Origin of the sequence: Vibrio sp. 10N.286.48.C11, from assembly GCF_041469805.1 — a bacterium.
In the GTDB taxonomy this organism is placed as follows: Bacteria; Pseudomonadota; Gammaproteobacteria; order Enterobacterales; family Vibrionaceae; genus Vibrio; species Vibrio crassostreae_C.
In genome coordinates, this window is record NZ_JBFRLK010000055.1 from 1 (window position 1) to 57,671 (window position 57,671).

At 43.8% G+C, this 57,671-nt stretch carries 54 protein-coding genes and 3 pseudogenes (1 of these 57 running past the window's edge); 13 read left to right on the forward strand and 44 right to left on the reverse strand.

Features of this window, described 5'->3' with window-relative positions; genetic code table 11:
• Positions 1-529 precede the first annotated feature (529 nt).
• A complete protein-coding gene (locus AB4209_RS15030) occupies positions 530-1,609 on the reverse strand; it encodes a DUF3800 domain-containing protein (protein ID WP_102511941.1) in 1,080 nt (359 codons plus the stop codon).
• A 404-nt stretch (positions 1,610-2,013) separates the two neighbouring features.
• On the reverse strand, positions 2,014-2,184 hold the full coding sequence (locus tag AB4209_RS15035; RefSeq protein WP_181360018.1) for a hypothetical protein: 171 nt from the start codon (positions 2,182-2,184) through the stop codon (positions 2,014-2,016).
• Between the two features lie 475 nt (positions 2,185-2,659).
• Here AB4209_RS15035 and AB4209_RS15040 point away from each other — a divergent pair.
• Positions 2,660-3,982 (forward strand): annotated as a pseudogene (locus AB4209_RS15040) (GGDEF domain-containing protein).
• Positions 3,983-4,789: 807 nt separating this feature from the next.
• Here the strand turns inward: AB4209_RS15040 and AB4209_RS15045 are convergent.
• The 9 genes from AB4209_RS15045 to AB4209_RS15085 form a co-directional block, all read right to left on the reverse strand.
• Entirely contained in the window at positions 4,790-4,942 is a 153-nt protein-coding gene (locus tag AB4209_RS15045) for a YoaH family protein (RefSeq protein ID WP_017073513.1), read from the reverse strand.
• Between the two features lie 41 nt (positions 4,943-4,983).
• Positions 4,984-6,138 (reverse strand): conjugal transfer protein TraF, encoded by a 1,155-nt coding sequence (locus AB4209_RS15050; RefSeq protein WP_372056368.1) that lies wholly within the window; start codon positions 6,136-6,138, stop codon positions 4,984-4,986.
• A 50-nt stretch (positions 6,139-6,188) separates the two neighbouring features.
• Complete coding sequence (locus AB4209_RS15055; protein WP_102320802.1) at positions 6,189-7,076, reverse strand: DUF2861 family protein; 888 nt, start codon at positions 7,074-7,076, stop codon at positions 6,189-6,191.
• Positions 7,076-7,735, reverse strand: a complete 660-nt coding sequence (gene vxrB, locus AB4209_RS15060) for a response regulator transcription factor VxrB (protein ID WP_017060099.1) — start codon at positions 7,733-7,735, stop codon at positions 7,076-7,078. The genes AB4209_RS15055 and vxrB overlap by 1 nt, the downstream gene beginning before the upstream one ends.
• Positions 7,710-9,182: a sensor histidine kinase VxrA gene (gene vxrA / locus AB4209_RS15065; RefSeq protein ID WP_372056370.1), complete on the reverse strand. Its 1,473-nt coding sequence runs from the start codon at positions 9,180-9,182 to the stop codon at positions 7,710-7,712. The genes vxrB and vxrA overlap by 26 nt, the downstream gene beginning before the upstream one ends.
• A 289-nt stretch (positions 9,183-9,471) precedes the next feature.
• A complete protein-coding gene (gene pntB, locus AB4209_RS15070) occupies positions 9,472-10,869 on the reverse strand; it encodes a Re/Si-specific NAD(P)(+) transhydrogenase subunit beta (protein WP_017069087.1) in 1,398 nt (465 codons plus the stop codon).
• A 10-nt stretch (positions 10,870-10,879) separates the two neighbouring features.
• A complete protein-coding gene (gene pntA / locus AB4209_RS15075; protein ID WP_017060103.1) occupies positions 10,880-12,427 on the reverse strand; it encodes a Re/Si-specific NAD(P)(+) transhydrogenase subunit alpha in 1,548 nt (515 codons plus the stop codon).
• A 300-nt stretch (positions 12,428-12,727) separates the two neighbouring features.
• The gene (locus AB4209_RS15080) at positions 12,728-13,009 is read right to left on the reverse strand and encodes an HlyU family transcriptional regulator (RefSeq protein WP_004731023.1); all 282 of its coding nucleotides are present in this window, start codon (positions 13,007-13,009) and stop codon (positions 12,728-12,730) included.
• A gap of 40 nt (positions 13,010-13,049) precedes the next feature.
• Complete coding sequence (locus AB4209_RS15085) at positions 13,050-13,418, reverse strand: late competence development ComFB family protein (RefSeq protein WP_017060104.1); 369 nt, start codon at positions 13,416-13,418, stop codon at positions 13,050-13,052.
• A 476-nt stretch (positions 13,419-13,894) separates the two neighbouring features.
• Here AB4209_RS15085 and AB4209_RS15090 point away from each other — a divergent pair, with 476 nt between their 5' ends.
• Positions 13,895-15,136, forward strand: a complete 1,242-nt coding sequence (locus AB4209_RS15090; protein WP_032545705.1) for a GGDEF domain-containing protein — start codon at positions 13,895-13,897, stop codon at positions 15,134-15,136.
• 144 nt (positions 15,137-15,280) lie between these two features.
• Here the strand turns inward: AB4209_RS15090 and AB4209_RS15095 are convergent, their stop codons facing one another.
• Positions 15,281-16,291, reverse strand: coding sequence for a Solitary outer membrane autotransporter beta-barrel domain (locus AB4209_RS15095; protein ID WP_029235232.1), 1,011 nt, complete (start codon positions 16,289-16,291; stop codon positions 15,281-15,283).
• Between the two features lie 78 nt (positions 16,292-16,369).
• The gene (locus AB4209_RS15100) at positions 16,370-17,341 is read right to left on the reverse strand and encodes a diguanylate cyclase (RefSeq protein WP_170967997.1); all 972 of its coding nucleotides are present in this window, start codon (positions 17,339-17,341) and stop codon (positions 16,370-16,372) included.
• A 131-nt stretch (positions 17,342-17,472) separates the two neighbouring features.
• Here AB4209_RS15100 and AB4209_RS15105 point away from each other — a divergent pair, with 131 nt between their 5' ends.
• Positions 17,473-17,910: a DUF3069 domain-containing protein gene (locus AB4209_RS15105; protein ID WP_017060108.1), complete on the forward strand. Its 438-nt coding sequence runs from the start codon at positions 17,473-17,475 to the stop codon at positions 17,908-17,910.
• Between the two features lie 311 nt (positions 17,911-18,221).
• Here AB4209_RS15105 and modC read toward each other — a convergent pair whose 3' ends face one another.
• Genes modC through AB4209_RS15125 form a run of 4 tightly spaced genes read right to left on the reverse strand, consistent with a single transcriptional unit; the run spans position 18,222 to position 22,305 of the window.
• Complete coding sequence (gene modC, locus AB4209_RS15110) at positions 18,222-19,328, reverse strand: molybdenum ABC transporter ATP-binding protein ModC (protein WP_017060109.1); 1,107 nt, start codon at positions 19,326-19,328, stop codon at positions 18,222-18,224.
• Positions 19,325-20,023: a molybdate ABC transporter permease subunit gene (gene modB, locus AB4209_RS15115; RefSeq protein WP_017060110.1), complete on the reverse strand. Its 699-nt coding sequence runs from the start codon at positions 20,021-20,023 to the stop codon at positions 19,325-19,327. The genes modC and modB overlap by 4 nt, the downstream gene beginning before the upstream one ends.
• Complete coding sequence (gene modA, locus AB4209_RS15120; protein ID WP_017060111.1) at positions 20,024-20,782, reverse strand: molybdate ABC transporter substrate-binding protein; 759 nt, start codon at positions 20,780-20,782, stop codon at positions 20,024-20,026.
• 56 nt (positions 20,783-20,838) lie between these two features.
• Positions 20,839-22,305, reverse strand: a complete 1,467-nt coding sequence (locus AB4209_RS15125) for a cobyric acid synthase (RefSeq protein ID WP_372056373.1) — start codon at positions 22,303-22,305, stop codon at positions 20,839-20,841.
• Positions 22,306-22,583: 278 nt separating this feature from the next.
• Here AB4209_RS15125 and AB4209_RS15130 point away from each other — a divergent pair, with 278 nt between their 5' ends.
• Positions 22,584-22,961: a YgiW/YdeI family stress tolerance OB fold protein gene (locus AB4209_RS15130; protein ID WP_048608277.1), complete on the forward strand. Its 378-nt coding sequence runs from the start codon at positions 22,584-22,586 to the stop codon at positions 22,959-22,961.
• A 98-nt stretch (positions 22,962-23,059) separates the two neighbouring features.
• Positions 23,060-23,584, forward strand: coding sequence for a hypothetical protein (locus tag AB4209_RS15135; protein ID WP_017060115.1), 525 nt, complete (start codon positions 23,060-23,062; stop codon positions 23,582-23,584).
• 137 nt (positions 23,585-23,721) lie between these two features.
• Here the strand turns inward: AB4209_RS15135 and AB4209_RS15140 are convergent, their stop codons facing one another.
• The 4 genes from AB4209_RS15140 to AB4209_RS15155 form a co-directional block, all read right to left on the reverse strand.
• The gene (locus AB4209_RS15140) at positions 23,722-25,329 is read right to left on the reverse strand and encodes an ABC-F family ATPase (RefSeq protein ID WP_080582218.1); all 1,608 of its coding nucleotides are present in this window, start codon (positions 25,327-25,329) and stop codon (positions 23,722-23,724) included.
• A gap of 324 nt (positions 25,330-25,653) precedes the next feature.
• Positions 25,654-26,340 carry an ATP-dependent zinc protease gene (locus tag AB4209_RS15145; RefSeq protein WP_017069095.1) on the reverse strand — a complete coding sequence of 229 codons (687 nt, stop codon included), beginning with the start codon at positions 26,338-26,340 and terminating at the stop codon, positions 25,654-25,656.
• Positions 26,341-26,351: 11 nt separating this feature from the next.
• The gene (locus AB4209_RS15150; protein WP_372056375.1) at positions 26,352-27,536 is read right to left on the reverse strand and encodes an amino acid aminotransferase; all 1,185 of its coding nucleotides are present in this window, start codon (positions 27,534-27,536) and stop codon (positions 26,352-26,354) included.
• 211 nt (positions 27,537-27,747) lie between these two features.
• Positions 27,748-28,584 (reverse strand): AraC family transcriptional regulator, encoded by an 837-nt coding sequence (locus tag AB4209_RS15155; protein ID WP_372056377.1) that lies wholly within the window; start codon positions 28,582-28,584, stop codon positions 27,748-27,750.
• Positions 28,585-28,795: 211 nt separating this feature from the next.
• Here AB4209_RS15155 and AB4209_RS15160 point away from each other — a divergent pair, with 211 nt between their 5' ends.
• On the forward strand, positions 28,796-30,181 hold the full coding sequence (locus AB4209_RS15160) for an MATE family efflux transporter (RefSeq protein WP_372056379.1): 1,386 nt from the start codon (positions 28,796-28,798) through the stop codon (positions 30,179-30,181).
• A gap of 104 nt (positions 30,182-30,285) precedes the next feature.
• On the opposite strand, the gene nrdG is transcribed toward AB4209_RS15160, so the two are convergent.
• Together nrdG and nrdD are read right to left on the reverse strand one after the other, a co-directional pair.
• Positions 30,286-30,756, reverse strand: coding sequence for an anaerobic ribonucleoside-triphosphate reductase-activating protein (nrdG, locus tag AB4209_RS15165; RefSeq protein ID WP_372056381.1), 471 nt, complete (start codon positions 30,754-30,756; stop codon positions 30,286-30,288).
• A 155-nt stretch (positions 30,757-30,911) separates the two neighbouring features.
• Positions 30,912-33,032 carry an anaerobic ribonucleoside-triphosphate reductase gene (gene nrdD, locus AB4209_RS15170; RefSeq protein WP_102394372.1) on the reverse strand — a complete coding sequence of 707 codons (2,121 nt, stop codon included), beginning with the start codon at positions 33,030-33,032 and terminating at the stop codon, positions 30,912-30,914.
• A gap of 303 nt (positions 33,033-33,335) precedes the next feature.
• Between nrdD and AB4209_RS15175 the strand changes: the two genes are divergently transcribed.
• Entirely contained in the window at positions 33,336-34,211 is an 876-nt protein-coding gene (locus AB4209_RS15175) for an endonuclease/exonuclease/phosphatase family protein (RefSeq protein WP_102428362.1), read from the forward strand.
• A 163-nt stretch (positions 34,212-34,374) separates the two neighbouring features.
• On the opposite strand, the gene AB4209_RS15180 is transcribed toward AB4209_RS15175, so the two are convergent.
• From AB4209_RS15180 to AB4209_RS15200, 5 genes and pseudogenes are all read right to left on the reverse strand, one after another.
• Positions 34,375-34,806 carry a YeeE/YedE family protein gene (locus AB4209_RS15180; protein WP_016787649.1) on the reverse strand — a complete coding sequence of 144 codons (432 nt, stop codon included), beginning with the start codon at positions 34,804-34,806 and terminating at the stop codon, positions 34,375-34,377.
• On the reverse strand, positions 34,806-35,267 hold the full coding sequence (locus AB4209_RS15185; RefSeq protein WP_372056383.1) for a YeeE/YedE family protein: 462 nt from the start codon (positions 35,265-35,267) through the stop codon (positions 34,806-34,808). Before AB4209_RS15185 ends, AB4209_RS15180 begins: the two co-directional genes overlap by 1 nt.
• A 202-nt stretch (positions 35,268-35,469) precedes the next feature.
• Positions 35,470-36,702 carry a glycosyltransferase gene (locus AB4209_RS15190; protein WP_102394371.1) on the reverse strand — a complete coding sequence of 411 codons (1,233 nt, stop codon included), beginning with the start codon at positions 36,700-36,702 and terminating at the stop codon, positions 35,470-35,472.
• A gap of 97 nt (positions 36,703-36,799) precedes the next feature.
• Positions 36,800-37,264: pseudogene (locus AB4209_RS15195) on the reverse strand (GNAT family N-acetyltransferase).
• A gap of 22 nt (positions 37,265-37,286) precedes the next feature.
• Entirely contained in the window at positions 37,287-38,384 is a 1,098-nt protein-coding gene (locus AB4209_RS15200; RefSeq protein ID WP_017060124.1) for a ketoacyl-ACP synthase III, read from the reverse strand.
• 122 nt (positions 38,385-38,506) lie between these two features.
• On the opposite strand from AB4209_RS15200, the gene trxC reads away from it, so the two are divergent.
• Positions 38,507-38,941 carry a thioredoxin TrxC gene (gene trxC / locus AB4209_RS15205; protein ID WP_372056385.1) on the forward strand — a complete coding sequence of 145 codons (435 nt, stop codon included), beginning with the start codon at positions 38,507-38,509 and terminating at the stop codon, positions 38,939-38,941.
• A gap of 102 nt (positions 38,942-39,043) precedes the next feature.
• Here trxC and AB4209_RS15210 read toward each other — a convergent pair whose 3' ends face one another.
• Complete coding sequence (locus tag AB4209_RS15210) at positions 39,044-40,723, reverse strand: GMC family oxidoreductase (RefSeq protein WP_136978230.1); 1,680 nt, start codon at positions 40,721-40,723, stop codon at positions 39,044-39,046.
• Positions 40,716-42,320, reverse strand: a pseudogene (locus AB4209_RS15215) (long-chain-fatty-acid--CoA ligase). The gene AB4209_RS15210 and the pseudogene AB4209_RS15215 overlap by 8 nt, the downstream one beginning before the upstream one ends.
• Before the next feature lie 369 nt (positions 42,321-42,689).
• On the opposite strand from AB4209_RS15215, the gene AB4209_RS15220 reads away from it, so the two are divergent.
• On the forward strand, positions 42,690-43,715 hold the full coding sequence (locus AB4209_RS15220; protein WP_017064564.1) for an AraC family transcriptional regulator: 1,026 nt from the start codon (positions 42,690-42,692) through the stop codon (positions 43,713-43,715).
• Positions 43,716-43,772: 57 nt separating this feature from the next.
• On the opposite strand, the gene AB4209_RS15225 is transcribed toward AB4209_RS15220, so the two are convergent.
• Positions 43,773-44,012: a hypothetical protein gene (locus tag AB4209_RS15225; protein WP_017060129.1), complete on the reverse strand. Its 240-nt coding sequence runs from the start codon at positions 44,010-44,012 to the stop codon at positions 43,773-43,775.
• On the opposite strand from AB4209_RS15225, the gene AB4209_RS15230 reads away from it, so the two are divergent.
• Positions 43,984-45,135: an MFS transporter gene (locus tag AB4209_RS15230; RefSeq protein ID WP_029235607.1), complete on the forward strand. Its 1,152-nt coding sequence runs from the start codon at positions 43,984-43,986 to the stop codon at positions 45,133-45,135. The two genes, AB4209_RS15225 and AB4209_RS15230, sit on opposite strands and share 29 nt — an antisense overlap.
• A gap of 136 nt (positions 45,136-45,271) precedes the next feature.
• On the opposite strand, the gene AB4209_RS15235 is transcribed toward AB4209_RS15230, so the two are convergent.
• Positions 45,272-46,165, reverse strand: a complete 894-nt coding sequence (locus AB4209_RS15235) for a helix-turn-helix domain-containing protein (protein WP_136978232.1) — start codon at positions 46,163-46,165, stop codon at positions 45,272-45,274.
• 50 nt (positions 46,166-46,215) lie between these two features.
• Here AB4209_RS15235 and AB4209_RS15240 point away from each other — a divergent pair, with 50 nt between their 5' ends.
• A complete protein-coding gene (locus tag AB4209_RS15240; RefSeq protein WP_372056388.1) occupies positions 46,216-47,613 on the forward strand; it encodes an MATE family efflux transporter in 1,398 nt (465 codons plus the stop codon).
• 103 nt (positions 47,614-47,716) lie between these two features.
• Here AB4209_RS15240 and AB4209_RS15245 read toward each other — a convergent pair whose 3' ends face one another.
• Both AB4209_RS15245 and AB4209_RS15250 read right to left on the reverse strand, forming a co-directional pair.
• Positions 47,717-48,112, reverse strand: coding sequence for a nitrous oxide-stimulated promoter family protein (locus tag AB4209_RS15245; RefSeq protein WP_017060975.1), 396 nt, complete (start codon positions 48,110-48,112; stop codon positions 47,717-47,719).
• 3 nt (positions 48,113-48,115) lie between these two features.
• Positions 48,116-48,631, reverse strand: a complete 516-nt coding sequence (locus tag AB4209_RS15250; RefSeq protein ID WP_017067858.1) for a GNAT family N-acetyltransferase — start codon at positions 48,629-48,631, stop codon at positions 48,116-48,118.
• Between the two features lie 97 nt (positions 48,632-48,728).
• On the opposite strand from AB4209_RS15250, the gene AB4209_RS15255 reads away from it, so the two are divergent.
• Positions 48,729-48,938, forward strand: a complete 210-nt coding sequence (locus tag AB4209_RS15255) for a DUF2986 domain-containing protein (RefSeq protein ID WP_017060973.1) — start codon at positions 48,729-48,731, stop codon at positions 48,936-48,938.
• A gap of 114 nt (positions 48,939-49,052) precedes the next feature.
• On the opposite strand, the gene AB4209_RS15260 is transcribed toward AB4209_RS15255, so the two are convergent.
• From AB4209_RS15260 to AB4209_RS15300, 9 genes are all read right to left on the reverse strand, one after another.
• Positions 49,053-49,976 carry an ABC transporter substrate-binding protein gene (locus tag AB4209_RS15260; protein ID WP_372056390.1) on the reverse strand — a complete coding sequence of 308 codons (924 nt, stop codon included), beginning with the start codon at positions 49,974-49,976 and terminating at the stop codon, positions 49,053-49,055.
• 2 nt (positions 49,977-49,978) lie between these two features.
• The gene (locus AB4209_RS15265; protein WP_065206162.1) at positions 49,979-50,854 is read right to left on the reverse strand and encodes a metal ABC transporter permease; all 876 of its coding nucleotides are present in this window, start codon (positions 50,852-50,854) and stop codon (positions 49,979-49,981) included.
• A complete protein-coding gene (locus AB4209_RS15270; protein WP_017064556.1) occupies positions 50,854-51,588 on the reverse strand; it encodes a metal ABC transporter ATP-binding protein in 735 nt (244 codons plus the stop codon). The genes AB4209_RS15265 and AB4209_RS15270 overlap by 1 nt, the downstream gene beginning before the upstream one ends.
• Positions 51,588-52,523, reverse strand: coding sequence for a metal ABC transporter solute-binding protein, Zn/Mn family (locus AB4209_RS15275; protein WP_372056392.1), 936 nt, complete (start codon positions 52,521-52,523; stop codon positions 51,588-51,590). Before AB4209_RS15275 ends, AB4209_RS15270 begins: the two co-directional genes overlap by 1 nt.
• Positions 52,524-52,539: 16 nt before the next feature.
• Positions 52,540-53,118, reverse strand: coding sequence for a DUF6162 family protein (locus tag AB4209_RS15280; protein ID WP_029235381.1), 579 nt, complete (start codon positions 53,116-53,118; stop codon positions 52,540-52,542).
• Complete coding sequence (locus AB4209_RS15285; protein ID WP_017062543.1) at positions 53,115-53,450, reverse strand: hypothetical protein; 336 nt, start codon at positions 53,448-53,450, stop codon at positions 53,115-53,117. The genes AB4209_RS15280 and AB4209_RS15285 overlap by 4 nt, the downstream gene beginning before the upstream one ends.
• A gap of 116 nt (positions 53,451-53,566) precedes the next feature.
• A complete protein-coding gene (locus AB4209_RS15290) occupies positions 53,567-54,403 on the reverse strand; it encodes a DUF4198 domain-containing protein (RefSeq protein ID WP_017062544.1) in 837 nt (278 codons plus the stop codon).
• Positions 54,404-54,503: 100 nt separating this feature from the next.
• Positions 54,504-55,022 carry a DUF2271 domain-containing protein gene (locus AB4209_RS15295; RefSeq protein ID WP_136974574.1) on the reverse strand — a complete coding sequence of 173 codons (519 nt, stop codon included), beginning with the start codon at positions 55,020-55,022 and terminating at the stop codon, positions 54,504-54,506.
• A gap of 84 nt (positions 55,023-55,106) precedes the next feature.
• The gene (locus AB4209_RS15300; protein ID WP_372056395.1) at positions 55,107-55,736 is read right to left on the reverse strand and encodes a PepSY-associated TM helix domain-containing protein; all 630 of its coding nucleotides are present in this window, start codon (positions 55,734-55,736) and stop codon (positions 55,107-55,109) included.
• 336 nt (positions 55,737-56,072) lie between these two features.
• On the opposite strand from AB4209_RS15300, the gene AB4209_RS15305 reads away from it, so the two are divergent.
• Positions 56,073-56,393, forward strand: coding sequence for a hypothetical protein (locus AB4209_RS15305; RefSeq protein ID WP_017067850.1), 321 nt, complete (start codon positions 56,073-56,075; stop codon positions 56,391-56,393).
• Between the two features lie 129 nt (positions 56,394-56,522).
• Here the strand turns inward: AB4209_RS15305 and AB4209_RS15310 are convergent, their stop codons facing one another.
• A protein-coding gene (locus AB4209_RS15310; protein ID WP_372056397.1) for a tetratricopeptide repeat protein crosses the window boundary here: on the reverse strand, positions 56,523-57,671 show its 3' portion. The gene runs 30 nt beyond the window's last position; 1,149 of the gene's 1,179 nt are visible here — the last part of the coding sequence; its start codon lies beyond the right edge, outside the window — the gene reads right to left on this strand; its stop codon occupies positions 56,523-56,525.

Genomic DNA, 57,671 nt, shown 5'->3' on the forward strand with positions numbered 1-57,671 from the left:
ATCACACCTAAATCTGATCATCAAATCGATCTTGAATGTATTGAATTTGTTGTGACTTCAGTGTACAAATTAGTGGAAACATCACTTCACGCTACCCCTTATTCCATATGGGTTTTTCATGATCTTGCCCTGAAGTACTGACCACCATCTTTATACAATTCGACCGTACTAGTTGGCTTTTGACTTAACAGCAAAACACAAATTTCATCATAGTTCGCTTCATACTTAAAGAGTAACCGAAACTGTTGTTCGACGACCAACCTCGTTGCAGGGTTAACTTCCTTTTCAAAACTATGGAACAACAACTCTAAGTTCTTCACTTTGAACTGCTTGTGAGATGAAACCAGCTCATGAAAAATCTAAAGAAAGGCAACAGACCAACTAAAACGGCTATTGCTGCTCTAGTTGAGAACCAATCATTATACAATGAATCCATGTATTCTCCCTAAATGCAGGCTTAAGTAGTGAGCGACACCAACCTGATAAAAATTGCTCCGTAAAAACTGATTAAAAAGTCTGTCTTAAGCGCTTACCTCAAGGGAACACGATTCAATTTATTGAAGAGTTCGCCTTCAGGTAATTTAAACATTCCACTAAATTTTTGCATTATGACATGAGCCTCAAAACCAAAATCCTCATAAGTATCATCAGCGATCAAAGCTAATGATGTCGCTGGCCGCCCATCTTTCCAACCATACCGATGAAAACGATTTTGTATATCATGAAATATTGGGACAACATTATAATGAAGCTCACTAATACGCCTTAGTTCATTATCATCGAGCTTCAGTGTTTGGTCTTTTATTTGAGGTAATTTATAAACATACTCTTCAAAATTGATTAAAATATTAGCTGAATTTTGCGCTTTACCTCTACTAGGACTCAGAAAGCGGGTTAACGCATAAATTTGCATATCAACAAACTGCATCATGATTTCGTCATCATCATTGTAGTTTTCGTTTGTGATGAAATTGAGATTATTCCCGACACAAAAGCCATTGGCTATATGGGGATAATGTTCTGGATATTCTTTAAAAGCCTCTAAAACAGACTTCTCTTGTAGGTTAGTGACATTATCAAAATAGAAAGTACTAGGGTATATAATATAGTCCCACAAACGATTTTCATCGAGGTCACGCTGAACACAGCCAAAATTAACAAATTTATAAGCGACATTTACAAATGCTGACTTAATTACATCTTTTTCTGTACATTCCGGGAATTTTTCTTTGAAATCAGATAATTTAACAAACGAACCATATAGCTTATATTCAAGCCGGTTAGTTCTCAGAGCCTTTGACCAACGACTCCATTTATTTTCAGCAGCTGCTTTATCTAACTTCCTATTATCTTCATTAGATAACTCTTTGTTTTTAAAAAATGAAGGATTACTAGCTCCTTTTAGCTCCCAGCCATCTGGGTCGCGATCAGGATAAAGCTCTATTTTAAAGGATCTAACAAAATCTATGATTCTCTTTTTATCACGATTAAAGACCTCAACTCCACCGATAAAAAAATAGTCTAGAGTACTTGTAACATTTGGGTTTCTATCTCCTCGCTCATCAAGGTAGATAGATTTTGCTAAATCGACATTTACTGCAAGCTTCATGATTGACCTATTTATATATTTTACCAAAAAATCATGTAACGCCTAGTTAAGCAACGTAAACGCAATTCAACCGCTACGTCGTCCGTTTAATGACTTATTAGGACAATATTTCACTATCAATGTGATAGATTTCTTCCTAGTTTGCTTTATGGGAATAAATTATAACCATAAACTCTAATTATAACAGTGATTTAAATCATTAGCTCTAAAACTAGATGCTAATGGCCTAGTTACGTATGTCGAAGATGTAAAAAGAGCTACTTTCATAATAAAGCAGCTCTTTTGATTAGTGTGATTTGTCACCGTTTTTTGTAACGTTTCCGTGTCGTGTTCGCCTGACCACTCGCCCATTTCTAAGCGTGTAGCCCTTCATTAGCTGGCCGGCCTTTGCATTTGTAACCTTTCTAGCCATTGGGGTCCTCCAGTTTTCGTTTCCGTTGCTCTTGGTCTTGCTGCACTCGTTTAATCCAGTGGATGTCTGTTTTCAAAGCCGCAATCGTGCCGAGGCTTGAGACTCCACCTGTAATAAATGCAATGACCAACGCATCAAGAAACGCCATCACTTCGTTTTCCATCGAGATGCGTAATATTCAAGTAGGTATTGCACCACAGCGCGGAAATTAGGAATGAAAGACAAGATGAGTGGTGCGAACGCTCTCATAAACAACAAAGTGATTCGATAAAATTGAGTTTGAAAAGTGACACTGCAACATAACTGCCCTCCACTTTAATTGATGAACAGTAACAGTGGCCTCGTGAGTCGTTATCACAGCTAACCATAAAACTTACACACACCACTCTGATTACAACAAACCGAGCCACTTTAAATTTAACTGTATAAATATACAGTTAAATTATTACCCCCGTAAAAACCGCACTTATTGAGCAAATAACATTCAGAATCAAGGCTCTGCGTTCAGATTTTAAACTTACATTTGGTTAAATGAATCTCTTTACTGTATAACCTGAGCTCTGCGTTAGTTTTAGGTATACCGATTCCACCTAAGGCGTTACTCAAATAGAATCTTCGATTGCGCCAACTCTAAGGCATTGCGCATTACATTCGAATCACGTGTACGGGTTAGTATCATGAGCGACAAAGCATTCCGAAAACTCAACATATTCATTTCGATTTTTTGCCTAGCAATCACGCTAGTGTCGTTGATCTCTTTTAATACGCTCATGAATAAGAGCTACGTTATTACACCAGACAACAAATACCCTACACGCGTTAACACAGACAGAGACCACGATGGTGGCACCGTAGGCTCGTTACACAGATCAAAAGATGGCATTGAGTTACAGTGTGACTTTGAACGGACCTATAGCTTACCCTTCTGTGAAATTGAATTCGTTATATCGACACAAGATAAAGGGCTCGATCTCTCAACGTTCGATTCGGTCACCATTAATATGGATTACCAAGGCCAAGAAGACCCAAGGTTTCGCTTCTACATTCGTAATTACAACAAGAATTACAACAAGAATTACAGCGTGAAAGGTGATGCTATGTCGAATAAGTTCAATCGCTTAGACTTCTCGTTACCAGATAAAAACCACATCGACTTAAACTACTTCAACGTTCCTTTTTGGTGGATTGATCATTACAACCAACCTATTACTAGTAGCGCGGTAGACATTACAAACGCGGTGTCTGTTGAGCTCGGGCTTGGAGCCAGCACGCTAGATGGACACCATTCACTTAAGATCTCAAGCATTGTTTTCCACGGTAAAGTCATCAGCAAAGCTTTGTTAGGCGAACTCTTAATTGGATTATGGGTGACGTATGCCATCTATTATGTGGGTTGTGCGTTACATATCGCACAGCGAAGCAAAACGCGCGCAGCAGAGCAACAACGCTATTTGACCGAAGAGATTGAATAGTTAAAGGTAAAGGCAACAACCGATCCGTTGACCGGATGTAGAAACCGAACCGAAGCGTTAGATATCTTCTATGATTTCGAATGGCTGGCGCAACAAGGAAAAACGATTCACATCGCGTTGTTTGATTTAGACCATTTTAAGCAGATCAATGATCAACATGGCCATGAAGTGGGTGACAAAGTACTTATTCAGTTTGTCGCAACGGCGAACGAGAGCCTTGGTGAGCAGTACTTACTTTATCGCTGGGGTGGTGAGGAGTTTCTACTCGTTTGCCTGGAACAAACCACGCTACAGTGTAACGAATCTATCGATGATTTTTACCTAGCAATGGACCAAAGCCCTTGGCCTAAAGCGCTTAAAGTGACGACTTCGACTAGAGTAACGCAGCTTAAGGAGCATGAGTCGATACGTACAGCCATCAAACGTGCAGACAAAGCACTCTACCAAGCGAAAGACAACGGACGAAACCAAGTCGTTACGTTTTATTAAGGCTCACTAGACTGGACCGCAGCTACACATTCAACTCTCGGCCACTACTCAATCAACACGCCATTAATACCCTGTCGATATCTACTCTCCACTTAAGCAGCCGTTAGATTTTTAACCGCTGACTAAATAAACCTATAAGCTTTGTTGTCTCATCAGCATTCTAATCGATTCGTATGCCTATAAGCGCGCTCTCGCCATCTGCAATAACACCATTTGCTATAACACCATCTGTAATAACGCCATCAATAGCATTCTCAGATTGATACGAATCGTTCCTGAATCGCTCTATAAACCGCTCTTCTGTACGCCTCTAGCTTCCTAAGCACTTGTTCTTAAAGACGCGTATTTGGCTAGTAAAGCGCGCTCTAACCAGTGGTAAGTCACTCGCGGTATCGGTTTTGAACATTACCGTCGTCACTTATCTCGCACTGTTTCTAGATGAAATCCTCATTTGTCTGCTTCTGAACATTCATACACTCGTATCCGCTAAAAATAGAAGTCACAACGTCACTAGCCTTAAAAAACGCCATATATTTAACCACTTAGACGTGGTGACACAAATACTGACACCTAAAATGGCGATTGTTTTACTTTCAGATCTTGCTGTAATTTAATTACACCCCAAAGCCAAGGAAAGCTTGAAAAGTGGATTACTCCGACGTAACTTGCTGAATATAAGGTATTTAATGGTTTTTGGCAGATTAGGATTTAGGGTAACTAAAGAGTTGGGATGTACGAGATAATATACTAGAGGGTAATATATTTAGTTATAGTGCATTAAGGTGTTAAAAAAGAAGGGCTGATGCCCTACTCTTCTTTATTACTCATTTCTTCACGAATTTGCTCAGCAACAATTTTGATCGCTTGTCCTGTGCTGATGCCCTGAGTCATCATTTCTTGAATTCGTTCAACAGCTTTCTGTTGTTCTTCGTGAGAAAGGGTTGGTAAGTCGTTTAGCATGCTCTGCTCCTTTATTTAGGAGCAGAACTATATAAGGACTGTTAGTAACTAGCAAGGAAATTGATTGAAGCACCCATTGCATTTTCGTTTGTGTAGTTCGCACTTAAATCTAACTGGAACAAATTGAGTGGAGAGATACCAATACCGGCTGTCACTGTTCCTTCTGAATCAGAGTAAGCCAGGTTCTTGTAATACCCTCCCCTTAGCTTAAGCTGACGTAACAGGTCGACTTCAGTACCAACACGAATCATCTGTTCGTTGTCTTCGAACGAAGTAAACTTCTCTGCTTCATTCAAATCATAATCAACACTCAACGTAAAGTAATCAGAAACGATCCCCGCACCAACAGTGTAGACAGGCCCCAGGTTATAAGAATGACTCGATGTTACTGTTCTTGTAGCCCCTGTGCTGCTTGTTAGCTGTTGGCTAACGGATTTAGTTTCAATCTCACGGTCTATAATATTAGTTGCAGAAAAACCCACTCTAAATGGGCCGTAAAACCAAAGCGCACCTGCATCAATATTAAATGTAGTTTCCGCGGTGTCGTTTTCTCGAACATCACTTAGATCGTAGTTTTGTGCCGAGGCAATGTAGTTATACGTATAGATTCTTTGGAGTTTTGGAGAAATACCAAACGACAAATGTTGTCCCATGAACGTTTGATATTTTGCTAATGATATACCAGCTTCCATAATGCCAATAGAAACAGCTTTAACAGCAGTTAACTCAGCATTAACCAAGTCACTATTAGCAGCGTCACTAGATGTATCAGGGGTTACAAATGATTCAGTGTATGCTTTTGCAAATACGTTTGCTGCAATATACTGATTTGGTAGAGCGAATGCTACAACACCACCTAAATCAACATTCAGGCTATCACCATTAAGAGCATCTAGATCAGAAGCAGTCACAGTACCTGACTCAATGCTGTCAACTAAATTATCGATATCATCAACTAAGTTATTAGGGTCATTATAATTACCGCCAAAACTTGGCGTGATCATTCCCATGTCATCATTACGACGATAAATCGCAACAAGTGCTGGGTTATAGAATGGAGCAGTTAGGAAGTTTGCTGAAACAACACCAACACCACCCATCGCATCACCACGCGCTTCAATGGCGTAGTTTGCTGCTGAAAGAGGAAGACTGGCGAATGCAATTGACGCTGCGAGTAGTTTTGTAGTTTTTTTCATGCCGTTTATCTTTGTTAGATCCCTTACATAGTTAACGGCACAATTTTAAATTACTTTAACTCTTCTTCGCTAGAAATATCATAAGTTTTACTGATAGTTTGTGCTTGTTCTATCGCTATGTCGCCTTGCCAGCGTGAATGCACCATTGAAACCGCTAAAACATAGCGATCATTAGGAAGTTCTTCACCAGTAAGGTTCATTGGATAATCAGATTCATAGCTCTTGCCCCACACCTGCTCATAGTGTTCATCGACATAATCGTACAAACCAATTTCGAGTTTAGGAAGAGGACAATAAGGGTTCAGAAGTTCTTTTTTATCGATTCGCCAGGTGTCTTTTGAAGACCAGCGAACTTGCTGACGCATTGCAACTTCACCAAGGATAATCCAAGTACTCCAAGAATTTCCACCATCGCCTTTCACACTTAAACGATACAAACCCGATTCAAGTTGAGAGGCTAAATTGTAACGCTTGCGGTATAGACTCACCGATTCGTTGTTAACCACTTCACTGTCTTTGGTTAACTCACTGTCCGAAGAAACGATCTTATCGACCCACTTCTCGAAGGTAATGTCTTGAATGTTGTTTTCGGATTCAACATTAATCGATACACGAAAGGTATCTCGGCCAGGGCTTTGAATGATGTGTCTTTTAACGACGACTGAACTAATCCAATCTGGGAGTGTTTTTCTGGTGAGAGTTTTACCACAATCTTTGTTCAATGCTTGATCGAACAGTTCATTGAGGTGATCTTCTCGTGATTGAGACGAGTTGATTTGCCAAACTTCCACTAATGAGTCAAACATCTGAGGTAAATCGTTATCTAGCAGATGTTTATGAACTTGAGTCAGAGCATCGCTGCTCTTAAACCAATCCGTTGCTTGCGCGGTATTCGCTACGCAAGAAAACATTAATAGTGGAAGTAAGGCTATTCTCATTACGCTTTCATCTTGTAACCAACGCCACGCAGCGTTTCAATTTCTAGACCCGGCAGTTTCTGTCTTAGTTGCAGAACGTGCGTGTCTACCGTACGTGTTGTTGGGAAATGGTTGTAACCCCATACATGGTCAAGCAGTTCATCACGTGTAAACACACGTCCAAGGTTACTTGCCAAGAACAGTAGAAGGTCAAATTCAGTGCGCGTTAACGTTACTTCCTGTTCATTGAAAAACACTTCACGTGTCGCTTTATCGATAACAAGATTCTGAGCGATAACTTTTGATGCATCTTGTTCTTCAGAATCTGGCAGGCGAAGTTGAGCACGAATTCGAGCAAATAGCTCAGCCTCTGCGAATGGCTTTGTTAAGTAGTCGTTTGCACCTGAATCTAGGCCCGCTACTTTGTCTTTTACTGTCACGAGAGCCGTCAGCAAAATAACTGGGATATCTTTCTTTTTCTTCCAACCTGGAAGTGAATCTACTGAGTCGCCATCAGGAAGTTGACGGTCTAGAATCACTAGATCCGCTTGTTCCCAGTAGCCTTCAACTTCAGAGATCAGTTCTGCATGCAAACATTCATATCCAGCTTGCTCAAGGCTAACTAATAAACCGTCAGCTAAATTTTTATCATCTTCAACGAGAAGCAATGTCTGTTTCACAAGGTATCTCCAAAATAAATGTTGTTGGGGGGCCGATAAGCGTCATGTGACCGCCCATTTTTCCAACCATAGATTCCACTATCGTCAGACCTAAACCGAGTCCACTCTTACTTACGAATGGCTTTCTTAGTTGCCCCCAATCTTTGCGAGACAAGTCTCCATTATCTATAACTTTGAATGTCAGCTTCTTGTCAGAAGTATTCAGTTCTAGAATTACTGGAGCCACACCGTATTTCACGGCATTTCTGATTAGGTTATCGATGCACGTTCCCAACCAATATACGTTCACTTTTGCAGCTATATCTTTGTTTACACGGAGTTCAATCCCCGGCGCAAAGTCTTCTTCAACTTTGTATTGGAGCCACTCTTCAACACTTGGCACCCACTCTGTTGCGAGCGGTTGATTATCTGATTGCAGGTAATCTTTACTTGCTTCCGCCAACTGTCTTAAACGGCGTGTATCTTCACACAGCCTACGGAACTCATCATATACCGATTCTGGTAAGTGTTCGAACTCACGCCTGAACCCTTCCACCGTCAATGACAAACTCGCAATCGGCGTTCTTAATTCGTGCGTTAGGATTTGAAGAACCAGCATACGACTCTTCATCTCTTGTTTCTTGCTGTTCCAGCGGTAAATCGCCCAACCTAAGACAAGCATGATGTTGGCAATAACCAAGATAAACATGGCGACTTGCAGAAGCTCTGAATGATCTTCTATTTCCCAACACACATTACCACGCTGGACAAAACAGCTTTTACCTTCTGAAGACAAGCTAAACGATAACCCAGCAAGCGTGGCATTTTCGTTCCAGACTGATTTTTTATACAGGTAATATCTGTCGCCGCGTTTTACCCACATCTCATCAAGCTCAACAAACATACTGGCACCCGCTAACAGCGCGGTGATTGCTTCGCTATCCATTTGTTGCAAGCGAGACAGTAGTTCATCGTGTTCGGTGTTTGGTCGCTCTTGAATATGCATAAAGCGCTTCAGAGAGTCGAATTTTTCTGGGTACTTCTCAACGTATCGTGCCGCATAAGAACCGCCGCCAGGGTGAATCAAACCACTACGGCTAAACCAACGGTTAGAAAGCTTGGTGCCTTTACACATTGCACGAGTAAAAACTAAAGGCTCAGTAATCAAAGGGCTTAACGGCAGTTTACCACTACAGGTTTTTGATAACTGGTACAAGCGCTGAATGTCTTTTAACGGGTACTCTGCTGTTTGTGGCAGCATAGAAGACGGCATGATCAAACGTGTTGGATAATCAGCCTGTAGCACTCGAATATCGTAAGATTCGATTGCCGTTTCATGATCAAAGAGTTTGGTGAAATTATCGATACGCTCAGGTAAAGAGTCAGCAAATGCGTTTGCAGACACAGACAACGTAGCGATAAGAAGAGTAAATGTTCTTTTGATGATCACAAACCAACGCAAATTCATATAGATCAACCAAATATATACCATTCGCTATCAAAGATAAATTTTTAACCGCATGAAAAACTTTGAGAATGGCGAGCTACAGAGATAAAGGCCAATATATTACGGCCACATTGTACATACGTACTAGTAGGCTGATTGGCAAGCCAAACCTCAATTGCGACAAGTTTTGCATCAGGCTTCGTCAACTTCGTATCAACTGAGATCACACATAGAGTCGCTTTCGTAAGATAAAAAAAGGAGCTCAAATGAGCTCCTTATCGAGTTGTTACATATTGTTTAGAGGTGATCTCTATAGATGTTCTAAGATACTTAGACAACTCTTTTTAGCGTCGCCAAACAGCATCTGCGTGTTCTCTTTGAAGAACAGTGGGTTTTGCACACCGGCGTAACCTGTGTTCATCGAACGCTTGAATACGATAACATTCTGAGCGTTCCAAACTTCAAGTACTGGCATACCAGCAATTGGGCTGTTTGGATCTTCAAGTGCTGCAGGGTTTACGGTGTCATTCGCACCAATTACCAATACAGTATCTGTCTCATCGAAGTCATCGTTGATTTCGTCCATTTCTAGAACGATATCGTAAGGCACTTTCGCTTCAGCAAGCAGTACGTTCATGTGACCCGGTAACCTACCAGCAACTGGGTGGATACCAAATCGAACATTAATGCCCTGCGCTCGTAGCTTCTCAGTGATTTCATGCACTGGGTATTGTGCTTGAGCTACTGCCATGCCGTATCCAGGAGTGATGATTACTGACTTAGAGTTTTTCAGCATATCAGCCACATCTTCAGCTGATGTTTCGCGGTGTTCACCTTGCTCTTCATCGCCATCAGACACAACCACTTCTTGGCCGAATCCACCAGCAATAACACTGATGAAAGAGCGGTTCATCGCCTTACACATAATGTAAGACAGAATCGCACCCGACGAACCAACCAATGCACCAGTTACGATAAGCAGATCGTTTGCAAGCATGAAACCTGCCGCTGCTGCTGCCCAACCAGAGTACGAGTTAAGCATAGAGACAACTACTGGCATATCTGCGCCGCCAATCGATGCCACTAAGTGGTAACCGAATGCGAATGCGATAAGCGTCATCACCATTAGCGCGAACATGCTGCCGTCCGCTTTAACGAACATGATCATCAGTAGTGTAGAAACTACGATAGCCGCTAGATTCCACTTGTGCTTATGAGGGATGTTCAATGCAGACGAAGAGATCACGCCGCGAAGCTTACCAAACGCAACAATAGAACCCGTGAACGTCACCGCACCGATAAACACGCCAACGAACACTTCCACTAGGTGGATCACGTGCTCTGCATGAATATCTGCAGGGTTGATAGAAACAGTAGCAGGTGGATCGATGTAGCTGTTATAACCTACAAGTACTGCCGCCATACCTACGAAGCTGTGCAGAATTGCAACCAGCTCTGGCATTTCAGTCATTTCTACTTTTCTTGCGTAGTGGATACCAATACCACCACCGATCACCATAGCAATGATGATCCACACAATACCAGCAGAGTGAGGGCCAAAGATCGTTGCGATCAACGCGATTGCCATACCCGTGATACCGTAATAGTTACCTGCACGCGCAGATTCCTGTTTCGATAACCCAGCCAAGCTCATAATAAAAAATACAGCAGCAACAATATAAGCTGCTTGTACTAATCCTTCAGACATCTGTTACTCCTTAGTCTTTACGGAACATTTCAAGCATACGTTTGGTCACGGTAAAGCCACCAAAGATATTGATACTTGCAATTAATACGGCAATAAATGATAAGAACGTGACGACGCCACTTCCTTGCCCGATCTGTAACAGTGCACCTACTACAATGATGCCTGAAATAGCGTTAGTCACGGACATCAAAGGCGTATGCAGAGAATGGCTTACATTCCAAACTACGTAATAACCCACCACACAAGCGAGAACAAAAACGGTAAAGTGAGATAAGAACGCAGCTGGAGCAACCGAAGCTACCCAAGCGAATGCACCAACAGCTACCGCCATACCCGCCGCTTTCTTAATCGGAGAAACAGGTTCTTCAACTTTAGGCTCTGGTTTGGCCGCTTTTGGCTTAGTTTGTTGTGGTTGAGCTGAAACTTGAATTGGTGGAGCTGGCCAAGTGACCTCGCCCTCTTTAACGACAGTAACACCACGCAGAACAACATCTTCAAAGTCGATATTGATGTTGCCATCTTTCTCTTTGCAAAGCAGTTTCAAAAGGTTAACTAGGTTCGTTGCATACAGTTGAGATGATTGAGTCGGCAGTCGACCAACCATATCAGTGTAACCAACCACCTTCACGCCATTAGCCGTTGTAATGACTTGATCCGCAACCGTGTATTCACAGTTACCGCCATTGGCCGCCGCAAGGTCTACAATCACACTACCTGCACTCATGCTGTCTACCATCTCTTTGGTAATCAGCTTCGGAGCCGGGCGACCTGGAATCAGCGCCGTTGTAATGATGATATCAACGTCTTTTGCTTGAGCTGCATAAAGCTCTTCCGCTTTCTTATTGAATGCTTCAGACATCTCTTTTGCGTAGCCGTCACCAGCACTGGTATCTTCCTTGAAATCCACTTCCAAGAATTCAGCACCCATCGACTCAACTTGTTCTTTAACTTCAGGACGAACATCGAATGAACGAACGATTGCACCTAAGCTACCCGCAGCGCCGATTGCCGCTAGGCCAGCAACACCAGCACCTGCAACCAGTACTTTTGCTGGTGGAACTTTACCCGCAGCCGTAATCTGGCCCGTGAAGAATCGACCAAACTCATGCGCCGCTTCAACAACAGCACGATAACCCGCGATGTTTGCCATAGAACTCAATGCATCTAACGCCTGAGCTCTTGAAATTCGTGGTACAGAATCCATCGCCATCACGTTGATGTTACGACTGGACAATTGTTCCATTAACTCTGGATTTTGAGCAGGCCAAATAAAGCTGACCAATGTTGCGCCATCTTTAAGAAGATCGATTTCATTTTTAGACTCGTCAACGATCGGAGCGTTAACTTTAAAGATAATATCGGATTTCCAAGCTTCATCTGCGGTGACAACTTTTGCTCCAGCTTGTTCATAAGCTGCATCTTCAAAACTTGCTAACGCACCTGCTTGTGATTCAACACAAACTTCAAATCCTAATTTTAGAAGCTGTTCTACCGATTTCGGCGAAGCAGCGACTCGCGTTTCACCTGCGAGCGTTTCTCTTGGTACACCAATTTGCATAGCTATTCCTTGACTATTGGCACGAATGACTTATTCGTTTGTATCTAACGACAACTAATACTTCAAGCGTTTTGTTCAAAGAACAGGAAAAGTTATTACTTATAACGATTTGGACGGAATTTGAGCGCTTCATTCGGATAAATGACGACCGTCTCGAACCAAGAGGTCAAACCACTTGCAAATAATCCTTTTAATAACAACTCACTAGCTGTTCTTTATCCATAAAACTAAAAAGAGCTTTCAGCATATACACTGAAAGCTCTCTAAATTATGACCAACATCAATTCTAACCCTAATTGGTTAGCTAAATATATTGTCGCCCATTTGGTCGATGAACATCTGCGATTTTTTGAGCATCAATTCATCGGCATCTTGTTTGTTTGAAACAACATCTGAACGAATAAAACGGTGAGTTTTGATTTCACCATCGAATTCTTTCTCGATTCGCCCAGCAACACGGTATTGACCAGATTCTGCAATGGCATCTTGATAGATATTGAAACCCTTATATTCGACTGGCTCAATCTCTACTTTTTGTTCGGTTTTTTCTTTGCCACCAAATAATCTAGAAAAGAATCCCACGTTTTTTTACTCCTTAAATGACCGTATTCACCCTAAACTATCATGACTGTTTACGGTTCAACAACGGCTTTTCATACCATTGCAATTCTACGTCATCGTCAAAATTGTGTTGACTAAATATAACAGGCACATTGTCGTCACGTTCACGTCTTCGATCGTCAATAATCATACTTTCTGCATTTTTGACCGCGATCTCACTATTGCGTTTATAGAGCACCAATTTGTCTTCTGGCAATGCTGACAGAAAATCGATATCAAAACGAATATAGATAGGTTTTAGCTGGCCCAAAGCCAAGCACGCGAGATCGGCCAACTGTTCGTTGGTATAACTAGACACATATTCCTCGGTAGCCAATACATGACCGACCAGAGTTTCCATATAGTTATGTACATCAACACTAATTTGCATACCACACCTCCATTTGTAGCGGTTTTTCTAGTCGCAGTCGTTTCTAAAGTCACTTGAAACCATGCAATTCCTAATAGCTTTCTATAACTCAGTTATAGGTTTTACTGTCCATAGTTGAAACTTAGGCATTATTTAATCTTACTCTGACTTCATTACAGATCTTCGTCGCTTAATGAAAAGGTCACTCAATGATAACTGATCATCAAGCCCTTTAAGTGACAGCGCCAACGTAAGAGCAGCAGAGCAGATTTTGTTAAGTATCTATAACGACTAATTAATTTCTCATATATACTGTGTAGTTCGTTCTAAGGTTAATAGCAACTCAAAATACATATAAAAATGATTGCACCAATAGCGACCTATGACTATGTTTTTGCTCTAATTTAGGCAAAAAGCTTGGCAATCGCTTGTTTAACCGTATCCTACGCATAGTATTAAATAATAAGATCATCAATATAGTTAGGCTCACCACATAAATGGCATCATCTTTTGTAACGTCGAGCATGTTTCGATTTTGCTTCCCTTTAGTCCTGTTAACAATTTTGCTCGTTGGTATGGACAACGTCATTCTCGTGACGGACTCAAATTTAGGGTTTGCTAGCAACCTCCCTTACATTTTATTGAGCGTTGCGGTTCTGCTATGCCATACGTTCAGACAAGGTCGAATGGCGATGGTATCGGTGACCATGCTTGTCGCTTATCTGATCATCCAAGTTCGCTTACAAACGCCTCTCAATACTGGCACAACGCTATTAGAGCTCTCGTTACTTGCGGCATTAGTACCTGTCACTTGCTTACTTGTTTATGCCTTCCCTGATAACGGCGTAAACTCAAAGTCGATGCTGCTCTACGCCATCGTTCTTGTTCTGTTTATGGTGTGGGCACAATTGATCGTCTCTCACTTCCATGCCGGCGGTTTTGAATCATGGAGTGATGGTCTTCTATTTATTGTCAGAGACTTCTCCAAACTGCCTTTTGTTTTGGTGTTGTATAGCCTTTGCTTACTTGGCCTTACTGCCATTCTCGTGTTGGTGTATAACCGCTCTATCGATGTTGTGGTTTATAGCGCTATCCTGCTTTCTTCTTGCACGTTCATCTTCTTCGACGTTCAGTACATCTCGAGCACCATGTTCTCGTTGTCAGGCACGTTGATCATCGTCTATGTCATGTCCGCTAGTCATGATATGGCCTTTAATGACCAACTGACTAACATTCCAGGTCGACACGCCTTAGAAGTCGATATGAAGCACTTAGGGCGTAAGTATTCGATGGCGATGGTCGATATCGATCACTTTAAGCAATTCAACGACACCTACGGCCATGACATTGGCGACGATGTGTTAAAACTGGTGGCGCGTATTCTGAGGGAAACCACAGGCGGCGCTAAAGCTTATCGCTATGGTGGAGAAGAGTTCACGATTATCTTCAAAGGCAAACATTCGGAACAAGTTAAAGAGCACCTTCAAGCTCTGATTTCCGAAGTTCAAAACTACGACATGACGATTCGGAATAGCCATGAGCGCCCCGACGATCATGAAGTGGGTATGAAAAAGCGTGGCAAGAACGGTAAACCATCGGAAGTGGTGAATGTGACGGTGAGTATTGGATTGTCTGATAGTACAACCACCAGACATCCTGAAGAGGTATTGAAGCTTGCTGACCAAGCGCTGTATAAAGCGAAAGAAACCGGTCGAAACAAATTATGTATTGACCGTTAACGATGGTTAAAAGCTAAAGATATTAAGTACTAGAGATCTAAATAGCTTAAGCCATTAATAGCGAACTGCTTCAATAACTATCACTTCCAAGTTCAACGAGCCTCATTGATTTGAGACCGTATGGGCTTAACTGGAAAAAAGAGCTTAATCTTGGTTGAAGAATATAACCAAGCTGCCACCTTTTAAGCTACTTCCGTAGTTAATCGTAAAACCTATTCCCACGTTATCGACCCACTCATTAAACAGGTTTGGGTTAAGCAACCAACCAACACTGCCCTCGTAGTAAGATGTGGTGCCCATAGATGCCACGGTGTCACCACCAATATCAATTCGTCTTATACTCGAGTACATCGAAGTGATGTTCTTATCCCAACGCACGAGATCATAGAAAACCTTGGCTTCATTGGCGATATACCACCCTTCAGGATGACCGACATTGCCATTATTCGCCTCGCCCCAGCCGATGCCATTAAAGTAATGCCAACTGGTGCTCAATTTATACTTTCCCCAGTCATTCTTATCTTCGTACATCAGCTTGATTTTAGGCTCGATGATGTAAGCCCAAGCATCAGTATTGAGATATACGCCATCCAGTTGGTCTTGAATAGGCTTTAGCAACGAAGCGCGATATTCATAATCATTGCGGTAGTAAGAGATGTGGTTACCGATTGCAGAGCTGAAGCTCCAATATTCGTCTAGCTGGGACACATTCGCGAATTCGACGTAGCCAGACACTACCGACTCTTTTTGAAAATCGTTTCTGTTTGCTGCCGCGTACTCGACATCGTTCTCGATTCGCAATGCAGACAAGCGTAGCGTCACCTCTTGATGGTTGTCTTCGATGTAACTTGGTAATTCAAATGTGTAAGGCAAACTCAGGGAGGTGATGTTTTGGCGACGACTTACCGAATCATTCGAACCGATGTCTTCATTGTCCAAACTAAACACTTTATTGGGGTCAAAGTTATTGATACCAAAAGTGAAAACATCGGTGTCGTTGAGCAATACACTGGTGGCAAAGCTCTGCTCTAGATCCTTTCGAAAAAGATCAGATAGCGTATTGGCATTAACAGTGGTCGCCAAAGCGGTAAAAAATAGAGGAACCGCAAGCGTCCAAGATGTGTTAGTCATAGAAAATGACTTCGAATGTGGCATTTCTTTTATCACTTAAAGCACTTCCTAGCTCAAACGCTATTAGAAGTATAAATTCAAATATCTAAAAGAGCTCGCCAACTAACGCGCAAGCTCCAAAATGTTACGTTGTACAAAGGTATTTCTACCACTTTGCTTCGCTTGATAAAGCGCTTGATCGACCTTTTCGTAAATAGACGCAATAGATTCGCCACCTTCTGGTACAAATGACAACACACCTTGTGACACTGTCACTCTATCCGATACCGTTGAGTGGTCATGAGCGTAGTTCATCTCATGCAATGCCTCTTTAACTCGAGTCGCGTGTACCTTAGCGCCTTCACTGTCTGTGTCGCTAAGAATCAGAACAAACTCTTCACCGCCATAACGACCGACAAACTCTCCCGCACGAACAAACAGCTGTTTCAAGGTATTAGCAAGCCCTTGTAAGCACTTATCCCCTTGAATATGACCATAATTATCGTTGTAAGGCTTAAAGAAGTCTACATCTAGAAGTATAACAGTCATGGATATATTACGTCTTCCGTGCCACGCTATGCTCTCTTCAAGCTTAGTATCCATATATCGACGGTTATACAATTTGGTCAGGCCATCTTCGTTGGCTTGTTGCTGCAGAAGGATGTTCAGTTCTTCGAGTTTGGCTGTGCTCTGTTTTAGCTCTCGTCTCATGTGCGCGATACGTTGCATCGCAATCAGCTTAGAATTCAAAACAACCTTGTTTACTGGCTTGATCAGGTAATCATCGCCACCAGCGTCAATCGCTTTTGCGATCATCTCAGGTTCTTCGTGACCACTAAGAAAGATGATGGGAACCCATTCTGGGAATCGGCTTCGAACCTCATTCGCCACTTCAAAACCATCCATATCAGGCATGCTGATATCAAGTAACACGAGTTCAGGATCAAAATCAGAATAAACACTCAGGGCTTCTTTTCCGCTACCGACAGCTTCTACAATATGACCCAGTTGCTTGAGTCGGATAGCAAGTTGCATCCTGTCTAGTTGAACGTCATCAACCAGCAATATGCGCATTGAAGATCCCTTTTCTATCATCACATCACCTTTATCTAGTGTTGAATATTCAAAGTAGCTCAAATTTGGGCTTAAATCATGCCCTAATCTCTATATTATATTGACTTTTTTACAGATCTTTTTAGCATTGTTTCTTTTTAAAGAGAAATACTATGTCAGACGCTACAAACAACGAACAACAAGAAATCGATTTAACCACCATCTCACCAGAACTTCGTCAAGTTATCGAATTTGATGGCGTACCAAAAGAGATGCACTTTATGGTTACTTCTATTCACGAAGTGTCTGAAGAAGCAGTACGCGAAGCTTGGGATAGTCTTCCAGCAAGCGCACAAAATGTTTTAGACAACTTCGAGCAGTTCCACGCTCTAATCTCAGTTAGCCAAGCTTTCGCTGGTGTTAACGTGATGGAAGAGTTCCCTACTCTTAAACTTCCAGAAGACATGTCTGACGAAGAAAAAGAAGAGTACCGTGCTCAACTGCTAGACCAAGTTCTACACAACTGTGTAAAAGACATGGTTAAACAAATCAAGAAAGCTCGTCGTGATGCAATCTTGAAGCGTGATTTCAAAGAAGTTTTTACTAAGTAAGTCGCTAGTCGCCTAAACTAGGCTAAGCGCTAACAGTACTACTTAGAATTAAGCCGCATGTTTCTTTAAACACGCGGCTTTTTTATATCCGCTATTTTCTGTTCGTCGATCGTTACGTCTGTATGTTCTTGTTGCTAATGTTCATATGATTCGACAAATCATATACTTTAACACTCATATAGTGTGGCGCAAAACTGGCAGTTATACCGTATAAAAATGACGCATGTATCCATTCATGGAATCAAGACCGAATTTTCAGAACCTATAACAGGCAGTATCGCGGCAATATCGAAAAACTGACCTTGTCAGGTTTAATGCGTTACCGCGATATCTCTTTGAGCGACACTCACACCTTTAATTTGAGCGTAAACACGCTGCCCGATTTCTAGATTTAACTCATCCAGCGCCCACAATGTAATGGTTGCCCATAGGTAGCACCCAGACTCTAACTCTAGCTCGACCTCGACACTCTGCTTATTTGTGCCTTGTTGGTGCGTCTCTACGCTTTTAATGGTGACAGGAAGGATGTTACGTATAGAAGTCCCTTTCGGCCGTTCTAGCGTGATAGAGACATCATTTGCCCTAACTTGCAGCCTCACTGTCGTACCAAGCTCACTCGATACTTTCTGAACCCATAACGACGTCGACTTTCCTAGCATCAGGCGAGACAGCGCATAATCGTCATTGTGTTCCGCTAATGTCGCTTCAAACAACGAGCTTTGCTCTGAGAAAGATTGCCAAGGTTGCATGGCTCTCGATGCCCAAACCTCTTCCGTCACACCCGACGAAATCACTTTGCCTTGGTCAATAATCACAAGGTGATTTGCCAAGCGTAAAATTTCATTGAGGCTATGAGTGACATAGATGATCGGTATTTGGACGGTTTCGGATAAGTTTTCCAGAAATGGCATCACTTCGCGCTTACGAGGCAAGTCGAGAGACGCTAAAGGCTCATCCATCAACAAAATGCTCGGCTTTGATAACAAAGCGCGGCCAATCGCCACACGTTGCTTCTCACCGCCAGACAAACGAGCTGGGTATCGGTCAAGCAATGAACCCAAAGACAACAGCGAGACTATTTGCTCAAAGTGCGCTTGATCGACGCTTTTCATACCGTATTTAAGGTTCGCTGCCACCTTCATATGTGGAAACAATCGCGACTCTTGGAACACATAACCGACGTTGCGTTTGTGAGTCGGCAAATTAATGCCATTTTCACTATCGAACAGTGTGGTTCCAGATACGCTGATCAGACCTTTATCGGGCTGTTTAAGGCCACTGATTGCATTGATAAGTGAGGTTTTACCCGCGCCAGAACGACCAAAAATTGCCGTAATGCCGCTACTTGGTAATTCCAAGTCGATATCAAAGAACGTTTCACCAAGTTGTTGTTGATATTGGAGGATCAAAGCACTCATGCATTGCCTCCCAAACGTTGTGCTGACTTTTTGTTGAGCCACTCAGATAGCATCAATGAACCCAGCGCTATCACAATAGAAATGACACACAAACGCGCGGCTTCCATTTCAGCGCCAGGGGTTTCAATAAAGGTATACATAGCCAAAGGAATGGTTTGAGTTTCACCGGGAATATTTGAAACGAAGCTGATGGTCGCGCCAAACTCCCCTAGGCTTCTTGCGAATGAAAGCATGGTGCCGGTAATGACCCCTGGGATCATCAAGGGTAAAGTGATCGTGAAAAACACACGAAGAGGTGAAGCGCCTAATGTAGCAGCCGCCTCTTCAAGCTTACTGTCTACGGTTTCTAGGCTCAATCTAATAGAGCGAACCATCAGCGGCAACGCCACAACCACACAAGCTAGTGCCGCGCCCTTCCAGCTAAAGCTGAATACAATACCAAACACGTCATTGAGCCACGAACCTATGATACCTTGCCTGCCCATCATCACTAGCAGTAAATAGCCAATAACCACAGGTGGAAGTACCAAAGGTAAATGGACAATACTCTCAACAATGCTCTTACCTACAAATTGTTTCTTAGCAAGTAGCCATGCTAAGCCAATACCGATAGGGATAAGCCATAAGATTGCAAACCCAGCGACTTTTAAGCTCAGCATTAAGGCTTGGTATTCGTATTCCGATAAATACATCATTTAACGCACTTCAAATCCAAAACTGTTCAAGGTGTCTTTCGCTTTTTCGCTCTTTAGGAAAGTATAGAACTCTTCTGCCACAACTTTATCACTCAACTTCGCTACAGGGTAACGTATTGGTGTGTGCAGATCTGATGGGAAGGTCGACACTAGGTTTACTTCTTTAGAAAGCAACGCATCCGTTTTGTAGACAATGCCAAGCTTAGCTTCACTGCGCTCGACTAAGGCTAAGGCCATACGAACATTGTTACTTGGTGCCAATCGAGTTTTCACATCGTCCCATACACCTAACGTTTCTAACGCTTCTTTTGCATAGATACCAGCAGGAACCGACATGGTGTTACCCACTGCAAGCCTTTCATTAGTAAGCAGTTTAGCCCATTGTTCACCTTTTGATAGGTCTAACGTTACCGATGTCTCTTTAGGAGCAATCAGCACCAGTTCGTTTTCACATAGGTTTGTGACATTGTCACTATAAACCAATTTACGATCGACTAAATGCGTCATCCATTTCTCATTTGCCGAGATAAAAATGTCTGCTGGTGCTCCTCTTTCGATTTGTCGCACCAAAGACGACGTACTCGCGTACACAGGAATCACATCGACAGAATGGTCTTTCTCAAACTCTTCAACCAACAGATTAACCGCATTGGTCATCGACGATGCAGCGTAAACTCGTAGCTTTTCCGCAGCAAAAAGATGACTAGAACTCAATGCCGAAGTTAAAGCCATGGTTAAAAGGAAGACTCGCTTTTTCATTGTTATCACTTATCTATTGTTCGTTTAAGTTCTTTAGCTAACTTCTAAATGGCGGCTTAAGCTGTTAACTCTGGCCAAAGCAGATCAAGATTTAAGTACTCTTCGATGGCATCAGCGATTCGATTAATACCCAGCTCTTTAAGCTGTTCGTGGTCAATCGCGGTCACATCGTTGGCTCCTGCCCATTCGCAAATAAGCGACAACGCATCACTGTTGTCGAATACGCCATGCAAGTAAGTACCAAAAATCGAGTTATCTTGATTCACAGCGCCATCTAGGCTGCCAGATTCTAACTGAACCGGTAAGGCTGTTTCTTTGACATCAGTCCTACCTACGTGGATTTCATACCCTTTTACTTGTGCTGTTTTGCCATCCAGCGTCATGGTGCCGCGTACGTTGGTTAAGGTTTTCTGCTGTGTAAGGGTCGTTTCAGTATCCAGATACCTTAACCCTTCGCTGCTGCCGGGTTCCCCTTCAACGCCATCAGGATCGTGGATGATGTTACCTAACATTTGGTAGCCACCGCAGATACCCATCACTTTGCCGCCTAAGCGCAGGTGGCGTTGAATATCTTTATCCCAGCCTTGTTCTTTTAGGTAATCCAAATCTGCTCTTACCGACTTTGTACCCGGCAAGATAATTAAATCAGCATTGTTTACACGTTCGCCTTTACCGACATAACGTAAATCAATCGAAGGATTCAATCTTAACGCGTCAAAGTCTGTATGGTTGCTGATTCGGGTTAGCACTGGCACCGCCACCTTAAGCTTAGCTTCTCCGTCAGACTCTTGAGCAGAGGTAATGGCATCTTCCGCTTCTAAGTTAAAACCATGCAGATATGGCAAAACACCAATGACTGGCTTGCCGGTTTTTTCCTCTAGCCAGTCTAGGCCAGATTGAAGCAGTGCGATATCTCCTCTAAAACGGTTTATCACAAAGCCTTTTACACGAGCTTGTTCAGATTCAGACAATAGAGCTAATGTCCCGTAGAGATGCGCAAAAACGCCACCACGGTCAATATCAGCAACGATGATCACAGGGATGTCCGCTTTCTCAGCAAATCCCATGTTAGCGATATCATTTTCACGAAGATTGATTTCGGCTGGGCTCCCCGCACCTTCAATCATCACGCTTTCATATTCTTCAGAAAGTCGGTCAAACGAATCGATAACTGTATCCATCGCCACTTTCTTGTAATCATGATAACCCGTCGCTTCCATGTTGCTCAGCGCTCGGCCTTGCAAAATCACTTGCGCGCCGGTATCTGAGTTGGGCTTTAGCAATACAGGGTTCATGTGAACGGTTGGCTCTATATTACAAGCTTGCGCCTGAACCGCTTGAGCACGGCCAATTTCGCCACCATCTTTTGTCACAGCACTGTTCAACGCCATGTTTTGTGGCTTAAAAGGTGCCACTTTGATTCCTTTCCTTGCCAAAACACGGCATAAACCTGCCACCAAAACACTTTTTCCGGCATCTGACGTTGTCCCTTGAACCATAAGGGCACTTAATGGTGCTCGCATTTGTACTTAAATCCTTAATTTCTTAATTTTCAATTTATAGCTGTGGGCAATATTTCTCTGCGACCATCTTAACGTCATTGCCGAGTAGATGCTCAATAAAATGAATGGAAAATGAATGTGTTACTCACTCTGGATTCAACCCCAGTGTTGTTTAATAGCTCCATCGAAACGAAGCTTGTGAACGATAACAGGCGCTTCAACAAAAAACGTACTAACGAAAAGAAACGTTTCAAATTCAGAAAAACGTTTCTACTAAAAACAACATTAAGGGATTCACCATGAAAAAAACTGTATTAGCTATCGCATCTACTATTATCCTTGCTCCTACTTTCGCAATGGCTAGTGACCACAACAGCAACAAGCACGAAAGCGCTATTGCTTATACTGGCCCAATTGAAACCGTTTCTGTTGCGACACTACTTGCCGACACAAGCATGTTCGCAGAGCAAGAAGCAATTGTGGATGGCAAGATCGTTCGTCAACTTAAGAATGACACGTTTGTCTTCTCTGATGGCCAGAGTGAAATTCAAATCGAACTTGATGATGATATCCGCCTAGCACAACCACTGACCGCTGATACAAAAGTTCGTATCTTCGGTGAATATGAAGGTGGTAAGACACCTGAAATCGAAGTGGACCACATCCAGGTTCTATAAGCGATTAATATAAAAATACCGACTTCAAATAATTGGCCTGCATATTGCAGGCTTTTTTGTATTATACTGCCGCAAAATACAATTTATATGGAGTCACCATGCTAGGTTGCACGAATAAGACTGTCCTTTTAGGACTCGCTGCACTGTGTTCATTCTCTGCGTCTGCAAACAACTTTAACTACAACACATTCGAGCTGCGCATGGGTACTAGCCCAAGTACTTTCGGTGGTGAAGTCACAACAATGTTCACTCAGAACTCTCATTTTGTTGCTCGTATCGATTCAGAATTTGAAAGTGATTGGGATGCAGCGGTAGGTATGGGATTCAACGGCCCAATCAGTCAATTTGCTGACGTTACTGGCCAAATGTTACTGCACAACATTGAACGGAATGACGATAACCACATCAAAACAGAAATTAACCTTGGCTTGAGAGCTTGGTTAATGGCAAACGTTGAAGTTAACGCACGCCTTGGTCAACTGATCGACAACGATGACACTCGTTCAATTTTGGGTATCGGTGCTCGTTTCCATTCAACTGATCAACTGTCTGTTGGTCTTGATATGCGCAATAACGGCACATATGGCCACCAAATCTTAATGTCGGCTCGATTCGGATTCTAATCTAGATTTCAATTACTGAGTAATAAATAGCTAAACGTATTACATAGAAAAGCCCCGAACATATTAATGTTCGGGGCTTTTTTGTTTGTTAGTTTCGCTGGCTTTTAGTCGTTCACGACCTGAGCCAGCGACTTGCTTTATAAGCTAACCATCAGCATCTTTTTCTGGTGATCTAAGTACTCTTCATAAGTACCTTGGAAGCTCACTAGCTGTTGATCTTTTACATCGATGATGTGTGTTGCTAATGAAGAAACGAACTCTCGGTCATGGCTTACGAAGATAAGCGTGCCAGTGTAAACCTTCAACGCGTCGTTCAGGGCTTGGATTGCTTCCATGTCCATGTGGTTGGTTGGTTCGTCCATTACAAGCACGTTGATGTCTTGCATCATTAGCTTGCCGAATAACAGACGGTTCTTCTCACCACCAGAACAGTTACGCGCTTTTTTGTTCGCATCGTCAGCAGTAAACAATAGGCGACCTAGAATGCCACGTACCATAAGGTCATCGTGCTTCACTGTGCGCCATTGTGAGATCCAATCGAAGATGCTCAGGTCGTTATCAAAGTCAGACGTACTATCTTGTGGGCAGTAGCCTACAGATGCGTTTTCAGACCATTTTACGATACCTTCGTTTTGCTCTAGCTCTTGAACTAGGCAACGTAGCAGCGTGGTTTTACCTACACCGTTCTCACCGATAACCGCAAGACGAGTACCCGCTTCAAGCAGCAAGTTACCACCGGCAAACAATGTTTCGCCATCGAAGCCGTGACCAAGGTCTTGAAGTTCAAGCGCTTGACGGTGTAGTTTCTTACCTTCGCCAAAATCAATAGATGGGCTCATACGGCTCGATGATTTCACTTCATCAAGCGTGATCTTATCCATTTTCTTGGCACGAGAGCTTGCTTGTTTTGCTTTAGATGCGTTAGCACCAAAACGGTTTACGAAATCTTGAAGCTCGCTGATTTCAGCCGCTTTCTTAGCGTTGCTTGCTAAAAGCTGTTCACGAATCAAGCCAGATGCTTCTAGGAAGTACTCGTAGTTACCAGGGTAGACACGTAGCTCACCGTAGTCGATGTCTGCCATGTGTGTACACACAGAGTTCAGGAAGTGTCTATCGTGCGAAATGATGATCATTGTACATTTACGCTGGTTTAGCTCTTCAGCAAGCCAGTTGATCGTGTGAATGTCCAAGTTGTTGGTTGGTTCATCAAGAAGCAGGATATCTGGGTTTGCAAACAGAGCTTGTGCCAATAGCACACGCAGTTTCCAACCTGGAGCTACTTGTTGCATCAAGCCGAAATGGAACTCTTCTTCAATACCCGCTTGAATTAGGATGTCGCCAGCACGGCTTTCTGCTGTGTAGCCATCCATTTCCGCGAATTCACTTTCAAGTTCTGCGACTTTCATGCCGTCGTCTTCGCTCATTTCTGGCAAAGAGTAAATGCGGTCACGTTCTTGTTTTACTTCCCACAGCTTTCTGTCACCCATGATCACAACGTCGATAACGCTGTACTGTTCGAAAGCGAACTGATCTTGGCTTAGCACACCCAGCTTTTCTCCTGGAGTGATAGAAACGTTGCCCGAGCTTGGCGTTAATGCGCCACTTAGGATTTTCATGAACGTTGATTTGCCGCAACCATTAGCGCCGATCAAACCATAACGGTTGCCGTTACCAAATTTAGCAGAGATGTTTTCAAACAGCGGCTCTGCGCCAAATTGCATTGTGATGTTCGCGGTAGATATCAAAGAACTAATTCCTAAGCGTGTACTGACAGATAATTATTAGGCTATTTCAAGAACCTAAATAAGAAGTACGAAAGTATGGATTAAACAAAAATCGAAGCGCGGATTATATAGAGATCTCGATCACGTTGTCGAGGCTAAACAGTAAACGAATAGTAAACATAGACCATTTAGATGCTTTTCATACGTTATGGGGTGTAAATAAAAAAATCCCCACCAGCAGAACTGGTAGGGATTTCATTTATCAACACTAAAAGTCTTTTAAGCTCGTCACCTTTGAAACTATAGCTCTTCAAAACGAAAAGCTTTGATGACGAGCAGAACTTGTTATTTAGTAATTTTCTTCTGAACGTATTTTTTGCTCACGTCGACAACCGCAACATCTCTAAAGAAGCTTCTACCCAACAGAAGTGGGAAAGAAAGATGCGTTCGGTCGGCTAGCGTAAATTCAGTTTTGTCTTTTAGATCGCCAATTTGAATCGAAGCTACAACCACAGCGCGTCGTTGTGTGCCTTCTGCGCTTGATTGCTTGATCTTAACCCAGCGTTCTACTGGTAAGCTGATCTCTTCAGTTGTAATTCCGTCGTGTTCAATCTTGAACTTAACCCAGTCTTTGCCGTCACGTTCAAAATCAACAATATCAACTGCACTGATTGAAGAGGTTGTTGCACCGGTATCGACACGTGCTTTAAACGCTTCTTTTAAACCAGGAACAAACACCCACTCTTCTTCACCAAGAATCAGTTTGCCATCACTTGTTTTTCTAACCTTCTCTACTGGTTTTTCAACAGGTGCAGGTTTTACTTCCGGCTCAGTTGGTTTTACTTCTTCAGGCTTCTCAGTAGGTTCCGTTACTTTCTCGCCTTCTGTAGCGTCAGTTTTTGAAGAGTCATCCACAACAGGTTGTTCGATTTGAGGCTTTTGCTCTGGCTCAACAGGAGCTTGAGTTGTAGCCGAACAAGCAAACAGGCCACCACTTAGCATTAAAACTACAATCGCTTTCCAATTATACATTCAGTCACCTTCTATTTTGAAACGTTTGCTATCGCTTTTGCTACATAAGGAATATGAGATTCGGAAAGGCCTGCGATATTGATGCGTCCATCACCAACACCATAGACTCCATATTCTTCACGTAATTGATTCATTTGAGTTTCTTTAAAGCCTAGTACACTAAACATGCCTTTATGGCTTTCAATGAAGTCAAATTGTGACGTGTTATAAGTATTTCGCAATTCATCACATAAACTTTGGCGCAGATTTAACAAACGTTGCTGCATTTCACTCAATTCTTGCTTCCAAATCGAGGTTAGCTCTTGATTCTGAAGAATTGTTTTAACCAAAGCTGCACCATGATCTGGCGGCATTGTGTAAGTTGAACGAGCAAGCGTTAGAAGCTTACCTTTAGCATTGCCAACGTGTTCGCTGTTTTTGCCAATCACGATAGCGGCACCCGTTCTTTCACGGTATAAACCGAAGTTCTTCGAGCAAGATGTCGTAATCAACATCTCTTCGACGTTGTTAGCCAAGTGTTGAAGACCTTTTGCGTCTTCTTCTAAGCCATCACCAAAGCCTTGGTAAGCAATATCAACGAACGGCAAGAAGCCATTTTTCTGCGATAGTTTGGTAATTTCCTGCCACGCCTCAAAGTCGATATCCGCACCCGTTGGGTTATGACAGCAACCGTGCAGTAGTACCACATCTGATGGACCCGCTTTTGAAAGGTCATCCAACATTCTTGCAGTATCAACTTGCTTCGTTTCAGGACTGAAGTAATTGTAATATCGAACTTTTAAGCCTGCCGCTTCCATCACCGGTTTGTGGTTAACGTAGCTTGGGTTTGAAATCCAAACCGTGGTGTCTGGTTGAGAAACTTTCATTAAGTCACCCAACATGCGAAGTGCACCACTTGCACCCGGTGTTTGAATCGCAGCAACGCGATCCATTGCAGAAGTCCCTTTAAGCAGCAGATCAACCATGCTCTGGTTGAACTCTTCACAGCCTGCTAGGCCAACGTAAGCTTTGGTTTTCTGCGTTTCAACAACGATATCTTGAGCCATAGAAACGGCTTTCATGATCGGAGTTTCGCCTTGATCGTTTTTGTAAACGCCAATGCCTAAGTCGACTTTATCAGTACGAGTATCGCCGCGGTAAGCAACAGAAAGAGATAGAATTGGATCTAAAGTTGGTTTTGGTAGATGTGAAAACATGAAAGTCACAACCCTTTGAAATTCAAGTAATGAGTTTCACGTTAACATTATCGTAGACAAATCAGAAACATTTTTTAATAGAAGCGCTTAGTTAGAATAAGTAAACAGAGATTGGTCATTTTACGTCACAAAACAGCGTAAATTTCGAACACTTTTAGTGCTTTATCAAAAGAGCAGTAGCTTGTTTAAGAAGTACCTTGTTGATTCTCAGCTAAATGCCTTGTTTGAATTGCCTTGGTGTCATGCCCGACCAAGCTTTAAATCGAGTACTAAAGTTCGCTGCATTCGGGTACCCCACGATCTCGCCAATATGTTGAATCGACCAATCACTCGATTTCAACAAACGAGCAGCGTATTCCATTCTCATACGCATAATATGAGTCATCGGGCTATGAGAGTAATAACGTTGGCACAAACGATGGAAGTGCGGCTCTGAACAAGGAAATCGGTTTGCTAGCTCATGCACATTCCACTCTTTATGAAGCTGCTTTTGAACACTGTCGAACACACGTCTCAAGCGAATCAAATTTCGAGACTGTTGCTGCGGGACTGGTGCATTAATCATGAACTCTATTTGGGCTACGCTGTGAATGGCAATCGCTCCGCCTAAATCAATGGGCAAGGCAATACTTCTCAGCAAGGTATGAATACAAGACGAGACGACTTCGGCTGCAGGAGAGAGCGTATAACTCACTTCATCATTGACGACATTATCCCAATGCTTATCAGGCGATAGAAAGATCCACGCTATCTGCCATGTTTCTTCTTCAATCCCAAAGCCATTCTCAACGCCTGCAGGCACAGTAATGCACGACCCCGGCTCTAGAATATAGCGACACGCCCCACTTTCTAACCACCCTTTGCCCCTAACTGTGTAAAGCAGCATGTGTTTCTGTGGATTCTTCCGATGGACAGAAAAGAAATCTCGGCACGACGCCGTCCCACACTGAACGATACCCAATTCTTCGAATGCCAATACATGGCTTTGATCGACAAACTCTTGGTGTGTCTGATCAGAGATCTCGTACCGTTCGTGTTTCTCACTCATTTCACTGGTCGCTCATTAGGTTTGTCTGCAATTAAATCGCCACATTAGTCATTCGATAGTTTTGAAATAGATGATTTTGAAAACAGGTCGTTTTGACAAATAGGAAGCTTTTGAAAATAGATAGTTTGGCAAAAGTTTGTGATGAACCTGAACAATACAGCCAAAACAAATACCGATAAACTTCTCGCATATTAACCACAGGGGAAATGCGATGCGCTCGACATATCGTCATCTAGACAAAGATTTTTGGCAAAAGCTTTTACACATCGGTTTGCCTGTATCGCTACAAACCATGTTGTTTTCATTACTCGGCGTGGTCGATATTTTTATGGTTAACCAACTGGGTGACTCTGCAACTGCGGCGGTTGGTGTGGGTAACCGCATATTTTTCTTCAACTTGATCATGGTATCCGGGATTAGCGGCGCTGTCAGTGTGCTAGCTTCGCAATATTTCGGTGCGGGAGATTTCAACGGAATTAGACGCACATTAGCACAGTCATGGGCATTGTCTGTCTTTACCATCATCCCCTTTGTGTTGATTTATACATTGGCTCCTGAATCAGTCGTGTCTGTGGTGGCCTCAGACCCTGATTACGTCCGCTTGGCAACGGATTACCTTTGGATAACAGGAGCCAGCCTTTTTGGTACCGCGATCGTAGTGCCCTTAGAAAGCGCACTGCGATCGGTCGGCGAAGCCAAGCTACCCACCAAGATCAGTATTTGGGCAATCATCGTTAATGCGATTCTCAATGCATTGCTGATCTTTGGTTTGTTTGGATTTCCAGAACTGGGCGTAGTTGGTGCGGCTATTGGCACCACGGTGTCTCGATTCTTTCAGACGATAGCGCTGCTTATCATGGCGAAGAAACACTACGCGCATCTATTCCCGACATTAAGTAATTGGCGAGAAGCGATATTACCGAAGCATAGAAAGAAGTACTTCACGATAGCAATACCTATGTTGGTTCATGACACAGCATGGGCGGGCGGGATTCTTATTTATAACGTGATAGTTGGGCAAATGGGTGTTGGAGAGCTTGCGATCATTTCGCTGTTATCGCCAGTAGAAAGTATCTTGATCTCGGCGTTCATGGGGTTTGCGGTCGCCGCTTCGATCATTCTAGGCAACGAGATCGGCGCGAAGAACTATCAACGTGTTGAGAACACCGCATGGGGTTATGTATTGGTCAGCTGTGGGCTTGCGGCTATATTAGCCTTGGTGTGTTGGTTTGCTATACCCGCGATCGTATACATGATCGGCCTTACTCACTTAGAGCTCAAAGAGACAGCCGTTAACGTCACCTTAGTCATGGCACTCGGCATGATACTAAGAGTCTTCAATATGGTTGGTATTGGTGGCGTGCTGAAAAGTGGTGGAGACATCAACTACAGTATCTTCATCGACCTGTTTGGCCAATGGGCAATCGGTATTCCCCTTGCTTACTTTACTGCGCTGGTGTTGGGTTGGCCGCTAGAATGGGTTTTGATGATTGTGTTACTGGAGGAGTTAGCGAAGATCGCTTTAACTAGCCAGCGAATTCACTCTAAGAAATGGATCAACAATCTAATCGACGAGCCTGAGCACATTCCTATATAAACAGGCGATAGATTCAAAGAACTCACACCCAAGGGCTGATTTGTAGCATTGCGCTAACGATGAAACCCTTTTTCGTTTACGAGTGTGCAAAGTCACGACAGCAGTTATATATCAGTAAATCGATGGATGATTTGGTTTGAACTACCACGCCAATCCAACATTGGATCCGCTTTATCTTGCTCAAAACGACCATCAATCAAAGTATCAACATATTCAAGTACTTGCCTCTGATTTTCGTCGAGTTCGTCGAGCTCGTAGCCCGTCCACATCCAGATGTCTTTGCCTTCACATTCTGCTTTTACACGCTGAACAAGCTTAAGCACTTCAGATACATTTGCAGGATGAAGAGGATCACCACCTGAAAGCGACAAGCCACGACGCTTGATTCGTGGATCATTGAGATCAGCGATAATGTGGTCTTGCAGCTCTTGAGTAAACAAATGCCCGGAGTCCAACCTTTGCGTTGATTGGTTATAACACCCGCGACACTGGTGTACACAACCCGACACAAACAAAGTGCAGCGTGTTCCAGGGCCATTTACAACGTCGATTGGGTGATATTGGTGATAATTCATAAGGCAGTATTGAAAACTCGTGATGGCTTAATGGTTTAACTCGAAAAGTAGCGAGAGTTGAAACAAATGAATTGGTATCGACATAGCGCCGATACCAAACATATTTCTTGAAACGTAGCTCTTCTAAGTAAGCTAGCTAATAATCTTAGAGCTTACTAAAGATGCTTCACGCGGCGTTTAACTTCTTCTTGCTTACCGAAGTTAAATGGTCGTGCATCTGGGCTACCAAGGTAACCACAAACACGGCGCGTCACCGATACTTTGGTTGAGTCATGGTTGCCACATTTAGGACACGTAAAGCCCTTACTTGTACAGTCGAACTCACCGTTGTAACCACATTCGTAACACTCATCAATCGGTGTGTTAGTGCCGTAGTAAGGAACACGTGTGTAGCTGTAATCCCATACGTTTTCTAGTGCTTCGATGTTCTTCTGCATGTTCGGGAATTCGCCGTAACAGATAAAACCACCGCTAGAAATTTCAGGATAAGGCATCTCGAAATCGATCTTGTCGTATGGGTTCACTGTCTTCTGCACATCTAAGTGGAAGCTGTTGGTGTAGTAACCACGGTCTGTCACACCATCAATCACACCAAATTCTTTGGTGTCGATGCTGCAGAAACGGCTACATAGGTTTTCACTTGGTGTGCCGTATAGGCTGAATGCGTAACCTGTCTCTTTCGTCCAAGATTCCACTTCACGCTTCATGTACTCCACCAGCTCAAGCGCTTTAGCACGCATTTCGCCATCGTCATACAGGTGAACGTCAGTACCGTAAAGTGCTGTCATCGCTTCGTGGATACCAATGTAACCAAGAGAAACAGACGCGCGGCCGTTCTTGAAGATATCGGCAATAGAGTCGTCTGCTTTCAAGCGAACGCCACATGCACCTTCCATGTATAGGATTGGAGCAACACGTGCTTTCACGTTTTCTAGACGAGAAATACGAGTTTCTAATGCACGACGAGCCAGCTTGAGTTTATCATCAAGCAGTTCGTAGAACTTAGCCATATCTTGTTTTGCGTTAATCGCAATACGTGGCAAGTTCAAGCTAACAACACCTAAGTTGTTACGGCCTTCGTGAATCAACTCACCATTTTCTTCATAAGTATTCAAGAAGCTACGACAACCCATAGGAGTTTTAAATGACCCTGTCACTTCTACTACTTTGTCGTAGTTAAGAATGTCTGGGTACATACGCTTAGACGCACACTCTAGCGCTAATTGCTTGATGTCGTAGTTTGGATCTTGCTTCTGGTGGTTCAAACCATCTTTGATCGCAAATACCAGTTTAGGGAACACGGCTGTTTTACGGTTCTTACCCAAACCTGCAATGCGGTTTTTCAAGATTGATTGCTGAATCAATTTCGAGCCCCAGCTTTCACCTAAACCAAAACCAAACGTCACGAATGGTGTTTGACCATTAGCGGTGTGTAGCGTGTTTACTTCGTACTCCAGAGATTGGAACGCGTCGTAACACTCTTTCTCTGTGCGAGAGATAGCAAAAGCTTCTGGGCTATGAATGTCCCACTCTTTCGCTAGCGATAAGTGCTTCTCGTAGCTCGCCATAACGTAAGGTTCAAGAACCTCATCGATGCGGTTAATCGTTGTGCCGCCGTAGATGTGACTCGCCACTTGCGCGATGATCTGCGCGGTTACCGCTGTCGCCGTAGAAATAGACTTAGGTGTGTCGATTTCCGCGTTACCCATCTTGAAGCCATGCGTTAACATGCCTTTCAGATCGATAAGCATGCAGTTAAACATTGGGAAGAACGGTGCGTAGTCTAGATCGTGGTAGTGAATATCACCACATTCGTGAGCATGTACGATATCACGTGGCAAAATGTGAGTTTTCGCATAGTGTTTAGCCACGATACCCGCCAGCAGGTCACGCTGAGTTGGGATTACTTTGCCATCTTTGTTCGCGTTTTCATTGATTAGATCAACGTTGCTTTCTTCGATCAAACCTTCGATCTCACGAGTTAAAGCGCTTTGCTTCTCACGGGCGATGTCGCGGTCATGACGATATTCAATGTAGGCACGAGCCAGAGACTTGTATGGTCCCTGCATTAGCTCGTTCTCGACCATGGTTTGAATTTCAGAGATATGAACTTCATCGTAGTCTTCGAGCTTCAACTCAACTGCTAATGCCACATTCAGTGCATAAATAGCAATTTCCTTATCGGCTTTGTCTGATGCTGCTTCCACTGCAGCTTGGATGCGATCTCTACTGAATGGAGCTCTTGAGCCATCACGCTTGATTACGATTGATTTCACCACTTCTCCTTACTCTTGAGGTATTCACAGACTTATCCACAAACACACTATATAGAGCGATTTATCGTTTAACTAACACTAGATATTGTGGCGTATTTAACGAGAACCACCAACTTTGAGTATTGATTTGGATCAATAAAAAGAGAACGCTGACTAAGATCAATTCAATATTATTACGCTAGTTCTCAAGTCGAAAAGAAACAATGTAACAATAAAAAAACTCCTAAAAAGAGTTGAATTTTTGGTAAGTGTTGTAGGATAACGGCTCATCAATATTGGCAGACAAAATTAGGGATATTTGGCATGAAACGACTTCAAAACTGGATAATGTTAGGCTGCTTACTCAGTAGCCAGACATTTGCTGAACCTTTGACCATATCCAGTTGGAATATCGAATGGTTATCAACCAACGAGGCTGTGAATAAGTTTTCTGACAAACGTGATCAAGCTGATTTCGACAAACTCGCAACTTATTTTCAATCCTTAGACGCAGACGTGGTTGCGTTTCAAGAAGTCGATAACGTAAATGCCATTCAGCGTGTGGCTGGTGATCAATACAAGATATTGATGTCTGACCGGGCGCTATCTAAGAACAGCAACCGCCAATTTAAAGAAGTGAACCAATACACGGGATTTGCAGTTCGTAAAGGAGTAGCCCTCACCGACTACGCTGACTTTCCGCTTGAAACCACATCCAACAGTAAACTTAGGTTTGCCAGCTATATCGTTGTAGAAACAAACTTTAAACCCATTCACATGTTGTCTGTGCATTTAAAGGCAGGTTGTAGCGGAGCGTATAAGTCCAACCGCGATTGCTCTCGTTTAAAAGAGCAAGCTCAGCAACTGAACAAGTGGATAAAGCAAAGAGAGCGCAATAACGAAGACTACGCCATTCTTGGCGACTTTAACCATAACCTCGCTTACTCACGAGATTGGATGTGGAAAGAGTTATCACAATATACTGATGCGCTGTTAGCGACACGAAAGACCCGTGCAGATTGTAAGGTACGCTCTAACCGCAACAATTATCGCACACATCAGTTCCGCTCTGTTATTGATCATATTGTGGTGAGTGAGTCGCTAAATGCTTCTCCTGCAAAGCAGAAGGTATTTGAAACACAAGATGTTCTGGACTACAAACTCAGCGACCACTGTCCAGTTTCAACGACTATTAAATAGTAGATTTTAGATAACAGCAGATTGTAGATAACTGAAAATAATAGAAACAGTAAATATAGAAAGAGGCTGACTGACTTTCGTGCTGAAAGCGAGTCAACCTCTATGCTTGGTCAGCTCAGAACGGATAACGTCAAAGCCAATGTAATCAGCTATAAGCTTGCTACTAACACGTCTTGTTCATACGATCCGCCAGCCACATTCCCACCAGCATGCTTATCATAAACACCCACACCGTCGGGTTGCCGCCACTTAGGCTGGTTACCGCAGGGCCTGGGCAAAAGCCTGCAATCCCCCAGCCTAAGCCAAACGCTGTAGATCCAAGAATCAGCTTTCTGTCTATCAACGGATTGTTACGGCTATCTAACGGCTCGCCATTGATGGCTTTAGCGCGCTTTTTAATGACCAGATGATAAAACGGTGCAAAGACCAATAGCGCGCCACCCATGACGAATGCCAAACTAATGTCCCAGTTACCGGTAATGTCTAAGAAGCCGAGTACCTTCTCAGGATCAACCATCCCTGAGATGATCATGCCAGAGCCAAAAAGAATACCTGCGACCAAACCGATAACGATAGTAAATGAAGCGTTTTTCATTATGCCCCCAAGCCAGTCAGATTCTTGATAAACACGGTTACGATTGCCACACCCATAAATACACAGGTCGCAACAATAGAACGTTTAGATAAACGCGCCATTCCGACAATGCCATGCCCGCTAGTACAACCGTTCGCTGTTTTAGTACCAAAGCCCACCAGAAGGCCAGCAATAATCACTAAAGCGAGATTCATCTCTTCTAACTGCGGAAGTTGGTAGCCCGTCGGAATTAATAGCCAACCACTTGCGACCATTCCCACAACAAAGGCGATACGCCAGTGTTTTTCGGTGTTTGCTGTATCCGCATCTTTACGTTCTTTGTTGCTGGTGCCAGTTGGCAATAATCGGCTGACAATGCCACTAATGCCAGCAACTCGACCAATCCCCAACATTAAAACAATGGCCGACACGCCTAACAACATGCCGCCTAAAAAAGCATCCCAAGGAATCAAACTAAGCACAAACCTCTCCTATCCACAAACATCATAAACTCATAACAACCTATAAATTAGAGTTTACTAATAAATATAAATTAGTCAATGCTAATGTACTGCGAGTATGTGTCGTTTTGTAAGTCTGGAATTAACAAGCGCCCTGCATGAAAAAAGCCCCTAGGTGTTAACCTAAGGGCTTAAGATTTATTCTGTCTTTGGTAAAGAACAGCTATTTGACCTTGTTCTTCTCAGCAATCCATTGCGACATGTACTTAGTGCTCGCCATACTATGGTGCTTAAGCATTGAACCAAAGAAATTATTCAGTCGATGCGCATCAAGCTCAGAACCTAGCGCAGTCAGTCGCTCGATCAATTTGTCGCCCAGTTGATTCTGTTCATAGTGCGCTTCAAGAATTGAATGACATTGGCTTTGAGCTTTAAGCCATTTCTTTTCATCTTTATAAAGAGCAACAGCTTGTTCAACAAACTCATCAATATCATCTGACACTGCGCCCGGCCATTGCAGTTCACCTTGCGGTAGCATGCCTTCACTGCCGATCTCGCTGGTTACATTCGGAGTTTGCAGCTTCATCGCATCAAGTAACTTGCCTTTAATGCCAGCGCCAAAACGTAATGGCGCAACACAAACACGTGCATCTTCCATCACTTCTTGAGCATCTTTAGCCCAACCTTTGATATGGAAACCGGTTTTTGGATTATGCAAAGCGGTTGCTTTCGGCGGCGGATAAGATCCGTAAATATGAAGTTCACTATCAGGCAACTGCTTACGAATCTTCGGCCAAATCTTCTGTAACTGAAGCACTGCATCCCAGTTAGGCGCATGTCTAAAATTACCTATCGTCATGAAATGCTTACGTTCTTCAAAGCTTTTCGTACTTTCAGGCAACGTGTTGAGATCAACCATGAACGGCAGGTGATGTAATAGTTTTGGATCGATATTGAACTCAGATTGGAGCAATTCCATCTCGTAACTTGAGATGATCAACGAAAGATCACAGCGCAGGATTGCAGCGATTTCACGTTTCGCCAAGTCACTGTACAGGTGCTCTTTCGTTAACTCTGTCTCTTTCTTAACAGCTTCATGTCGAGCATTGCGTAGGAATTGTAAATCTTCAGTATCCAGTAGCTTAAAGGCATTGGGACATACCTTCTCGACGCGCCAGCCGAATTGCTCTTCCATCATAAAACGGTCAAACATCACAACATCGGGCTGCAGCTCTTCAATGTAATCGTCAAAGCTATCGCAATTTAACTGTATAGATTGGCTTGTGATGCCCTCTTCAGAGAGATCAATCATGTGCTCGGTTTCTTGAGCGGGTGTTGCAAATTCAACTGACCAACCTTGTCTCTTAAATAGACGTAAAAGAGACATCATATGGCTGCCAGCCGCCGATGAATTCGGTTCTGGCCAAACGTAGCCAATTGCTAAAACTTTCTTCAAAATACTTCCTAAGAAATAACAAAAGGGCCACAGAAGCCCCTAATAAAACGTTAATCGAGTTATGCCGCTGATAATAATGGTTCTAAGAACTCAGCGATCAGATTCGTTCACCTACATTGCGAGCTATCATAAGCACTTCATCGGCTGAGTAAAAGTTTGAAATCGTGGTTTCGACTTGAGCGCCCAATGTCGACTGATAGAGCTTTTGTGCAAAGTTATCTGCTCTGGTGGTCACTAATACATGTTTTAGTGTCGAGCCCTGCTCTGATAGCTTCTGCTTCACTTGAGGCAAAGAGTCTAGAATCAGCTTTTTGCCCAATCCTTGCCCCTGAGCACTCGGTAACACAGCAAGTTGTTCTAGCTCCAAAACAGCTTCAGGCCTAAACCCACTCTTTTGAACCCAAATAATGTAGCCGACAATCTCGCCATCGCTTTCAGCAACAAAGTTAAGAAAGCGTGGCGCAGCATTTAAGTTACATTGTAACTAATTTTTTGAGTTTTGCTGTCGAACAAAAGTAGCTTGGTGAACTAAAGCCGCTCCATCGAGGTCGGCTTCTGTCATAAAACGAACTTGCGCCATGCTGCTACTCATTCTCAGAATTAGGACGCGTTTTACAGTGTAAAATGGCTCTCTCTAGAAGTTCTAATGCCGAGCTATCTGCTTCTGGAAGCTTAGCGTCCGATTGACCTAACGGATCAACACGGCTACCCCACTTAATATGGCCTGCCCCCCAAGTTAAACCGGCACCGAATGCCGCCACAAGGATGTTTGAGTTCGGTTTAACAAAGCCTTGCTCTAACGATTCACACAATGCAATTGGCACAGTCGCAGCCGACGTGTTGCCATAGTTTTGAATGTTCACAAACGCTTTCTCACGTTCAATGCCCGCCATATCACACAGAGTTTGAATAATTCGGATGTTCGCTTGGTGCGGAATCACAACATCGATGTTTTCAGTTGAGATGCCAGTGCGACTCAATACTGTATGTGCTGCAGCGCCCATTCCTTTCACTGCACGCTTGAAGATCTCTTTACCAACGAAATCAAAATCCCAGTAACCGTTATCAGCAGCAAAGCGGTCCATAGACGTACCGAATTTTGGTACTGCTAGAATGTCACGGCCCTCTGCGTCACAACCGATTTGAGCTTCTTGTAAACCCACTTGTTCTTCAGTACGCGATAAAACCACAGCGCCAGCGCCATCACCGAATAGAACCGCAGTATCACGCTTGGTCCAGTCGATGAAGAATGAAAGACGCTCTGCACCCACAACGATCGCATTGCGGTAGTTGCCCGCTTGAATCAATCGAGTTGCTGTTTCAACACCGTAGATAAAGCCTGTACACGCTGCATTAAGGTCAAAAGCTGCTGCGCTCTTGATGCCTAAGTTCTGTTGAACTTTAGACGCGGTATTTGGAATAAGAGAGTCTGGACTGCACGTCGCTACGATCACAAGATCGATATCTTCGGCTGTTAAACCAGCACACGCCATTGCATGTTGAGCAGCAACGGTCGCTAGCTCAGAGGTATTTACATGACTGATACGACGATTTTCGATACCAGTTCGAGTACGAATCCACTCGTCAGACGTATCAATGAAAGTGCTTAAATCATCATTGGATAGCACGGCTGGTGGCAGACACTTTCCCCAGCCCGTAATTTCAGCGTAAAATTTTGTCATCATTTACCTGTTTATTGTTTGTTTTTATTTGAGTATCTTATTCTTGTTTTAAACAGTATAAGCGTTCCGTACATGATTCGTAAATCGCGTTAGGCACGGAGACGCAATAAAAAGAGAAAGTTATGTCTACATTCAACACACGTTGCCCTTCTTGCGGTGGCGTAAACCGAGTTCCTTCAGAAAGAATTTCAGAAAGCCCTACTTGTGGTAAGTGCAAAAACGCACTTCTAGACGGTGCACAAATCGAAGGTACGTCACTGAATTTCCAATCAATTTTGAACAGTTCACAGCCTGTCGTTGTCGATTTTTGGGCGACATGGTGCAACCCATGTGTAGGTTTCGCACCTGTATTTAGCGATGTCGCTAAAGAGCGCGCTGGCGATGTTCGATTTGTTAAAATTGATACCGAAGCTCAACAGCAACTGGCGGCTATGTATCAAATCAGAAGCATCCCAACGGTGATGGTGTTCAAGAACGGTCAACGTGTTGATACGATTAACGGTGCACTGCCAAAAGGTCAATTTGATCAGTGGCTTAATCAAGCACTAACTAAGTAATACTATTGGTTAAGCTATTGATTTAGCATTACTTAATTCTAAGTAAGCACACAAAAATAGGTTAGAGAGTCTTACCAAATCAAGACTATCTAACCTACTGTTTTATTTATGGTTATCACTTAACTTCTTGAATAAAACTACAGCTTCGCCTTTCGCTTGAATATTAGATTCTTGCTTGCCAAACCCGTATTGCTGTTTGATTTGATCTGCGACTTTCTCAGCAATCATAATGGTTGGTGCATTGGTGTTTGCCCCAATCAGTGTCGGCATCACAGAAGCATCAATGACTCTCAAATTATCCAATCCATAAACTTTGAGATCTTTATCTACCACAGCTAAAGAATCGCTACTAGGTCCCATTTTACAGGTCCCGATCGGGTGATACTGAGTGTCTGCACGATTGCGAATATCTTGCTCGATAGCCTTGTCATCACTGGCGTCCACAGGGTAGAAAGCATTGCCTCGGATATCATCAAACGCGGAACTCTCTAACATTTGATACTGCTTCTTCCAGCCCTTAATCATGATCTCCATGTCTTCAGGATGACTGAAAAACGCAGGATCGATCTTAGGCGGATCATAGGGATCATTACTATTGAGCGTTACGGTGCCGTAGCTCTTCGGTCGCAATAAGGTGACATGAGAGGTAAAGCCATGACTGGTATGAATTTTTCTAGCATGGTCATCTACAACAGCGACCACAAATACAAACTCTAAATCCGGTACAGCGATATGATCTTCGGAACAGAGAAAGCCTATTCCCTCTGCAAAATTACTGCTCATTTTACCGCGGCGTTCTTTGTGCCATAGTGGTAAGGCTTTGGTCATTTCAGAGGCCATTTGCAGCGAGATACCAAAAGTTTCACGCTTTTCACTGCATTTATACGAATGTACTAAGTCGATATGATCTTGAAGGTTCTTGCCCACTCCAGGTAATTCATGAACCTGTTCGATTCCATGTGTCTCTAGTTCAGTTTGAGCACCGACACCAGACAGTAACAGCAATTGGGGAGAACCAAACGCGCCAGCGGAAAGAATCACTTCTTTGTTGCATCGTATCTGATAACGCTTTCCGCTAGAACCATATTCAACACCAATCGCCTTCTTGCCTTCAAACAAAACCTTATGTGTGGTGGCTTTAGTCACGACCGTGAGATTCGATCGTGAAAGGTTTGGCGTTAAGTAAGCCTTGGCAGCACTGCATCGTTCACCATTCAGCTGTGTTACCTGCGTCGGCATCGCCCCAAACTGAGCAGCGCCGTTAATATCCTCATTGCGAGGTACACCTATCGATTCACACGCCGTTAAATAACGTTCCAACATAGGGCTTGGCGATCTAAGATTGGCCACATTAAGAGGACCACCTTGGCCATGGAACTCATCTTGGTGGACTTCGTTGTTTTCTGCTTTCTTAAAGTAAGGCAAACAGGATTCATAGTTCCAGCCAGCATTGCCCAAGCTTTCCCATCTATCGTAGTCATAGCGATGTCCACGAGCGTACATCATGGCATTGATAGAGCTAGAACCGCCAAGTGTCTTACCTCTAGGCTGATAGCCTTTACGACCGTTCAAACCCGGCTGTTCAACCGTTTCGAATGCCCAATTATTGAGTTTGGTTGGCATCATCGCCACCACGCCAACGGGTGTGTGAATGAATGGGCTGGTGTCTTTACCACCCGCTTCTAACAAGCAAACCATCACATCAGGATCTTCCGACAGCCGAGAAGCCATCACACACCCAGCTGAACCACCGCCAACAATAATAAAATCATAACTATCCATTTGCCATCTCCGCTATTTCTAGTGGGTGTAACTCACGCTTCAAGATTTTTCCGGTTGCTGTCATGGGTAAGGCTTTACGAATGAATACCTTACGCGGGTATTTGTAGTCGGCGAGTTGCTCACGACACCATGCTATCAAGGCGGCACTATCACATTGCGTATGTTCGTGAAGAACCACATGCGCGTGGATCTCCTCGCCTAAATGTTCATGATGCTCGCCTACCACCGCGACCATTTCGACATCGGGGTGACACATCAACACTTCTTCGACTTCACGTGGATAAACGTTGTACCCACCACGAATAATCATGTCTTTAACACGGTCAACAATGAACAAATTGCCATGCTCATCGACGCGACCGATATCTCCCGTTAAGAACCAACCATCACGAATAGATTCAGCTGTCGCCTCTGGCCTTTGATAATAGCCTTTCATCACACTTGGGCTTTTAATGCAGACTTCGCCGAGTTCACCCATAGCGACAGAGTTGCCTTGTATATCAGTAATCTTGATGAGGTGGCCACATAAAGGCTGACCGACACTACCCGATAAACGATCGCCATCAATATGATTAAAGGTCGCAACCGGCGCCGTTTCCGAGAGCCCATAACCTTCTAAGACTGGTAATTCAAAACGAGATTCAAACTATCGTATAACCTCAAGCGGCATAGAAGCACCGCCAGAAACACCTAACCTCAAGCTGTGTTTAACCTGTTCAGAGCGTTTGCTTGTGTTTTCTAAACTATCAGAAGACTCTTCTCCCGCCTTTAATAGCGCGATATACATAGTAGGAACACCCGCAAACACGCTGACTTTATGGCTAATGATCTGTTCAATAACCAATGACGGTTCAAAACGAGGAATCAACACCATGGTGGACCCTGTTAGCACACTCGCGTTCATCATCACCGTCTGACCGAAGCTATGGAATAAAGGCAGTGTAGCCATTGTGGTGTCGCTGTACTCCAATCTCATTAGATACTGTGACGACATCGCATTGGTTTGCATGTTGGTGTGGGAAAGCTCAGCCCCTTTTGGTTGACCCGTCGTGCCAGAGGTATAAAGGATCACAGCGGTATCATCGCCATGACAAGCCACAGACTCAAAAGGAGTAAAAGGTTGTGCCAACCAATCAGCGATTGATTCATGCTCCTCATTACTTTCTAAAGTAGTGTCTGTGTTTGTTGGGATAGGCATCTCGACAAAGTGTTCACAGTGGTTTGCCTGCTCAAAACCTTGTAAACCATAGCGACCAATGGGAAGCTCTTCACTGCCGTCAAAACATAAATAGGCCTTCGCGTTAGAGTCATTAAGGTGATAAGCGATCTCTCTGGCCTTGAATAGCACGTTCAAAGGCACGACTACACAACCCGCTTTTAGAATCCCGTAATAGGCTATCGGAAAGTAAGTCACGTTCGGGCATGACAACGCTACCTTATCTCCGTTCTGCAACCCAAGTCTTTTCAAGTTAGCAGCCACGTTTCCAGAAAGTTGTTCTAACTGAGAAAAACTCATTTCATCCGATCCCATACGCAGAGCGGCTTTAGTTGGAAAAAGCGAAGCGCTACGCTCCAAATTAACAGCAAGATTGTGCATCCATGATCTCCTTGTGCGGCTTAGACCTGTTTGTGACGGTCACCGTAGACGTTCTAATCGTTGTAATAAGTCTCTTTCTTGTCATCACGAGCCTGCACATTGGTGTGTCATGTAGATAAGAGTCGTTATTGAGCAAAATGTTTGAGACGCTCCAATGTGCAGCCCAATAAATTACAACATTTCGATAACATTTCGAACAGGTTTCAAAAAGACAAAAACCGGTGATATTCGGACACAGCCTGCGCTAGCACAATAAAACCTTGCACACATAAACCAAAATTTGGAACAAGCTTGCGAAAGTGAGAACAAGCAACAGGCGTAAATGTTAAAAGTTCGGTTAAGATATCGATATTCAACAAGAGGCAGCTTATGGAATACACCGCAGTTTACGAACCCGACATGCAAGCATTCGGCATTCTGGATCTTCAGTTGCTGCATCGTTACCTGTCGCCTGTTCTCAGTATCGAAGAGTTGCTCGAAGGAAGTAACATCGATGCTCTCCAACTCAACACACCCGATACACACATCACTTTGGCGCAAAAGCTTGCTGTGTTCAGTAATGCGTTAGCGAATTCCAACGAAGACGGATTGGGGCTTAAAGTTGGCCAACAAGCGAGGTTCAGCGATTTCGGCGTGCTCGGTTATGCGGTGTTTAGCAGCGAAACACTACTCGATGCCTTTTTAATCGGGTTTAAGTATCTGCAACTTGCTGGCCCTGTCCTCAGGAAAACCATGTCTGTAGAAGACAACATTGGTTACTTTCGCGCAGAGCAACTTATCGAACTCGATTCTTTACTGCCCTTTTGTTGTGAATACTGGTTCGCGGCGATACACAGTTTGTGCGAAGAGGTCTTACAGCAGCCCTTTCCTTCTCAAGTGATCCGCTTCCCCTATCCAAAACCTGAATACGGCGATCTATACACAGAGATTTTCCGCTGCCCGGTTGAATTCAATAGTGACCGGCTTGAATGGGAGTTCGACGCAACCACCTTGTATTCATCTCTTCCTACCGCCAACCCCATCACTTTACAGATGTGCTTAAAATCGTGTGATGACATGTTGGCAAAAGTCAGTGCACCCAGTAGCCTCAAAGAGAAAGTCTCTCAGATGCTGATTGAAAGGCCAGGATGTTACCCTTCTATAGAATCCATTTCTTCAGAACTGGGCATGTCTTCTCGAACTCTGCGTCGTCACCTGAAAGCAGCCGATACCAGCTACCAGAAGATACTGGACCACGTTCGTTTTCACCTTTCTCGACACTACCTTTCTTCAACTCAAATGAGCATTGAAGAGATATCTGAGCGCGTTGGGTTTTCAGACAGCGCTAACTTTCGACATGCCTTTCGTAAGTGGAGTGGAAGCTCGCCACGTCAATACCGTAAAGAAACGGTCTAACACTTAAAATCCCACTCAATCCAAATCATAAAAAGACAATCACGCTGCAATCTTTTTCTAAATTAAACCACCAATGAACAACGGCTTAACGACTTTTTGCCCGCATAAAATCTCGCCAAACCACCAAATATCGCAACCGTATTTTAGTTTAGTTGGTCGATAAATTTCTTTTATCTTAACGACCATTTTTATTTGTTTTACCCAATTCAGTTTCTCCCCCATAGTCGCGGAAAATTCATCGTTTCTTTTACTATCAGAGGCTCCTGCATTGGACAACATCCAACCAACAACTCGCATAACTGTTCCTGTTATTGCATTGTCTTTTTACGCGATCGCTTCAGGCTACTTAATGAGTTCATTACCATTAATGCTGTCTGAGTATGGCTTAGACAAAGATCTATCGAGTTGGTTGGCGAGTGCATTCTATGCAGGTCTACTGGCTGGTACATTATTGATTGAACGTGCCATTGCGCGTGTTGGCCACAAAGATGCGTTCGTCATCGCATTGAGTGTGTTCATCGCAACGATCCTTGTATTGCCATTGATCCCACACCAAGCAGTATGGCTACTAGCTCGCTTTGTGGCTGGTGTGGCGGTTGCAGGTATCTTCGTGATTGTAGAGTCTTGGCTAATGAGCGGTGACGAGTCACAACGCGCAAAACGTCTCGCTATCTACATGTGTTCACTGTACGGCGGTTCTGCAGTTGGTCAGCTTGGTATCGGTTACTTAGGTATTACTGGTGGCGTACCTTTCATCGCAATGTTCACCCTTCTGTTTGGTGCGATCATTGTGCTGATGTACGGACAAGCAACTCCACCACAGATCCACGATCCGCAATCTTTGTCTTTAAAGCAGATCAGCAAATTAAGCCACAGCGCGCTAATTGGCTGCATTGTTTCCGGATTAACGCTAGGTGCGATTTACGGCTTGATGCCAGTTGAACTTGCTCAACGTAACATTGCACACGAAGACATTGGTGGTTTGATGGCTTTGGTTATCATGGGTGGTATGGCTGTACAGCCGATGGTGACTTGGTTATCTCACCACGTAGGACAAGTGTTATTAATGGCTCTGTTCTGCCTGCTAGGGGTTGCAAGCATTGGTGTGCTGACTATCAATCACGATTTCTACGTACTAGGCATGAGCTTGTTCGTATTAGGCATGGCCACATTTGCGCTATACCCAATCGCGATTAACTTAGGTTGCCGTAACCTTGACCCAAGCTACTTGGTGTCAGTGACTCAAATCATGCTACTTTGCTACAGCATCGGTTCTGTTGCGGGACCAATCGTTGCAGACAGCTTTATGGATTCACAAGCAGGATTGTTCACTTACCTGTTCGCGTCTCTACTTGCTACAACGATCTACATGTTGATTGCTAGCCTAAAGCGCTCTCACCTACAGATTGCAGGCGAGTAAGCTTAAATAGACAGACACCAGATACGTGTCATTAGGGCTCCGAGTTAAGACTTCATGTCTAAGCGAAGGGCCCTTTTCAACTCATGCCTATATGTAACCTTCTTCTCCCACACTTCTCATTTCATCGTGCAAGATGCTAACCGCGACCTCGATGGCTTTTACGGTATTGGCTTGGTGATAAACCGAAATGCTTTTTGAAGCGATGCGAAAAGTTATAAGGATCTTTGTAGCCCAAGCGATTAGCAATCATAGAAACTGACCAATCTTGATATTTCAACAGGCTGGTGGCTTTATCCATGCGTAATTGAATCAATTTACTGCGTGGCGACAGGTTAAATAGCGTCTTGGTGACTCGATTGAGCTGCTCTTCACTGATGAACACTCTTTCGGCCATCCCTGCCACTGTCCATGGCTGGTGCAGACTACTTTCAATTTCGTTATAGAGCGCTTGAACACGTGCAGTGGTGCTGGTCGACTTAGGCTCAAACCCCGTCAACGTTCGAATAATCTCACTCAAGAGTAACTTACGGTAACTGGCTCTGCCGCCTATCTCAAAGTAAACCAAGTTCATTAATGACCAGATCTGCTCACACTCTCCAAAAGGCACAACCCCCTGACCTAAACTTGCAATGTGCTGCCACTGCTTAGTGTCAGGCGTCAACATCCACGCCATTTTCCAATAATTATATTGAGGATCGAGTTCAAAACGAAATGGGGTTTCAGCAGGAAGCACCACGAGTGTATAAGGCGTAATCGCTTTGACCGATGCTGCGGTTGTTAGAATCCCGCCACCTTCCATAGTGAAAATCAACGTATGAACATTAACGGATTCGCGCTCAACCCAGTAGCCATCATATAGCTTCGCCATGCCGCCCATATAGACACCAAAGCTTTTCATCTCTGGAATATCTTCAACGGTCAAAAAACGTTCTTTACACTGTTCAGCGAGAAAAACATCATCATGCCAAGTTGATTTTGGTCTCATTGAATCAATGACGGATTTGCACAGGTTTTGTTGTTTTTTAAACATGTTGTTACTTCGCTCAAATCACTATAGTTCTGCCATAAATCGGAGAACTTATGACAACTAACATCAACCCTAACTCATCTATGAATAACAAGCCAGAGAGCATCTTACCTCGTATCGTTAAACTTGGTTTGCCTGTTGCTTTGCAAAGTGCGCTTGTCGCTATTCTTGCCCTTGCTGACGTATTAATGGTCAGTGATTATGGTATGGAAGCAGCTGCGGCTGTGGGAATTGCATCAAAATGGCACTTCGTTGCTATTATGATTATGGCAGGGTTGGCCTCAGCAAATGGAACATTAGTCGCTCAATACTGGGGAAAGAATGACCGAAAAAGCGCGCGAACAATATCATCTATCGCGATGGTGTTTGGCTTAAAAGTTCTGTTGCCTGTTACTGCAATCATCACTCTTGGTTCTCAGTTTTTAATGATGTTGCAAACCAGCGATCAAACCGTGATTGAACTTGGCGCGACTTACCTATGGTATGGCTTCCCCGTTCTACTGCTGACTCACATTGTCGTCGTGGTAGAAGCAAGCATGCGCTCATCAGGTGACACCGTAACCCCGCTGCTATTAGGCGCGGTGACCATTGCACTCAACATTGGGCTTAACTTCGTTCTAATCAAAGGTGCCTTTGGTATTCCCGCTATGGGCGTAGCAGGTGCAGCACTAGCGACGACACTCGCTCGCGCAATTCAAGTCGGCTTGATGTATAGCTACATGCGCATGCGTAAACATTGGTTGTTAACCACGCCTAGCTCACCACATCGTCCATCATTGTGGCTATCTTACCGTCGTATTGCTTTGCCACTAACGATGAATGCCGTGTTATGGGCAATGGGCACTATGGCGTACCAAATGATCTTCGGCCACATGGGCACAACGGAACTTGCCGTGTTCTCTATGCTCGCACCGTTTGAATCGTTGTGTTATTCGATTTTCTTTGGTATTTCGGTAGCGTGTTCAGTGTTGCTTGGTCATTCATTAGGCCGTGATGAGTTTGATGACGCAATGAGCATGGGGCTGACATTCATTAAAGCCGTCGTTGGATTTGGCGCGGTTGTTGGATTGCTACTGTTTATGGGCAAAGAGCATGTTCTAACATGGCTGAACCTTTCTACAGATGCGCTCTACCCGCTCGCTTCACCTGCAATGACCATTATGTGTTTTGCTGTGGTGATTCGTATGCTGAACATGGTGATCATCAACGGTATCATTCGCGCTGGTGGTGATAATACGTTCTGCCTTCGTATGGACTTCATCGCAATGTGGATGGTCGGCATTCCAGTATGTGTTTACGGCGCGTTTGTCGCTGGATGGGATTTCAAATACATCTATGGTTTGATGTTGGTGGAAGAAGTGGTGAAACTGGCAATTTGTTCTCATCGTTACCTAAGCCGACGCTGGATCAACAACCTCACAGTGACCTATGACGAGCCTCAAGCGGCATAGGCTACTTGGCTAGATTCAAGCTGAGATGGAAGTGTATCTACATAAAAAAGGTCTGAGAAATCAGACCTTTTGCATTTCTTTAGAAATTACTTTAAAGCGCCACTTACTTCTTGTTCATTCGGATATGGCGGTTCGACACATTCGGCAACGGCTTTTCAGGCACTTTCCGTTTCTCATGAATCAGATGTCGAATCGCTAATATCGGATGCTTAAGTAGCATTCTTGGCCCGGCATAGCGCATCACCAATCGCATTTGCTCTTTCGGGTCTGGTTTATAGCAATGAATCGGACACTTATTACAGGTCGGTTTTGCTTCGCCATAAGGACATCTATCCAGTCGTGTTTCGGCGTAACGCAACAGTTGCTCACACTCCTCACATAACGCGTTATTCTGACGAACTTCACCGTGGTGATCTTTGCAATAGATGTGCACCATCGCAATAACGGTTTTGTACTCCGTTGCGAGCTCACCTTGTAGAATATTGTTATGTTGGAACATGTTTTAATTACCTAATGAGAAACCGTACAGGTTGAGATTAACGCTTTCGCTTATCACATCTTCAACTCGCTCGAACACAAAGCCTAACTTAGTCAGTAGTGTGATACTTCGAATGTTATCAGAGGTAGTGATGGCAACTAAATGATCGATATCAGCATTCTGCTTAGCTTGTTCAATTATCGCCTCCGCGGCTTCTTGGGCAAAGCCTTGACCATAAAACTCAGGAGCAAACCCGTAGCCAATATCATGCGACGCTAAGGTGTCTCTTTTTATTAATCCGCAGATACCAATTGGCGTTGAAGTTTCTTTGATTTCAACCATCAACAAACAGACACCCTTCTCTTCATGCATCTTAAGAATGTTGTTTTCAATGTACTCGACAGCCTTTTCAGTGTCGTTGATTTCCTTATCACCAATGTAACGCAGGAAATCTTCTGAGCTGTATAGTCGTTGAATAAACGCCGCATCTTGAGGTGTGATCATTCTTAATCTTAAACGTTCGGTCTCGACTGACTGCATAGTGATATTTTCCTTGCTGAATACCATGTAAATATTGAGTTCTAGAGCTAAAATGATTATCCTCCACCGCCTAAACTAAATACAAGGCTATGCAGCAATGAACCGTAAGAAAAAAATCAATCAAATTCTAAAAAAGAAGCAGAAACAGGCGAATTCTAAACTGCATAGTAGCAACAAGCCTCGCTACATCTCTAAAGCTGACCGTGCAAAAATGGAAGCTGAAGAACAAGCGAAAGCAGCTCAAGAGCAAGCTGAAGGTTCAGTAGAAGCAACTGTTGAAGCTGAAGAGACAAAAGCTGCAGAGTAAGTTTATACTCTCAGTCCTCTTGTCTGACACTCTTTTCAGAGCCAACAGACAAGAACAAAAAAGCAGCCTCAAATTGGGCTGCTTTTTTGATCCTACCATTTTTAATCGCGCTGGTTAGCCTTTGAATGGCTGCACTTCCCAACGGGCAAACGGTGCTTTTGCGTTGATTCCCGCTCTGCCCCAACGATCAACAGAATCCACTACCAAGATACGCTCATTCGGTACCAATGATTTAATCAAGTTGCTTGGCTTTTTCGCTGTAACTAACCATAGAGCATCATCTTCCGAAAACATCTCTTTAAGCTTGGCTTTGTCCTGCTCTGTCCATTCCAGTTCAGCTTTGAACATGCGTTCTTCAACAAACAGTTGGCTGCCAGAGGCGAAATCTTCCAAGCTTTCTGAAAGCAACAATACTGAATCTACGTCATTGTCGAGCAATACTGCTTGCTGCTTGTTGATCAGTTCACGAACATCCAACATCACACGTTGTAAGTTGCTATCAATCGTTTCAGCTTGCGCAGGCCACAACAACTTAAAGTCGTCAGCCACAATCGCCGCCATACGTGTTAAGTTGGTCGGGTTTAACCATGCGTATTTAGACACATCACCATTCGACAATGTAAGCGCAGCAACGCCTTGTGCACGCGGTGTAATCGCTTGAGCGGCATCAACCTCAACTAAACGGATATTGCTTTGTCTTGCGTATACAAACGTAGGGTCGGCTTGCCAGATCGATGACAACGTTACCGCAACGGTCGCCTTTTCACCCGATTGAAGCACTTTACTCGCACCCTTGGTACCAACCCAATTCGGCAGACGGTCAATACCGTAGCGCTTAGGTGGTAGATATTCGGTCGTAATGTCCGTGCCTTTGGTTAGCTCTGTCGCCAATGCATAAGTCACAGGTGTACTGGTTAGGATGTCTTCTGCATTCACGTTCAGTGACATCAAAGAACCAGCCATTAATACACTACCAAGTACACTCACTTGAGCCGTTGCTTTTACTGAGCTAGCGATACGATTCATTAAACAAGTCATGATTACGCCTTTCTTACAATTCGGTATAGCGTTGCTGCTAGGAAAAACGTTGCAGAAACGATGATGATTGAAGCGCCCGATGGCACTGGCAGTTTGAGTTCCATAGGCAACACGGTTCCAACCAAACATGCGATGGTTGCGAGTAATGCCGACAAGAGAACAAAGCTCCCCATACGTTTAGTTAACAATCGAGCGGTCGCACCTGGAATCAACAATAACGCACCCACTAGAACTGCACCTACGATCTTCACGGCCGCAATTGTCACTAAGGTGATCATCATGACAAACAAGTAATCGTAAAAGCTGGTGTTGTAACCACGAACCTTAGCTATATCAGGGCTGATACAAGTCAGGAGAATGCGGTTGAATGTCGGTATCAAGAGCAAGATGATGATCGCGCAACTACCTGCGAGAATCGCTAAGTCTTGGTCTGTTACCGTAAGAATCGAGCCAAACAGTACGTTTTCAAGCATGTGGATATTGATCTTACGAGCAACATACATCAGTAACGCCGCACCCACAGCCAACGCTAGCGCAAGGAAAACACCCACTAAGGTATCGTATGGAACGTTGGTCCTGTTTCTTACAAAGTGAAGAAGCAGAGCGAAGATCATACAGAAGCTAAACAAACCAATAATTGGGTTTTCTGGTGGCTCGCCAAGCAAAACACCAATAGCGATACCGGTTAACGCTGCGTGGCCGACGGCTTCTGAGAAGAAAGCCAGACGCTTGGCAATCACCAAAGTACCCAGACCACCTAACAGAGGACCAAGTAGTAACGCTGCAACCAAAGCATTGACCATGAAGGCATACATGAAACTGTCTGATAACCAGCCCGCTTCCACGCCACTAATGGCTAGTTGTCGTAACCAATCCATTACGCAACCTCCTTCGATTTGGTCATCGCAGAGCCACTGCTGTAGTGCTGGAACAGGCTCTCGATTTTACTTGGGTGTAAGACTTGTTCGTGTGGGCCACTATCAACCAAGAATCGATTCACAACATGTACGTTCGCTTCGAGTCGACGCACTGCCGTGACATCGTGGTGTACCGCAAGGATCGTACGACCTTCACTAACACATTCACGAATTAACGATTCAAGATAACGAACGCCCTGCTCGTCCATACCCGTGGTTGGTTCATCCAACACCAGTAGACTTGGGTTATCTAATAGCGCTTGGGCAAACAGCACGCGTTGCTGCTCACCACCCGATAACTGTCCCATGCGGCGGTCGCTACGAGTAACCATACCAACGCGATCTAATTGTGCGAGTGCAAGATCCAATTGCTTAGATTTACGACGCCAAAACAATGGGATTCGTGTTTGGTTAAGCAGTACGAAGTCCATTACAGTCAAAGGCAAGCTAGACTCGAAGGTCGCTTTTTGAGGTACGTAACCAATACTCTGCTTTTCTGGCCAGTGGATATTGATTTGGCCAGAGAAAGGCGTAAGGCCAAGCACAGAGCGCAGTAATGAAGTTTTACCGCCACCGTTTGGTCCCATGATCACATGACACTCGCCCGCTTTAAGTTCGAGCGAGATATCATCAAGAATTACGTTGTTATCGTATTGCAGACCGAGTTTATTAATTGAGATTGATGGACCTAACATTATGCGTTCCCGCTTTTAGCTTGGTTCGCCGCCGCAAATTTCATTGCTTCGATTAATGTCTCGAGATTCTTCTGCATCTCAACTTCGACTTTGTCGTCTTGATATTCGCCATGCGTCATGTGAGAGAAACGGTAAAGCTGAACACCCGTTTCCGCTTCAATCGTGTCAACAAAACGGTTTGGCATGTTTAGCTCGTAGAACAACACGTCAATGCCCGATGCGCGGATCTTTTCGATCGTTTCTTGCAACTGGCTCGCACTTGGTTCAACACCGTGTGCAGGCTCAATCACCGCCGCAACATCCACACCAAATTCTTGAAGGATGTAGCCATACGCATTGTGCGTGGTCGCCACCTTCATACCTGAAGTATCTAACTCACCTAATGACAACATCGCATCGCGCTTCATAAAGCGAAATTGCTTTGCGTATTTACGTGCATTCTTACGATAAAAAGCCGCGTTGTCAGGGTCGAGCTTAGAGACCTCACTCGCGATGGTGTAAACCTTTTGAATTGTTGTCGAAAGCCCAACAAAGGTATGTGGGTTAACGGCACCTTGACCAACAGACTGACCAAGAGCAGGAAGTAGAGGCACTTCTTTGTTTGCTTCGATCACGACTAGGTCATCACGTTGCGCGGCTGAAATCACTTTAAGCGCGAAGTCATCGTGACCAATACCGTTTACCACGATGGCGTCCATCTGGCTCAATCTCTTCAAGTCGTTCGGTTGTGGCAAGTAGTTATGCGGATTAAAGCCGGCATCAACCAAAGGAAGGATGTTCACTTTGTCGCCTACTACTGCTTTTACGTAGCTGTAGTAAGGTTGAAGCGTGATACCAATCGTCAGCTTGTTGCTGTCGATCTTATATTCTTTTGCCAATGCATTGGGTGCCATGAACACCGCTAATAACGACATGAACAGAGTCATAATTCGCATAGTAATTCTCTTATTATTAGTGAGCATCGCTTTCATGATGCTGTTCAATTTCTGATTCGTTCACGACCATTTTCCAACCCGTAGACTCTAGCGTGTGTTGGTCAAAAGTAGCGGGCTGTTTCGCTACACCGCCCAAGAAGATCCAGATTTCAGGAGAAACGCTGTTCGCATTTAAAATAAAGGAATCCGCAAAACCATGATCGGTAGGCGTAGCTTGTTCACTTGGAGTAGAAAAGTAATAACCACGCTCGTCCAGTACCCAAGCATGAGAACCTTTGCGCTTCCAACTCTGATCTTCTACAAACGGGGCAACCCATTCATCTTTAAGTGATGCAACACTCGGCCATTCACCATCTGAGTCCATGCGCAGGTCACGGATTTCTTCATGCGCTAAACGCAGCTCTGATAGCATCGCCAAGTTTTCTTGTTCAACATCAGTCACTAGAATTTGATGATCAAGCACTGCTTTAACGTGGGATTCAGCCTGATGAAATGGGATTGCGACAGTTGCAAAGCAAAGGATGAACACAATGATCAGTCCTACCCATTTGCCCTCTCTGCCGCCCGTATCAGCACGTACGCTTTGAATCATCATTTTTCACTGATCTCTACAACATCAACTTCAACTGGAAACTCATGACCTGAATCGAACACAAGGTAGAACTCAGTGTCAGGATGTGGGAATTCAACGATAGAACGTTTATCTGTCATCTCTTTTGCAATCAAGTTGTCTTCGTAATCGTACATCTCAACTGCGTAATCAATCGCTTTGCTGCCATCCGAATAACCCGCTTCACAAGCAACAGTCTTACCTTCAAACCAGCAGCTCATCAGTGGAAAGTGTGCTTGCGCAGGTAATGCAGCGAAACCAAGTCCCAATGCTAAGCAAGGAGTCATTAAAGCGTTAAGTTTTGTTTTTATTGTCATGGTTCGTACCCTAGCCACAGTGCAAATTCTCAGAAGTAAACTGAGCGATAAAGGGCTCAAATGAGCCCTTAAGTTTTTTTGATTCTTAATCAGGGATCTAGCCCCGATATCACAGACTATTGAAGCAGCGCTTCGAACGTTAGGTGAACGTTCGCGCTTGCTTTGTCTGCCAGTGGGTTGTCAATCAACTCACCTTTGTAGTTCGCTTTCATTACGTAACGACCTGCTACGTCTGGAGTAAACGTGATTTCACCGTTCTCATCACTCACCACATCAATCTGCTCTTGGTGGTTGCGGTAAAGCGTACCTTCACGAGTAATCTCCGCTTTCACGTCTTTCTGGATTTCACCGTTGTAGAAGAACTGGAATGTCACAGGTTCGCCTTCAACGATATCTGAAGGGTGTGTCACAGGCTTCATTTCTAGAAGCTTGCCTTCAATTTTGAACACTGAATCCGTTGGCTTACCTACCGTGATGTAGCTTTCTGCACGAGTGAAGCTGATCTGCGTTACCACGTCACGTGATTTTTCAGGCAGAACTGAGTCACGCTCAGCTTTGTTTGCTTTAATCCACTTCACCGTGTCACGGCGACCCGCTTTGTATTGCGTGTAGTAAGACGGCTGGTTGTTGATCGCCACTTTGTGTGTACCTTCTTCTTCAAAATAGAAGTCGAAGATTGAACGACGCTTGCCACGAATAACGAAGTTAGGACGCTCGCTGCGGCCATCTGGCATGATGACATGAGCATTTTCGCTGCCAGCAGGCTTATCAAAAACAAACGTACCGTGAGACGCAGTAACATCGAACGTTAGCCAATCACCACCTTCTTTAGATACAGTAAAGTGAGATGGCAAAATCCAACGTGGGTGAGCTTGTGCCGTTGTCGTTGCTGCTAGGCCGAATGCCATCACACCCGCTAGAGCAAGTGCTTTGATTTTTGTCTGTTTCATCATGTTCAATTCCATTATTTATAATTGTTAGCCGTGTCGCTCTATCTGAGCCTACGATGACCACTGTCTATTCTGTTCAGCTTGGTTTTACTGTTCGCACTTACTATTTAGCGATGTAGTTCAGGGTGATTTCACCCGTCTCTTCCGTTGCTTTTAAATCGTAAGATACGTTTGAATCTGTGAGTGATACTTTTTGGCGAAGGTAGTTACGGCCACCATGTTCACGAACCACTTCGATATGAACCGTGTACTCGCCTTGTTCTAGTGCTTGGCCATCATCACTCTTACCATCCCAAGCGAAACGGTACTTGCCAGCTGGACGCGTTGCGGATGTCACAGCGTCAACAAGATCACGATCGTAACGGCCAACCTTTCTCCACCAGCTGCGTAGATCTTTCAGCCATTCATCTTTACCGACCCAAAGTTCAATGGTTTTCACTGACTTTCGTTCGCTGTTCTCTACCCACACCGCCACATAGGGACGCGCATACATAGAGGTATCAATCTTTGGAAGCTCGAAGCTCACATCAAGTTTTGCCGTATCAGGAATCGCTTGTGCCATACCTAGGCTTGGCAAAAGAGATAAAGCAAGAAGCGCCTTGCTCCAGTTCATTTTTTTCATGTTTAACAACCTTTTAAATCCGTTTAACCTTTAATTCGTTCTTCAAGCTGATTCATCAACCCACTTCATCAAGCTAATTAAGGGTTAAGGTACGGCGACAAAATAGATAGCAAGCGAGATTGCAGACCCAAACACCGTCCATTTGATGGAAGTATTAAGCGTCTTTTTCTTAGGTAACAGTAAGCACACGCCAGTAAGCACAAAGAAGATCATCAATAGCGCAGTGATATCGATAAACCATTTCCATACTTCACCGCTGTTACGACCTTTATGCAGATCGTTCAACAATGCGATAACGCCGTAATTAGTGGTTTCGACTTCTACAAACTCAGACGTAACGTCAACAAAAACGGAAGCGTTGTAGCCGGGTCCTTTGAAGTCCATAGATACCTCACCGATGAGCAACTCACCATCTTCAATCTCTGCATAGATGTCCAAACCAGAAGGAACGCCGGAGAGGTTGGCTTCTTCGAACAGAAACGTTTCAAAGGCTGTCTCGTCAGCTTTTAAACGTCCGTCTTGAACCGTAAATAAACTTGTAGGAAGCGTTAGCGTAGAGCGTTGGATATTGGGTTGGCTTGATTCAAATAACTCAGGTCGGTTCAGGGTGATACCGGTTACTGAGAAAAAAAGAACCACGAACAGAAGCGCCATAGAAATATAAACATGAAGTCGACGAGCCCATGACTGAACCGCCCTACTTTTTAACGACATACAAACCAATACCTATAAATTTTATGGCGACAATTTAGTTGATAATCATTCGTATTGGCATTCAATTTACATTGTTTACGTTTGCCGAGTGGCAATTTACATAACATTACATGGGAAGTAATCGAACTGTATGCATATTCTTGCTAACGTGTACTAAAGGGATTTGATTCGTTTTATTAGAGGTTATTGATAACAGGGTCAAAGCTCAAAAAAGCTCAATCTCAACATGCTTGATTGAGATGGGTTTAAGGTAACAGTCGTAGCTTTAAGGATAGAAAGTTGGGACTATTTGATCACTGGTTTGATGATAGCTAATGAAGCTTAAAAGGATTTGAAATGCGTATTTTTGTTTTGGCTTTTGCTGCGCTAGTGACGGCGTGCACCAGCCAAATAATCAGCACGGAAGAACATATTCAAGAATACATCGGTTCAGACATAACCGATGTACAAGAACGTTATCTCACCGAACGGTCACGCCCTATCAGTTTTTGGGCGTCTCGAAACTATGCTTGGATTGAAACCAAGAAACCGTTAGACAATGGTTATACAGTACACGCATTCAAAAACCCTTATCGTGACTGCACCATTAATTGGGTTGCTGATACCAGCGGCGTGATTCAAAGTGCTACGTCCAGCGGCACGATGTGCGAGCCTTAACTGCCGCATTGGAACGATAAAGTTCAAAAAGCTTTAACCGCCAAAACTAAAAAGGGTGTCATTTGAACCATCAAATGACACCCTTTTCTCTATATTACTTTCTCTTGTCTTCTGTTGTGCTATTCGCAGTTAGACGTTGCCGTTATCACTCACTGTTCTTAGCTGAGTCAGATATTTAATCCAACCTTTTGCCTCAGAAGAAGGCTCAATGTTGTTCGCACGTTTCGCTTGAGCAAGAGCATTATCAAGATTCTTTAGCTTGTACCATGAACGTACTTTCGCTAAAGCAACATCAGCTTGCTTGTTCTTGTCTTTCACTTTATCCAAAACAACCAGAGCACGATCGTAGTAACCTTGCTGAACCAGTAATTGAGCCACATTCCAATGATATTGCGTGTCCTTTTTAGACGCTAACGTCCATACTTCAATAGCACTGTCCCACTCTTTCGCTAACTGCCAGTAGGTTGCTTGCTCAGCCAGGAGTTGAACATCGCTGTTCGCATCATCTAACTTAGCGATCTCTTGTGCTGCACGCTCTGGAATACCACGTTTAGCATAAAGCTGAGCCAGTAATCGGCGGTCTGAGTTTTTCAGCTCTACCCCTTGAAGATCAGCCAACGCTAGTGTGTTCAATGCATCGCGGTTACGCTCTAGTCTTAACTGAATACCCACAAGTTGACGCCACCAGTTGTCTTTTTCTGGCTGAAGTTCAATCAGGCTTTCCAGTGTTGGAATAGATTGCTTCCATTGCTTTAACTGTAGTTGTGCACCCAATTTTAGCGAAAGAGGCGACAGTTCTGATTTCGCATTGAACTTGTCGCGATTACCAATAGCAACCAGTACTTTTGACCAGTTTTCAATTTGGTATTCAGCTTGTGCAATTCGCATCCAAAGCGTGTCTTTCTTTTCCTTTTCAGGCGCTGTTTTTACTAACTCGTAGTAATGTGGAAGCGCGTTTTTGAACTGTTGATCGTTTAATAACAGATCCGCAAGCATACGCTTCGTTATCCAAGCTTGTTCATCCACCAGCAAATTGGTATCGACGGCGTATGTAAGCTGCTTAATCGCCTTATCGGTTTTGCCATCTTGCCAGTAAAAAACACCTAGCATACGAGCTACGTACGCTTTGTCGTAGCCCTTAGAAAGCTCTAAACCTGCTAGTACGTCAATGGCCTGTTTAACCTGTTCATCTTGAGCAAGCTTATGCGCCTTTTGAACACGAATAGCAGTATATTGGGTTAGCTCTTGTGCCTGTGTTGTAAGGGGCATTAACAACAA

What these genes read in the sequence shown, in the direction of transcription:
- AB4209_RS15030 (WP_102511941.1), bottom strand. Translation starts at nt 1,609, where the DNA reads ATGAAGCTTGCAGTAAATGTCGATTTAGCAAAATCTATCTACCTTGAT.
- AB4209_RS15035 (WP_181360018.1), bottom strand. Translation starts at nt 2,184, where the DNA reads ATGGAAAACGAAGTGATGGCGTTTCTTGATGCGTTGGTCATTGCATTT.
- AB4209_RS15045 (WP_017073513.1), bottom strand. Translation starts at nt 4,942, where the DNA reads ATGCTAAACGACTTACCAACCCTTTCTCACGAAGAACAACAGAAAGCT.
- AB4209_RS15050 (WP_372056368.1), bottom strand. Translation starts at nt 6,138, where the DNA reads ATGAAAAAAACTACAAAACTACTCGCAGCGTCAATTGCATTCGCCAGT.
- AB4209_RS15055 (WP_102320802.1), bottom strand. Translation starts at nt 7,076, where the DNA reads ATGAGAATAGCCTTACTTCCACTATTAATGTTTTCTTGCGTAGCGAAT.
- vxrA (WP_372056370.1), bottom strand. Translation starts at nt 9,182, where the DNA reads ATGAATTTGCGTTGGTTTGTGATCATCAAAAGAACATTTACTCTTCTT.
- pntB (WP_017069087.1), bottom strand. Translation starts at nt 10,869, where the DNA reads ATGTCTGAAGGATTAGTACAAGCAGCTTATATTGTTGCTGCTGTATTT.
- pntA (WP_017060103.1), bottom strand. Translation starts at nt 12,427, where the DNA reads ATGCAAATTGGTGTACCAAGAGAAACGCTCGCAGGTGAAACGCGAGTC.
- AB4209_RS15085 (WP_017060104.1), bottom strand. Translation starts at nt 13,418, where the DNA reads ATGCAAATTAGTGTTGATGTACATAACTATATGGAAACTCTGGTCGGT.
- AB4209_RS15090 (WP_032545705.1), top strand. Translation starts at nt 13,895, where the DNA reads ATGGCATCATCTTTTGTAACGTCGAGCATGTTTCGATTTTGCTTCCCT.
- AB4209_RS15095 (WP_029235232.1), bottom strand. Translation starts at nt 16,291, where the DNA reads ATGCCACATTCGAAGTCATTTTCTATGACTAACACATCTTGGACGCTT.
- AB4209_RS15100 (WP_170967997.1), bottom strand. Translation starts at nt 17,341, where the DNA reads ATGATAGAAAAGGGATCTTCAATGCGCATATTGCTGGTTGATGACGTT.
- AB4209_RS15105 (WP_017060108.1), top strand. Translation starts at nt 17,473, where the DNA reads ATGTCAGACGCTACAAACAACGAACAACAAGAAATCGATTTAACCACC.
- modC (WP_017060109.1), bottom strand. Translation starts at nt 19,328, where the DNA reads ATGAGTGCTTTGATCCTCCAATATCAACAACAACTTGGTGAAACGTTC.
- modB (WP_017060110.1), bottom strand. Translation starts at nt 20,023, where the DNA reads ATGATGTATTTATCGGAATACGAATACCAAGCCTTAATGCTGAGCTTA.
- modA (WP_017060111.1), bottom strand. Translation starts at nt 20,782, where the DNA reads ATGAAAAAGCGAGTCTTCCTTTTAACCATGGCTTTAACTTCGGCATTG.
- AB4209_RS15125 (WP_372056373.1), bottom strand. Translation starts at nt 22,305, where the DNA reads ATGCGAGCACCATTAAGTGCCCTTATGGTTCAAGGGACAACGTCAGAT.
- AB4209_RS15130 (WP_048608277.1), top strand. Translation starts at nt 22,584, where the DNA reads ATGAAAAAAACTGTATTAGCTATCGCATCTACTATTATCCTTGCTCCT.
- AB4209_RS15135 (WP_017060115.1), top strand. Translation starts at nt 23,060, where the DNA reads ATGCTAGGTTGCACGAATAAGACTGTCCTTTTAGGACTCGCTGCACTG.
- AB4209_RS15145 (WP_017069095.1), bottom strand. Translation starts at nt 26,340, where the DNA reads ATGTATAATTGGAAAGCGATTGTAGTTTTAATGCTAAGTGGTGGCCTG.
- AB4209_RS15150 (WP_372056375.1), bottom strand. Translation starts at nt 27,536, where the DNA reads ATGTTTTCACATCTACCAAAACCAACTTTAGATCCAATTCTATCTCTT.
- AB4209_RS15155 (WP_372056377.1), bottom strand. Translation starts at nt 28,584, where the DNA reads ATGAGTGAGAAACACGAACGGTACGAGATCTCTGATCAGACACACCAA.
- AB4209_RS15160 (WP_372056379.1), top strand. Translation starts at nt 28,796, where the DNA reads ATGCGCTCGACATATCGTCATCTAGACAAAGATTTTTGGCAAAAGCTT.
- nrdG (WP_372056381.1), bottom strand. Translation starts at nt 30,756, where the DNA reads ATGAATTATCACCAATATCACCCAATCGACGTTGTAAATGGCCCTGGA.
- AB4209_RS15175 (WP_102428362.1), top strand. Translation starts at nt 33,336, where the DNA reads ATGAAACGACTTCAAAACTGGATAATGTTAGGCTGCTTACTCAGTAGC.
- AB4209_RS15180 (WP_016787649.1), bottom strand. Translation starts at nt 34,806, where the DNA reads ATGAAAAACGCTTCATTTACTATCGTTATCGGTTTGGTCGCAGGTATT.
- AB4209_RS15200 (WP_017060124.1), bottom strand. Translation starts at nt 38,384, where the DNA reads ATGACAAAATTTTACGCTGAAATTACGGGCTGGGGAAAGTGTCTGCCA.
- trxC (WP_372056385.1), top strand. Translation starts at nt 38,507, where the DNA reads ATGTCTACATTCAACACACGTTGCCCTTCTTGCGGTGGCGTAAACCGA.
- AB4209_RS15210 (WP_136978230.1), bottom strand. Translation starts at nt 40,723, where the DNA reads ATGGATAGTTATGATTTTATTATTGTTGGCGGTGGTTCAGCTGGGTGT.
- AB4209_RS15220 (WP_017064564.1), top strand. Translation starts at nt 42,690, where the DNA reads ATGGAATACACCGCAGTTTACGAACCCGACATGCAAGCATTCGGCATT.
- AB4209_RS15225 (WP_017060129.1), bottom strand. Translation starts at nt 44,012, where the DNA reads ATGCGAGTTGTTGGTTGGATGTTGTCCAATGCAGGAGCCTCTGATAGT.
- AB4209_RS15235 (WP_136978232.1), bottom strand. Translation starts at nt 46,165, where the DNA reads ATGTTTAAAAAACAACAAAACCTGTGCAAATCCGTCATTGATTCAATG.
- AB4209_RS15240 (WP_372056388.1), top strand. Translation starts at nt 46,216, where the DNA reads ATGACAACTAACATCAACCCTAACTCATCTATGAATAACAAGCCAGAG.
- AB4209_RS15245 (WP_017060975.1), bottom strand. Translation starts at nt 48,112, where the DNA reads ATGTTCCAACATAACAATATTCTACAAGGTGAGCTCGCAACGGAGTAC.
- AB4209_RS15250 (WP_017067858.1), bottom strand. Translation starts at nt 48,631, where the DNA reads ATGCAGTCAGTCGAGACCGAACGTTTAAGATTAAGAATGATCACACCT.
- AB4209_RS15255 (WP_017060973.1), top strand. Translation starts at nt 48,729, where the DNA reads ATGAACCGTAAGAAAAAAATCAATCAAATTCTAAAAAAGAAGCAGAAA.
- AB4209_RS15260 (WP_372056390.1), bottom strand. Translation starts at nt 49,976, where the DNA reads ATGACTTGTTTAATGAATCGTATCGCTAGCTCAGTAAAAGCAACGGCT.
- AB4209_RS15265 (WP_065206162.1), bottom strand. Translation starts at nt 50,854, where the DNA reads ATGGATTGGTTACGACAACTAGCCATTAGTGGCGTGGAAGCGGGCTGG.
- AB4209_RS15270 (WP_017064556.1), bottom strand. Translation starts at nt 51,588, where the DNA reads ATGTTAGGTCCATCAATCTCAATTAATAAACTCGGTCTGCAATACGAT.
- AB4209_RS15275 (WP_372056392.1), bottom strand. Translation starts at nt 52,523, where the DNA reads ATGCGAATTATGACTCTGTTCATGTCGTTATTAGCGGTGTTCATGGCA.
- AB4209_RS15280 (WP_029235381.1), bottom strand. Translation starts at nt 53,118, where the DNA reads ATGATGATTCAAAGCGTACGTGCTGATACGGGCGGCAGAGAGGGCAAA.
- AB4209_RS15285 (WP_017062543.1), bottom strand. Translation starts at nt 53,450, where the DNA reads ATGACAATAAAAACAAAACTTAACGCTTTAATGACTCCTTGCTTAGCA.
- AB4209_RS15290 (WP_017062544.1), bottom strand. Translation starts at nt 54,403, where the DNA reads ATGATGAAACAGACAAAAATCAAAGCACTTGCTCTAGCGGGTGTGATG.
- AB4209_RS15295 (WP_136974574.1), bottom strand. Translation starts at nt 55,022, where the DNA reads ATGAAAAAAATGAACTGGAGCAAGGCGCTTCTTGCTTTATCTCTTTTG.
- AB4209_RS15300 (WP_372056395.1), bottom strand. Translation starts at nt 55,736, where the DNA reads ATGTCGTTAAAAAGTAGGGCGGTTCAGTCATGGGCTCGTCGACTTCAT.
- AB4209_RS15305 (WP_017067850.1), top strand. Translation starts at nt 56,073, where the DNA reads ATGCGTATTTTTGTTTTGGCTTTTGCTGCGCTAGTGACGGCGTGCACC.